This is a genomic window from Kitasatospora sp. NPDC127035 (assembly GCF_042726075.1).
In the GTDB taxonomy this organism is placed as follows: Bacteria; Actinomycetota; Actinomycetes; order Streptomycetales; family Streptomycetaceae; genus Kitasatospora.
Window position 1 is genome coordinate 1 of record NZ_JBHXDN010000057.1, and the last position, 57671, is coordinate 57671.

Annotated in this window: 39 protein-coding genes and 1 pseudogene (1 of these 40 running past the window's edge); 22 read left to right on the forward strand and 18 right to left on the reverse strand. The window is 74.0% G+C overall.

Annotation, left to right across the window (positions count from 1 at the left end; all coding sequences use genetic code 11):
- The 3 genes and pseudogenes from ACFWIC_RS30310 to ACFWIC_RS30320 all read right to left on the reverse strand — a co-directional run.
- Positions 1 to 586, reverse strand: a pseudogene (locus ACFWIC_RS30310) (IS5 family transposase); the annotation flags it as partial.
- Positions 587 to 1036: 450 nt separating this feature from the next.
- Complete coding sequence (locus ACFWIC_RS30315; protein WP_380520479.1) at positions 1037 to 1597, reverse strand: hypothetical protein; 561 nt, start codon at positions 1595 to 1597, stop codon at positions 1037 to 1039.
- Between the two features lie 11 nt (positions 1598 to 1608).
- Complete coding sequence (locus ACFWIC_RS30320; RefSeq protein WP_380520480.1) at positions 1609 to 8697, reverse strand: RHS repeat-associated core domain-containing protein; 7089 nt, start codon at positions 8695 to 8697, stop codon at positions 1609 to 1611.
- 704 nt (positions 8698 to 9401) lie between these two features.
- On the opposite strand from ACFWIC_RS30320, the gene ACFWIC_RS30325 reads away from it, so the two are divergent.
- The 6 genes from ACFWIC_RS30325 to ACFWIC_RS30350 all read left to right on the forward strand — a co-directional run bounded on the left by ACFWIC_RS30325 (position 9402) and on the right by ACFWIC_RS30350 (position 22190).
- Entirely contained in the window at positions 9402 to 13232 is a 3831-nt protein-coding gene (locus ACFWIC_RS30325) for a ricin-type beta-trefoil lectin domain protein (protein WP_380520481.1), read from the forward strand.
- Between the two features lie 174 nt (positions 13233 to 13406).
- Positions 13407 to 14813 carry a DUF418 domain-containing protein gene (locus ACFWIC_RS30330; RefSeq protein ID WP_380520482.1) on the forward strand — a complete coding sequence of 469 codons (1407 nt, stop codon included), beginning with the start codon at positions 13407 to 13409 and terminating at the stop codon, positions 14811 to 14813.
- A gap of 249 nt (positions 14814 to 15062) precedes the next feature.
- Positions 15063 to 15857 carry a metal-dependent hydrolase gene (locus ACFWIC_RS30335; RefSeq protein ID WP_329874856.1) on the forward strand — a complete coding sequence of 265 codons (795 nt, stop codon included), beginning with the start codon at positions 15063 to 15065 and terminating at the stop codon, positions 15855 to 15857.
- Positions 15858 to 16140: 283 nt separating this feature from the next.
- Complete coding sequence (locus ACFWIC_RS30340; protein ID WP_380520483.1) at positions 16141 to 18432, forward strand: heavy metal translocating P-type ATPase; 2292 nt, start codon at positions 16141 to 16143, stop codon at positions 18430 to 18432.
- A 365-nt stretch (positions 18433 to 18797) separates the two neighbouring features.
- The gene (locus ACFWIC_RS30345; RefSeq protein WP_355408212.1) at positions 18798 to 20699 is read left to right on the forward strand and encodes an amino acid transporter; all 1902 of its coding nucleotides are present in this window, start codon (positions 18798 to 18800) and stop codon (positions 20697 to 20699) included.
- A gap of 183 nt (positions 20700 to 20882) precedes the next feature.
- Positions 20883 to 22190, forward strand: a complete 1308-nt coding sequence (locus ACFWIC_RS30350) for a M64 family metallopeptidase (RefSeq protein WP_380520484.1) — start codon at positions 20883 to 20885, stop codon at positions 22188 to 22190.
- 136 nt (positions 22191 to 22326) lie between these two features.
- Here the strand turns inward: ACFWIC_RS30350 and ACFWIC_RS30355 are convergent, their stop codons facing one another.
- A complete protein-coding gene (locus tag ACFWIC_RS30355; protein WP_380520485.1) occupies positions 22327 to 23172 on the reverse strand; it encodes a GNAT family N-acetyltransferase in 846 nt (281 codons plus the stop codon).
- Between the two features lie 121 nt (positions 23173 to 23293).
- Positions 23294 to 24127, reverse strand: coding sequence for a helix-turn-helix transcriptional regulator (locus tag ACFWIC_RS30360; protein ID WP_380520486.1), 834 nt, complete (start codon positions 24125 to 24127; stop codon positions 23294 to 23296).
- Between the two features lie 216 nt (positions 24128 to 24343).
- On the opposite strand from ACFWIC_RS30360, the gene ACFWIC_RS30365 reads away from it, so the two are divergent.
- Entirely contained in the window at positions 24344 to 25408 is a 1065-nt protein-coding gene (locus ACFWIC_RS30365) for an MBL fold metallo-hydrolase (protein WP_380520487.1), read from the forward strand.
- Between the two features lie 69 nt (positions 25409 to 25477).
- Positions 25478 to 25984: an SgcJ/EcaC family oxidoreductase gene (locus ACFWIC_RS30370; RefSeq protein WP_380520488.1), complete on the forward strand. Its 507-nt coding sequence runs from the start codon at positions 25478 to 25480 to the stop codon at positions 25982 to 25984.
- A gap of 112 nt (positions 25985 to 26096) precedes the next feature.
- Here ACFWIC_RS30370 and ACFWIC_RS30375 read toward each other — a convergent pair whose 3' ends face one another.
- Together ACFWIC_RS30375 and ACFWIC_RS30380 are read right to left on the reverse strand one after the other, a co-directional pair.
- Positions 26097 to 26825, reverse strand: a complete 729-nt coding sequence (locus ACFWIC_RS30375) for a transglycosylase family protein (protein WP_380363472.1) — start codon at positions 26823 to 26825, stop codon at positions 26097 to 26099.
- A 458-nt stretch (positions 26826 to 27283) separates the two neighbouring features.
- Positions 27284 to 27718 (reverse strand): DUF5997 family protein, encoded by a 435-nt coding sequence (locus ACFWIC_RS30380; protein WP_329876817.1) that lies wholly within the window; start codon positions 27716 to 27718, stop codon positions 27284 to 27286.
- A 58-nt stretch (positions 27719 to 27776) separates the two neighbouring features.
- Here ACFWIC_RS30380 and ACFWIC_RS30385 point away from each other — a divergent pair, with 58 nt between their 5' ends.
- The gene (locus ACFWIC_RS30385) at positions 27777 to 28610 is read left to right on the forward strand and encodes a LysR family substrate-binding domain-containing protein (RefSeq protein WP_380363475.1); all 834 of its coding nucleotides are present in this window, start codon (positions 27777 to 27779) and stop codon (positions 28608 to 28610) included.
- Between the two features lie 138 nt (positions 28611 to 28748).
- On the opposite strand, the gene ACFWIC_RS30390 is transcribed toward ACFWIC_RS30385, so the two are convergent.
- From ACFWIC_RS30390 to ACFWIC_RS30405, 4 genes are all read right to left on the reverse strand, one after another.
- Positions 28749 to 29648 (reverse strand): TIGR03943 family putative permease subunit, encoded by a 900-nt coding sequence (locus ACFWIC_RS30390; RefSeq protein WP_355409310.1) that lies wholly within the window; start codon positions 29646 to 29648, stop codon positions 28749 to 28751.
- Between the two features lie 357 nt (positions 29649 to 30005).
- Positions 30006 to 31016 carry a permease gene (locus ACFWIC_RS30395; protein WP_380362040.1) on the reverse strand — a complete coding sequence of 337 codons (1011 nt, stop codon included), beginning with the start codon at positions 31014 to 31016 and terminating at the stop codon, positions 30006 to 30008.
- A 250-nt stretch (positions 31017 to 31266) separates the two neighbouring features.
- A complete protein-coding gene (locus ACFWIC_RS30400; protein WP_380520489.1) occupies positions 31267 to 32295 on the reverse strand; it encodes a DUF1648 domain-containing protein in 1029 nt (342 codons plus the stop codon).
- Positions 32292 to 32639 (reverse strand): GntR family transcriptional regulator, encoded by a 348-nt coding sequence (locus ACFWIC_RS30405; protein ID WP_380362021.1) that lies wholly within the window; start codon positions 32637 to 32639, stop codon positions 32292 to 32294. Before ACFWIC_RS30405 ends, ACFWIC_RS30400 begins: the two co-directional genes overlap by 4 nt.
- 198 nt (positions 32640 to 32837) lie before the next feature.
- On the opposite strand from ACFWIC_RS30405, the gene ACFWIC_RS30410 reads away from it, so the two are divergent.
- The 4 genes from ACFWIC_RS30410 (at position 32838) to ACFWIC_RS30425 (ending at position 38831) form a co-directional block, all read left to right on the forward strand.
- On the forward strand, positions 32838 to 35069 hold the full coding sequence (locus ACFWIC_RS30410) for a BTAD domain-containing putative transcriptional regulator (protein WP_380520490.1): 2232 nt from the start codon (positions 32838 to 32840) through the stop codon (positions 35067 to 35069).
- Positions 35066 to 36274, forward strand: coding sequence for a sulfite oxidase (locus tag ACFWIC_RS30415; RefSeq protein WP_329947479.1), 1209 nt, complete (start codon positions 35066 to 35068; stop codon positions 36272 to 36274). The genes ACFWIC_RS30410 and ACFWIC_RS30415 overlap by 4 nt, the downstream gene beginning before the upstream one ends.
- Entirely contained in the window at positions 36271 to 37806 is a 1536-nt protein-coding gene (locus ACFWIC_RS30420; protein WP_380520491.1) for a rhodanese-like domain-containing protein, read from the forward strand. Before ACFWIC_RS30415 ends, ACFWIC_RS30420 begins: the two co-directional genes overlap by 4 nt.
- A 101-nt stretch (positions 37807 to 37907) precedes the next feature.
- Positions 37908 to 38831, forward strand: coding sequence for a LysR family transcriptional regulator (locus tag ACFWIC_RS30425; protein ID WP_380520504.1), 924 nt, complete (start codon positions 37908 to 37910; stop codon positions 38829 to 38831).
- 97 nt (positions 38832 to 38928) lie between these two features.
- Here the strand turns inward: ACFWIC_RS30425 and ACFWIC_RS30430 are convergent, their stop codons facing one another.
- A complete protein-coding gene (locus ACFWIC_RS30430; protein ID WP_380520505.1) occupies positions 38929 to 40554 on the reverse strand; it encodes a hypothetical protein in 1626 nt (541 codons plus the stop codon).
- Between the two features lie 152 nt (positions 40555 to 40706).
- The gene (locus tag ACFWIC_RS30435; RefSeq protein ID WP_380520492.1) at positions 40707 to 41699 is read right to left on the reverse strand and encodes an ATP-binding cassette domain-containing protein; all 993 of its coding nucleotides are present in this window, start codon (positions 41697 to 41699) and stop codon (positions 40707 to 40709) included.
- Between the two features lie 332 nt (positions 41700 to 42031).
- Between ACFWIC_RS30435 and paaK the strand changes: the two genes are divergently transcribed.
- The 5 genes from paaK (at position 42032) to galK (ending at position 47972) form a co-directional block, all read left to right on the forward strand.
- Positions 42032 to 43378 carry a phenylacetate--CoA ligase PaaK gene (paaK, locus tag ACFWIC_RS30440; protein WP_380520493.1) on the forward strand — a complete coding sequence of 449 codons (1347 nt, stop codon included), beginning with the start codon at positions 42032 to 42034 and terminating at the stop codon, positions 43376 to 43378.
- A 148-nt stretch (positions 43379 to 43526) separates the two neighbouring features.
- Complete coding sequence (locus ACFWIC_RS30445) at positions 43527 to 43883, forward strand: metalloregulator ArsR/SmtB family transcription factor (protein ID WP_329876794.1); 357 nt, start codon at positions 43527 to 43529, stop codon at positions 43881 to 43883.
- 189 nt (positions 43884 to 44072) lie between these two features.
- Positions 44073 to 45434 carry an MFS transporter gene (locus ACFWIC_RS30450; protein ID WP_380520494.1) on the forward strand — a complete coding sequence of 454 codons (1362 nt, stop codon included), beginning with the start codon at positions 44073 to 44075 and terminating at the stop codon, positions 45432 to 45434.
- 235 nt (positions 45435 to 45669) lie between these two features.
- Positions 45670 to 46836: a galactose-1-phosphate uridylyltransferase gene (gene galT, locus ACFWIC_RS30455; protein ID WP_380520495.1), complete on the forward strand. Its 1167-nt coding sequence runs from the start codon at positions 45670 to 45672 to the stop codon at positions 46834 to 46836.
- The gene (gene galK / locus ACFWIC_RS30460) at positions 46833 to 47972 is read left to right on the forward strand and encodes a galactokinase (protein ID WP_380520496.1); all 1140 of its coding nucleotides are present in this window, start codon (positions 46833 to 46835) and stop codon (positions 47970 to 47972) included. The genes galT and galK overlap by 4 nt, the downstream gene beginning before the upstream one ends.
- 94 nt (positions 47973 to 48066) lie before the next feature.
- Here galK and ACFWIC_RS30465 read toward each other — a convergent pair whose 3' ends face one another.
- The 3 genes from ACFWIC_RS30465 to ACFWIC_RS30475 form a co-directional block, all read right to left on the reverse strand.
- Positions 48067 to 49200: a serine hydrolase domain-containing protein gene (locus tag ACFWIC_RS30465; protein ID WP_380520497.1), complete on the reverse strand. Its 1134-nt coding sequence runs from the start codon at positions 49198 to 49200 to the stop codon at positions 48067 to 48069.
- Positions 49201 to 49502: 302 nt separating this feature from the next.
- Positions 49503 to 51350 (reverse strand): hypothetical protein, encoded by a 1848-nt coding sequence (locus tag ACFWIC_RS30470; protein WP_355405690.1) that lies wholly within the window; start codon positions 51348 to 51350, stop codon positions 49503 to 49505.
- 263 nt (positions 51351 to 51613) lie between these two features.
- The gene (locus ACFWIC_RS30475; RefSeq protein ID WP_380520498.1) at positions 51614 to 52105 is read right to left on the reverse strand and encodes a hypothetical protein; all 492 of its coding nucleotides are present in this window, start codon (positions 52103 to 52105) and stop codon (positions 51614 to 51616) included.
- A 215-nt stretch (positions 52106 to 52320) separates the two neighbouring features.
- On the opposite strand from ACFWIC_RS30475, the gene ACFWIC_RS30480 reads away from it, so the two are divergent.
- From ACFWIC_RS30480 to ACFWIC_RS30495, 4 genes are all read left to right on the forward strand, one after another.
- Positions 52321 to 53139: an SDR family NAD(P)-dependent oxidoreductase gene (locus ACFWIC_RS30480; RefSeq protein WP_380520499.1), complete on the forward strand. Its 819-nt coding sequence runs from the start codon at positions 52321 to 52323 to the stop codon at positions 53137 to 53139.
- A gap of 114 nt (positions 53140 to 53253) precedes the next feature.
- Entirely contained in the window at positions 53254 to 54273 is a 1020-nt protein-coding gene (locus ACFWIC_RS30485) for a helix-turn-helix transcriptional regulator (protein WP_380355113.1), read from the forward strand.
- A 162-nt stretch (positions 54274 to 54435) separates the two neighbouring features.
- Positions 54436 to 54819: a VOC family protein gene (locus ACFWIC_RS30490; RefSeq protein WP_329947491.1), complete on the forward strand. Its 384-nt coding sequence runs from the start codon at positions 54436 to 54438 to the stop codon at positions 54817 to 54819.
- Between the two features lie 257 nt (positions 54820 to 55076).
- The gene (locus ACFWIC_RS30495; RefSeq protein WP_380520500.1) at positions 55077 to 56348 is read left to right on the forward strand and encodes an MFS transporter; all 1272 of its coding nucleotides are present in this window, start codon (positions 55077 to 55079) and stop codon (positions 56346 to 56348) included.
- Between the two features lie 160 nt (positions 56349 to 56508).
- On the opposite strand, the gene ACFWIC_RS30500 is transcribed toward ACFWIC_RS30495, so the two are convergent.
- Positions 56509 to 56877: a hypothetical protein gene (locus ACFWIC_RS30500; RefSeq protein WP_329947493.1), complete on the reverse strand. Its 369-nt coding sequence runs from the start codon at positions 56875 to 56877 to the stop codon at positions 56509 to 56511.
- Positions 56878 to 57519: 642 nt separating this feature from the next.
- Positions 57520 to 57671: the final stretch of a DinB family protein gene (locus ACFWIC_RS30505; protein ID WP_380355109.1), read on the reverse strand. It continues 382 nt past the right edge of the window; 152 of the gene's 534 nt are visible here — the last part of the coding sequence; the start codon falls outside the window, past its right edge — the gene reads right to left on this strand; the stop codon is at positions 57520 to 57522.

Consider the following 57671-nt stretch of genomic DNA (forward strand, 5'->3'; position numbering starts at 1 on the left):
GCGCGGATGAAGCGGTGGTCGTAGGCTTTGTCGGCGTGCAGCTTGCCGGGACGGCGGCGTCGCGGTCCGCGCCGTGAGCGGATCGGCGGGATGGCGTCGACAAGCGGTATCAGGGCCTGGCTGTCGTGGAGGTTGGCCCCGGAGATCGCGAGCGAGAGGGGTAAACCGGTACGTTCGGTGAGCAGGTGGATCTTCGACCCGTACTTGCCTCGATCGACAGGATTCGGACCTGTCAGCTCCCCCTTTTCAGGGCCCTCATGTTCACCGAGTCGACCGCGCACCTCGACCAGTCCAGGTCACCTCGCGCGCCGAGCTCCTCCAGGACCACCCGGTGGAGCTTGGCCCAGACCCGGGCCCTGCTCCACTCGGTGAACCGCCGATGGGCGGTCGGGCCGGACGGGCCGAAGCATGGCGGCAGTTGGGCCCAGGTGCACCCGGACGTCGCGACGAACACGATCGCCGCCAGCACCTCGCGATCCCCGTGGCGCCGCCGGCCACCACCCTGCGGGCGCACCGGAGCGTCCGGCACGACCAACTGGAACAACTCCCACAGCTCATCCGGCACCAGCCGCTCAACGATCAGCACACTCGGAGTCTACTCAACCCACCCAAATGAGATGTCTTCTTATGTAGTTCCCCAGGACCTTCCGGCAGAAAGTGCGATCCGCAGGGCCTTTGGGTAATTAAACGGATCTACGATACAGAACATTCTGGAGACTTCGGGCCCTTGCTGCGATTTAGGGAAATCTGCCTATTGATAGGATGTTGGAATCATGGCAAGGACTCGCTTCCATGGATCGCCTGAATGAAGGATGCCCTGAATCGTCTGCTCCTTATCACTCCAATTCACCGCATAACTCGGATTTTCCTCCGTCCAGTATCGACAGTCCAAGCGGACACGTCGGACACGGGCGCCGAGTCAGCCCGAATTCGGCCTCCAGGTGCAGGGCGGCGATGACATGGACAGTTCGCTCGAAAGACAGCTGAGGCCTCGCCCCCGGGGGGGGGGCGAGGCCTCAGCCTTTCTGCTCTACAGCTACGCCTGTTCCAACTCTGTGAGCGAGGCGCTGATAAGGTCACTCAGCTCGGCAAGTTCCGCGGAAGAAATCGCCGAGGAAAGTGCGGACCTGGCTGCTGTCCGCAGGTGAAGGTTGTGAAGTCCGCACATCAGGATGAGGTCGATGGCGGAGCTTCTGCAATCGATATCCTCCGACAATTTCAAGATCTCGCAGTAAGCGGGAAATCCGAGGGAGATTTCTTTCATGCACTCCCTCGCACTCGCTCCCCCTGCCGCATCCGAAGTGGCCGGCGTCTCGATTCCCGAAGAAATCATTGTCAGCGTCTCAAGCGTCCTTTCGAGTGCGTAGCCAGTAAGCGACGACACCCCATGGACAAGACACCGAGTCGCGGCAGGGGAGGATTCGGCCAACCGGCCCTGTGTGATGGCCTCATCCTCGATCCGATCAATCGATAGATCTACATCGCGGTCTGAGGTCGCCTCATTCAAGTCGAGGAGCGCAGCCCGAAGGACCAGTGAGTGATCTCCGTTCGAGCTCCTTAGTGAGCCCCAGTCGTGCCTATCAATCTCAACCTTCATCGGCCAGCCTCCTATTCGTCGAATAGCCGCAGGATATCGGTCTTGAATGTTGTCCCCTGCTCGGCGAATGGTGAGCGTCCATATCTGAACTCACACACGGAGCAGATCTTGACTTGTTTGAGAGGCGTCGGAGCCTTTCGAGGTCGCACCGCAGAAGTGAACACCACCTTGCTGGGATCGCCCCCAAGTGCGTTTATGAGGCAGGCCTCCGCGCAGGCGCCGTTGCTCATGTCGTTGGAGGCGGCCGCAAACTGTCGCGTATCCACATTGTATCCAGCCGTCACAACACCTGGCCGCTTGTTTGTAGGCATTCCTCCCACGCTCCTGGCCAAACTGTCTCGCTCGCCTTGCGCTGCTGCCAGAAGATCGTCATCGGAGAGGCCACTGCCATTTTTAGGAGTACTGGTTATGCAATTGTGGACGAGGACGGGGGTGGTGCCTGCGAGGACGTAGTAGGTGTGGAGGTCGCTGACGGTGAGGTTGTGGACGCGTTGGTGGGCGGTGTGGGAGCGGATGGTGCTGATCTGGACCCAGGTGCCGGTGGAGGTCTCGAGCCATTGGCCGGGTTGGAGTTTGTCGGCGGTGAGCCATTCGCGGGTTTGGGGGAGCCAGAAGGGGTGGCCGTCGGTGGCGGTGAGGGTTTGGGTCTTGGTGGGGTCGACGGTGTAGGTGGCGGCGGTCTTGACGGTGTCGTTGGCGGGTTGGGTGATCTGTGGGGTTGTGGTGGTGGTGGCGGGGTCGAGGGTGATTTCGTAGAGGTTCTTGTCGCCTTCGCCGGTGATGGTGGCGGTGACCTGTTTGGCTTCGACGCGTCCGGTGGTGGGGTCGGCGGCGAGGACGGTTTCGCCGGTGGTGATCCGGTCGATGGGTTTGGTGGTGCCGTCGGCCATCAGGACGAGGGCGTCGGGGACGAAGCTGTTGCAGCCGGGGGCGGCGCGCCCGCCGGCGTTGCTGCTGCCGCCCTTGGGCTTGCTGCCGCTTCCGGCGGCCTTCCCGCCGCCGCCACTGCCGGCCTTGCTGCTTCCGCTGCTGGTGGTTTTGCCTCCGCCGGCTTTGCCGGCGCCGGGGGCGGGGCCGGCTTTGCCGCCGCTGCTGCCGGTGGCTCCGGCACGGGGGCGGGAGGGGGAGGAGGGGACGGATTTGGAGGCGCCGCGGGCGGCGCCGCTGCCGCGTTCGATGGCTTTGGCGGCGTCGGTGACGGTGTCGACGGCGTTGGCGACTTTGGAGGCGATGCGGGCGGCGGTGGCGGCGCTGCCGATGACGGGGACGACGGCGACGAGGGAGAGTGCGGCGTTCTTCCAGTCGCCTTCGGCGGCGTACCAGACGCCGTTGATGATGTCGCAGGCGTCGCCGATGACGGGGATCATGCCGGCCACGTCGAGGACGGTGTGGCCGATGTTGGAGATGGTGTTGTAGTTCTCCTTGACGACGTCGACGGTCTTGCTGACGGCGTTGGCGGCCTTCTTGACGATGCTGGAGCCCCACCACAGGCCGGTGGGGTCGGTGTAGGTGAGGGGGCTGTTGTTGGCGTAGAGGTAGCCCTGGAGCTGTTGGGGGTCGCTTGCGTCGATGACCGGGTCGACGGAGAGGAAGCGTCCGTTCTTGGGGTCGTATTCGCGGGCGCCGAGGTGGGTGAGGCCGGTGGCCTTGTCCTGGGTGCCGCCGACGAAGCCCTTGTCGCCCTGCCATTGGCCGGGGGCGGGTTGGGTGCCGCGTTCCTCGCCGAAGGGTTTGAACGCGCGGCGGGTCGCGGTGAGTGTGGCGGCGTCGATCGCCGTCGTTCCCGTGCCGTGGTGGTCGGAGGCGACGTAGCTGAGCCGGCCGTCGGAGGTCCGCACGATGGTGGGGCCGCCGGCGGTGGGGTAGTAGCGGGTGCCGGTGACGTCGCCGGTGGTGGTGTTGAGGGTGAGTTCGGTGCCGCCGAGGTAGAGGGTGGTGCGGCCGGGGTCGCGGCGCAGGAGGCGGTTGCCGTCGGCGTCGTAGACGTAGGTGGAGGTGCCGGTGCTGGTGGCGGCGGTGGCGAGGTGGCCGTCGGGGTCCCAGGTCATGGTCTGGGTGTTGCCGCCCTCGTCGGGGCGGGTGAGGGTGTTGCCGGTCTGGTCGTAGGTGTAGCCGGTGGTGGCGGTCGGGCCGTTGCCGGTTTTGGTCTGGGTGGTGGTGGGGGCGTGGGGGCGGGGCTGGCCGGGGGCGGGGTAGGTGTGGGTGCTGGTGATGTCCTTGGCGGTGTCGCCGGTGGGGTCGTGGTCGGTGGTGGCGGTGCGGTTGCCCGTGACGTCGTAGGTGAACGACTGGCGGTAGGGTGCGGGGCCGCCGTTGGTGGCGGGGTTGGGTGTGGTGTTGGTGCAGCCGCCGATTCCGGGGACGGAGGGGCCGGGGCGGGTGGTGGTGGTGCCGGTGTCGGTCCACGCCTGGGTCAGGCGTTTGAGGTGGTCGTAGGTGAAGCACTGGGTGTCGGTCTGGCCGTCGTTGCGCCAGGTGGAGACGGAGGTGACGTCACCGGCGGGGGTGTAGGTGTAGTCGGTGATGTCGAGGGAGGTCTGGCCGTCTTCCTTGTCGAGGAAGGAGCGCAGGACGCGGCCGGTGCCGGGCTGGTAGGTGTGGGTGAGGGCGACCTGTTTGGGGACGTCTCCGTAGGTGATCCGCTGGAGCTGGCCGAGCTCGTCGTAGTTGGTGAAGTTGACGTAGTCGTCGAGGCCGCCGAGGGAGACCGGCAGGCCGTTGGGGTTGCGGCCGGTGTTGATGGTCTCGGCCGGGAGGCCGCCGACCTCGGGCAGGTCCGTCTGGAACGGCAGGCCGGAGATCGCGTCGTAGTAGGTGTTGGAGGTGTAGGTGCCGGTCAGGGCGCCTTCGCCGTCGGGGACGGTGACCTTGGTGGCGACCGGGTTGTAGGCGGTGTCGTACTCGGTGACTTCCTGGCGGTAGGCCTTGCCGGCGGACCAGCTGGTGGCGGCGGTGGGCAGGCCGGGCAGGAGGGTGTCGTACTCGTAGGTGGCCAGCGGGGTGCCGGTGGTGCTGCCGAGGTTGCGTGACAGCGGCCGGCCGAGGATGTCGTAGCTGACCGCGACGGTGACGCCGCGGGTGTCGGTGGTGGAGACGGGGCGGTCGGCGGCGTCGTAGACCGTGGTGATGACGCCCTTGTCGGGGTCCTCGGAGCGGGTCTGGCGGCCGTGGACGTCGTAGCCGTACTTCCAGGCGTTGCCGGCGGCGTCGGTGACCTCGCCGAGTTTGCCCTCGACGTCGTAGGTGTACTTCGTGGCGTCGTAGGCGCCCTGCGGGGTGGCGCCGTGGTACTGGCGCAGTTCGGTCGAGCGTCCGCGGGCGTCGACGAGGCTCGTGGTGGCGGTGCCGCCCTGGGGCGGGGTGGCGTCGGTGCGCTCCACGCCCGGGTAGGAGACGGTGGAGCGCCACTGCTCGATGGCCTTGGAGGAGAACGTCTGGACCACGGGGCGGCCGAGGCCGTCGTAGAACGCGGCGTTCTGGCCGGGGATCTCGTTGTCGTTGGCGACGAACCGGGTGGTGCCGGGCTCGCCGGTGCGGTTGATGTAGGGCTGGTTGGTCTTCACCACCTGGCCGTGGCTGTCGTAGAACGTGTCGCTGACGATGCGGGCGCCCGCGGCGTTGTTGGCGGGTGTGGACTGTGTCTGGATCTGCTCGCCGAAGGCGTTGAGGATGACGACGCCGACGGTGTAGTCCCTGCCGCTCTCGCGCAGGTTCCTGGTGGTGACGGAGGTGGTGCCGGTGCCGGTGAGCTGGTACTCGACCAGGGTGTCGGCGAGGTCGGTGCCGGGGGTGCGGCCGGGTTGCCAGGCGGCGGTGGTGCGGCCGAGGGCGTCGACGTTCTGCTGGGAGGTGCGGCCGTTGTGGTCGACGGACTTGACCGGCACTTCGCGGGTGGGGTGGAAGGTGGTGGTGCTGGTCCAGCCCTTGGCGTTGGTGACCTTCACGGTGGTGGGCTGGACGCCCGCGGCCGGTTCGTAGGCGGTGGTCGTCGTCGCCCCGGCGGCATCGGTGCTGGTGGTGACCCGGCCGTAGGCGTCGTAGCCCACGGTGGAGACCAGCGAGAACACCGGCTGGCCGCCGGAGAACCCGTCGAGTTCCTCGGTGCGGGTCACCGCGCCCGGGCCGTTGAGGACCCCGAACGCCTGGCCGTCGTAGAACGCCCGGCTACGGCCCAGCGTGCTGGCCTCGGACGCGACGAGGTCCGAGCCGTTGACCGTGGCGCAGCCGTCCTTGGTCTGGACGGTTTCGGCGACGCGGTCGAGTGTCCAGGTGGTGGTGTTGCGGGCGTATCGGGTGGAGGCGCACAGGTCTGGCAGGCCGTCGGCGCGGTCGATGACCTTGACGGGCATGCCGTGGGTGTCGAACGTCGCGGTCTTGGAGGTGGATTGCCAGGTGCCGTCGGAGCGCAGGGCGGTGTCCTTGCCGGAGCCGTTGCGCAGCATCTGTGCGGTCAGGGCGGGCAGGGTGGTGCCGCGGTTGTGGGTGGCGGTGGCGGTGGACAGCCAGGGGTCGGACTTGGAGAGGGCGATCAGGGCGCCGCCGTCGGAGGCGTAGGTCTGGCGTTCGCGCAGGGAGCCGGCGAGCGGGTTGGCGTCCTTGACACTCGCGCCGCCGATGTCGGTGTAGGTGACGGAGCGCTTGCTGCCGTCGGCCTTGACGTCGCCGTCCATGCCGCGCAGGTAGTACGCGACGGCCTTGCCGATCGGGTCGGGCGCGACGCCGCTGCGGGTGACGACCTGTTCGTAGCCGCGGAACTGGTTCCAGGTGCGGCGGTCGGTCTCGGTGTACTCGTCGTCGTCGCGGTGCCAGGCGGCCGGGCCGACGTATTCGTAGGTGGTGGTGCGTACGGGTGAGCCGCCGAACGGGTCGCGTTCGTTGACCTGGGAGACCACGTACTTGTGGAACCAGTCCAGGGTCGGGGGCAGCGGGCTCTTGTCGTCGGGGTTCCAGTACACCGGGTAGCAGCGTTTGCCGTTGGTGTCCTGGGCGGTGGGGAGGGTGGCGGGTGTGCAGTCGGCGTCGGCGTAGACGGCTTCGGTGGTCTTGCCGGTCTCCGCGGTCACGCCGATGACGCGCCGCCGGTTCAGCGGGGGCTTGTTGTCGCTGCCGGAGTCGACGCGGTTGTTGAGGAACTTGCCGGTGAAGGTGATGGCCGGCTGGTCGATCCGGTTGGCGCCGTCGTGGCCCGAGTGGGTGATCGAGTTCAGCCACAGGGCCGGGGCGGTGTGGTCCTTCGGGTCCGGGTACTCGTGTGCCAGGACGTAGGAGTCGACGTCGGCGTAGGAGCCGGCGTTGAGGACCTGGGTGGTGATCTTCGTCAGGCGTTTGGTGGACCAGAACGTGGCCTGGTAGTTCTCGCAGGTGCCGGTGGCGGTGCAGTTCTGGTCGAACGGGACGTCCGGCCACTTGCCCGCGTTGGCGGTGTTGAGCTTGTTCGGCGCGCAGTCGAACGAGGCGTCGGGCAGGCAGCGTTCCGTGACGTCGAACACGACCTGCCCGGTGGGCTTCACGCTGTCGGTGTCGGTGAGTTTGGAGCCGTAGGTGATCCGGGCGAGGTTGCCGCCGCGCACGTACGCGGTCCGGGTCCCGGACGGGTTCTGCGCGGAGAGGCCCCGCTGGTAGTGGTTGGTCTCCTTGTCGTACCAGTGGGAGATCAGGCCGCCGCGCGGGTCGACGACGAAGTCGAGCATCCACCGCCAGGCCTGGTCGCACCAGGACGCCTCGAACGAGGTCTTGTTGCAGTCCTCGCCCGGGTTGTTGCCGTAGACGGGTGTCGTCCAGGCGGAGTTGGTGGCCGGGGCGCCCGCCGCGGCGCCGGGTTTGCGGCCCAGGCCGAAGTAGTACTGGGTGCCGTCGGTGGTGGTGACCTTCCAGTGCTCGCCGTTGTTGTCGCCGTTGGTGGCGCCGGTCAGCAGTTCGACGCGGGAGGCGTCGTCGCCCTCCAGTCGCCAGGTGCCGGTGGCGTCGTCGCGTACCAGGGTCGAGGAGCGGCCGTTCAGTGAGATGGTGGCGTTCCAGCCCGCCAGGCACTGCTCGCCCGAGCCGCTCTGGCCGTCCTTCGCGCAGGGCTTGAAGCGCCGCTCGACGAAGCCGGGCGTGTACTCCCAGCCCTCACCGATCCACGACGACTGGTTGTTCGTCGCCGCGGTCCGGCCGTCGACCGACTGCGAGCTGTAGGACAGGGACACGTTCGGCTTCGAGCCGCCCAGGCCCTCCGGTACCGCGATCGGGTAGGACCAGTTGAAGCCACCGGTGTTCCCACCGACGCTCCACGTCCCCGACGGCGCCAGACCGGTCGCCGCGAACGTCCCCGCCGAACCACCCGGAGCGGCCGACGCGGCCAGGACCGTGCCACCCGACGGAGCGGCCGACAGGGACCGGGCACCGAGCTCCGCCGCCGGGGCCGCCTGTGCGGACCCGCCCGCGAGCTCCACGTCGGTGCTCAGCAGACCGGGCCGAGCTGCGGTGCGGCGCGTCTCCACGGGCGTCTGGGTGCGGCACTCGGCCCGCTCGGGCGTGGTGAGCGCACACTCGGGCAGTGCCACCAGACGCGCCCGGGACAGCCAGTCACCACCGAACGCACCCTCGATCGAGGACACGTCCACGTCCACCTTGACGGGGGAGCCCGTACTGCCGCCGGCCGTCGGACGCACCGCCAGCAGCAGGCCGTTGACGCCCGCCTTCTCGGCGGCGGGCCGGTCGGCGACCGTGACCCGGACCTTGTGCGAGGCGGGCGTCGCCCGCTCGCTGCGCAGGGCCTCCGGCGCGGCGGCGACGGCCGCCACGGCGGGCGAGCTCACCCACACCGGTGCGGTACCCGCCTGGCCGCCGGCCGGCACGGCCGCCGGGGCCGCGGCGAAGGCGGACTCCTTGAGGCTCTTCGGGGTCGCGGTCCTGGGCGCGAGGTCGACCTCGGCGTCCACCGCCCCCGGCCACGCCACCGCACCGGCCTTCCAGGCCGGCGCGCCGTCGCCCTTGAGCGGGACGGCCTTGACCGGGGCGGCGTTCCTGCCGCCGACCGCCGGGGTCCGGTCGAGGTCGCGGGGCGACCATTGGGTGGGATTGCGGGGCTTCCACGCCGCCGCGTGCGCAGGTCCCACGCCGGCCAGCATCGACAGCACGAGGACCGCGGCGGTAGTCAGCCGCCGTCTCCCTCGTGACCGCCGTTTGGCGTGGAATCCGTCCGGTGATACCGACACGACTTGCCTCCTGGCATGCCGAAGCAGACCTTCCGTCGGAAGGCCTGCTGAACAGGGATTTTCGCGCGGAGCCTAACGTCCGTTCGCGAACCTGGTCCATCGGTGTCCGGAGCCCCGGCCGGGACACAACGAACGGGGGGGAATCGATGATCACTCCCGACCTTACGCAGCGTGCGAAGAGAGGGGGTGTTTTGCCCTTATTTACCGTACAAATCTCCTGATGCACCCTCACCGATCGTGGGCGTCCTGCCGCTCCGACCAGCGCTTTGACTACGGAGAGCTCGCAGTTGTGAGGTGCCTCACAACGCAGAAGACCATCCGTCAGAAAAGACGTCGTGCGCGGATGTTAGGTTCCCGTTCGCCGATATCCGCACGGCAATCCACCAGCTGACGAGAGGTTTCCTCTTATGGGGTCGATATCCCCCCATCGCAGTCGTCGACGCAGATCCATGCTGGCCGCATCGGTCGGCATCGTACTGACTGTTGGCATGCTCAGTTCTACCGCTCCCGCCCTTGCCGCCGAGGGGAATTCCCCGATTTCCCCGATTTCCCCGATTTCCCCGGTTTCCCCGGTTTCTCCGGTCGTCGAGGCGCAGGCCCCGGCGGTGCCGGGTACGGCCGCAGAAACCGCGCAGCGGGCCGCCGAGTCCGCCGCGCTGGCCGAGGCCCGGCGCAGCGGCAAGCCGGTCGAGATCGCGGCGCTGACCACCGAGACCGACACGGTGGTCGCGAACCCGAACGGCACGCTGGGTCTGCGGCGTACCGTGGCCCCGGCGCGGGCCAAGCGGGACGGGGTCTGGAAGGATCTCGACGCGACGCTCGTCCGGGCGTCCGACGGCACCCTGCGGCCGAGGGTGACGAGCAGTCAGCTGACGTTCTCGGGTGGTGGGTCCGGACCTCTCGCCACTCTCGACCAGGACGGCCGCAAGCTCGCCCTGAGCTGGCCGGGTGCGCTGCCGGCGCCCACCCTGGACGGCGAGAGCGCCACCTATGCCGAGGTCGCGCCCGGTGTCGACCTGAGGCTCACGGCGAACCAGGCCGGCGGGTTCGCGCAGGTCCTGGTGGTCAAGACCCCGGCCGCCGCGCAGGACCCGAAGGTGAAGGCCCTCGCCCTCGGCCTGAGGACCGAGGGCGTCTCGGTGACCGCCGACGCGGGCGGCAACCTCAACGCCACCGACGCCGACGGCCGCGTCGTCTTCCGCGCCCCCGCTCCCACCATGTGGGACTCCAGCACGACCGCCGCCCCGGCCGCGCCTGCGAACGCGAAGTCCGGTGCCCGCGCGGCCCGTTCCGCCGCGGACGCCCCGGCAGCCGCCCCCGCCGCCGACTCCGAGGGCCTGAAGGTCCACTCGGACGCGGACGGCCCCGGCCTCGGCGCCAACGTCTCGCAGCTGTCGGCCACGCCCGCCGGCAGCTCGCTGACGGTCACGCCCGACAGCGCCTTCCTGGACGCCCCGACGACGACCTACCCGGTCTACATCGACCCCACGTGGACGCCCACCAACCGGGGCACGCAGAACTGGACCTGGGTCCAGGAGGCGTACCCGACGGTCACGCACTACAACGACTACGGCAACGCCTACGACCCGGGTGTCGGCTACCAGCAGTGGCAGACCAAGAAGGGGCTGGAGCGCTACTACATCCAGCTCGACGCCGGTGACCTCGGTGACAAGGTCATCCGGAAGGCCGCCCTGGTCGCCACGCAGTCGTACGCCGCGGCGAACAACTGCGCGTCCACCTACGGCGTCACGCTGCACCCCACGCACCCCATCGACGGCACCACCTCCTGGAACAACCAGCCCTGGGACTGGGGTTCGCTCGGCACGGCCACGCTGAACAGCGCGGGCGGCGACGGCTGCCCGGGCGCCACCACCACCGGCGAGTGGGACGTCCGCCAGCACCTGAGCGACAACAACTGGCGCGGTCTGCTGTCCTTCGGCCTGTTCGCGGCCGACGAGTCCAAGCGGGACGGCAACAACGGCAACATCAGCTTCAAGCGCTTCACCCGCACGCCGGCCAAGCTGCCGTACCTGTACGTCGAGTACAACCGCGCCCCGTACGCGCCGTGGAGCCTGGGAATGACCCCGGCCCCGCAGAACCCGAACGGCAACGGCTGCGGCTGGATCGGCGCGACCAACGCCGCCACCGGCATCCGCCTGTCCGCCTGGATCGGCGACCCCGACAGCAACCAGATCGACGCCCGCTTCGAGGTCCGCGACCTCGGCACCGCCGACGAGCCGGTGGCCTGGGACAGCGGCTGGGGCAACCTCGGCAACAGCAACCACGAGGCCGCCGTCACGCCCGGCAACCTCCAGGACGGCCACACCTACTACTGGCGCGTGCAGACCGGTGACGGCGAGCTCCCCTCCGGCTGGTCGGCCGGCTGCCAGTTCAGCCTGGACCTCACCCCGCCCGCCGTGCCGACCGTCACGTCCGCGGACTACCCGGCGTCCGGCACCCTGCCCGGCTCGACCAAGCACATCGGCGAGGCCGGCGCGTTCACCCTCGACGCGACGGACAACGCCAGCGGGGTGCTCTCCTACGAGTACGCCTTCAACTCGGCCATCCCCGTGGGCGGCGCCAACCGGGTCGACGCCTCCGGCAACGGCTCCGCGGTCATCAACCTCACTCCCACCATGTGGGGCACCAACCTGCTCCGGGTGCAGGCCGTGGACCGCGCGGGCAACCGCTCGCAGGAGAACACCTACAGCTTCTTCGCCCCGTCCGACCCGAACGCCAAGACCGTCCTCGGTGACATCACCAACGACGCGCAGGTGGACCTCGTCCTCCCGGACAACAACGGCAACCTGATGCTGTACCCGGCCGGTGTCGAGCCGAGCTTCGGCGGCCCGATGGCCTCCGACAAGGCCAACAGCCCGGGCGGCAAGGGCTGGGACAAGGCGCTGGTCACCCACCGCGGCGGAAACGGCATCCGGATCGACGACCTGATCGTCTACGCCGACTCCACCCTGTACTCCTACCGCAACTCGCTCTGGGCGAGCAGCCTGCAGTCCGAGGGCAACCTCTACTTCAGCAGCAGGAACGCCGTCCTCTCGCGGCGTCCGGTGGCCTGCAGCACGATCGGCGTCCCCGGCGCCAGCTGCGTCGGCTACCACAAGACCGACTGGAGCCGGGTCAAGGGACTCCTGGCGATCGGTGACATCGACACCGTCGGCATCCCCGACCCGACCGCGGACAAGCGCCGCTACGACCTCCTCACCCAGGAGGACGACGGCGCCGGCCACGTCGGGCTCTGGCTCTTCCGCAGCTCCTCCGCGACCGGCGTCTACGCCTCGGGGACGCCGCTGAGCACCGCCGACTGGTCGAACCGCACGCTGATCGCCCCCGGTGACGCCACCGGCGACGGTCTGATCGACCTCTGGGTGCGGGAGAACGGCACCGGCAACATCTACCAGTACCCGAGCCGCAAGCTCCCCGACGGCAAGCCCGACATCACCGCGCTCGTCGACGACAGCACGCGGACGCTGATCGGTCACGCCTCGGCGGCGGACTTCCCCAAGCTGACCTCCTCCGGTGACGTCAGCGGCGACGGCGTCCCCGACCTGTGGACGCGCGACACCAGCGGGGTCCTCAACGTCTGGAGCGGCATCACCTCCACCGGCAAGGCCGACGCCCCGGTGACCGGCTTCCTCTCCGCGGCGGCGCTCGGCTACCCCGGCGGCACCATCAGCTTCCACGCCGGTGCCAACACCAACAAGTGCATGGACGCCAACGGCAGCGCGGACGGCAGCCGGCTCCAGCTGTACAACTGCTGGAACGGTGACAACCAGCACTTCACCTTCCGCACGGACGGCACCCTGCGCACTCTCGACAAGTGCGTGACCGCCGACAACACCTACAACGGCGCCTCCGTCAACCTGCGCACCTGCGTGCCGGACGCGCCCGGACAGAAGTGGACGCTGCGTCAGGACAACACCCTGTACAACCCTGACTCCGGGCGCTGCATCGACGACATGACGGCCGGCGGCAGCGACGGCGTCCAGCTGTGGCTGTGGGACTGCCACTCCTACAGCAACCAGAAGTGGATCAGCACCGCCAACCGGCCGGTCAACCTCCACTCCGGTGCGAACAACAGCAAGTGCATGGATGCCAACGGCCCGGACGAGGGCTCGCAGATCCAGCTGTACGACTGCTGGAACGGCCTCAACCAGCGCTACGACCTGCGGACGGACAAGACCGTCCGGGTCTACGAGAAGTGCGTGACGGCCGACGGCGCCGCCAACGGGAGCCCGGTGACGGTGCGCAGCTGCACCGGCGCGGACAACCAGAAGTGGGAGCTCCGGGGCGACGGCACCCTGTACAACCCGGTCTCCAACCGCTGCGTCGACGACATGACCGCGGGCGGCCAGAACATGGTTCCGCTCTGGATGTGGAGCTGCCACTCCTTCGCGAACCAGCGCTGGACCACTGCCTGACCGATCACCCTCCGGCCCCGGTCCGAGTCCTCCCGCTTCGGCGGGAGGTTCTCGGGCCGGGGCCCTTCGCGTTCTGCGGCCGCCTCCCTCCGTCCCGGTCGAGCTTGCTCGATCGATCCTGTAACGTTCATTCTCAGGACGAGCGTTTTGAAAGCAATAGATCGGAGGGGGATCATGGGGCAACACGGAGGCGGCACCGGTGGCCACGCGGTGCGGTCGGAGGCGGGCGACCGCGAGAAGCGCGGGCGGAGGGGGAAGCCGGAGCAGGACGGTGCGGAGGGTGCGAGGGGTGCGAAGGGTACGGAGGGTACGGAGGCCGGCCGGGCCGCACCGGCCCGGCTGGCCGACGTCGACGCACTGCGCGGTTTCGCGCTGTTCGGCATCCTGACCGTCAACATCACCTACCTGGCGTCCGCCTACCACGGCACCGGCGTGGAGGAGCCCGGGTTCGGCTCGCCGCTCGACACCGGTGTCCGGCTGCTGGTGGCGCTGCTGTTCGAGGCCAAGTTCTTCCTGCTGTTCTCGTTCCTCTTCGGCTACAGCTTCACCCTCCAGCTCGACTCCGCCGAACGGCGCGGCGCCCGCTTCACCCCGCGCTTCCTGCGGCGGCTGGCCGGGCTGTTCGTGCTCGGGGTGCTGCACGCGGTGGTGCTGTTCCCGGGCGACATCCTCACCACCTACGCCGTGCTCGGGCTGATCCTGCTCGCCCTGCGCCGGCTCCGGCCGAGGACCGCGGTGCGGACGGCGGTCGTCCTGTTCACCGTCACCTCGGCCGCGTACCTGCTGCTCGCGGTGGCCCTGCGGGGCGCCGACGGGGGTGACCGGGCGGTGCTGGCGGCCGACGCGCAGCAGGCCACCGAGGCGTTGCGCGGCGGGTTCGGCTCGGTGGTCGGGGCCCACCTCGACCAGCTGCCGGACGTCCTCTTCCTGCTGGCCTTCTTCCAGGCCCCGGCCGCGCTCGCGGCCTTCCTGCTCGGGCTCGCCGCCGGCCGGCAGCGGGCGCTGGCCGAACCCGGCCGGCACGACCGGACGCTCCGTCGGCTCCAGGTCTGGGGGTTCCCGCTCGGGTTGCTCGGCGCTGCGGTGTACACCTACTCGGCCCTCCGGAACCCCGGTGCCTCCTTCCAGGTGTTCGCGCTCGGGGTGGACGTGATCACCGCGCCGCTGCTGGCCGCCGCCTACGCGGCGACCGTGCTGCGGATCGCCCGGGGCCGTCACGGCCGGCGGATGGTGGCGGTGCTCGCTCCGCCCGGCCGGATGACGTTGACCAACTACCTGACGCAGTCGCTGGTCTGCGTCCTCCTCTTCACCGGTGTCGGTGTCGGGCTGATCGGCCGGGTCCCGCCGCCGGGTGTCGCGCTGATCGGCGTCGCGCTGTTCGCGGCCCAGGCGGTGTTCTGCCGCTGGTGGCTGGCCCGCCACCCGTACGGGCCGGTGGAGTGGCTGCTGCGCGCGGTCACCACGCTCTCCCGGCCGCGCTGGCGCGGGTCGGCGGACACGGCGGACACGGCGGACACGGCCACAGTGGGCGCGGCGGGGGCCGTGACCGGGCCGACGGGGGGACCGGGCGCCGCCGGCTGAGGTCGAGCCCCCCGCGCGGGGGCGCTCCGGCGTCCGTGACCCGCCCGGGCATCGAGGGCGCCCGCCGGGGTGACCGGCCGTCACGTCCCCGCGCCCGGCAGCCCGGTTCCGCCCGGACGTTCCGGGGGCGGGGCGCCCGTGCCGCCCGCGACCGGGTGGTTCCGATCATGAACGACTAAGCTGCCGCCCCGTCAAGCCCTCGCGAAGCCCTCGCGACGGGCGGTTCGGAACGAGGGCGGGAGCCAGAAGATGATGGGACCGGCGCATTCGCTGTCGGGGGCGGCGGCGTGGTTGGGTGCGGGAGCGATCGCGACGGGGCTCGGTGAGCCGATGCCGTGGCCCGTGCTCCTCGCGGGCACGCTGATCTGTGCGGGCGCCGCGCTGGCGCCGGACCTCGACCACAAGGCGGCGACCATATCCCGGGCGTTCGGCCCGGTGTCGCGGGTCCTCTGCGAGGTGATCGACAAGCTCTCGTACGCGGTCTACAAGTCGACCCGCAGCCGGCACGACCCGCGCCGCACCGGTGGCCACCGGACGCTGACCCACACCTGGCTCTGGGCGGTGCTCTGCGGGGCGGGCGCGTCCGCCGCCGCCGTCTACGGCGGCCGGTGGGGAGTGCTGGCGGTGCTCTTCGTGCACATGGTGCTGGCGATCGAGGGCCTGCTGTGGCGGCACGCCCGGGTCTCCAGCGACGTCCTGGTCTGGCTGCTGGGCGCGACCAGCGCGTGGATGCTGACGTACGTGCTCGACAAGCCGGGCAACGGCTCGCTCTGGCTGTTCGACCAGCCGGGGCAGGAGTACCTGTGGATCGGCCTGCCGATCACCCTCGGCGCGCTCGTGCACTGCCTGGGTGACGCGCTGACCGTGTCGGGCTGCCCGGTGCTCTGGCCGATACCGATAGGGCGCAAGCGCTGGTACCCGCTCGGGCCGCCGAAGGGGATGCGGTTCCGGGCCGGCAGCTGGGTGGAGCTCAAGGTGCTGATGCCGGTCTTCATGGGCGCGGGCGGTCTCTGCGCGGTCGGGGCGCTGGGTTACTTCAGCTGATCCCGCACGACCTGTGAGCCCCGGGCCGGGGGTGTCTCCGGCGCGGGGCTCCGTCGTGTCCGGTTCCGGCCTGCCCTGCCCCGGGTACCCCCGTGGGGTAGTGCTCATCACGGGTCGAAAGCTTGCCCGAGATACCCCCTGGGGGTATAAAAGAACTACGGGCGACGTCGCCTCGGTGGATACCCCCCGGGTGTATCCACCGAGGCGGCGCCCCGCCGCCCGACCGCCGCCCGCCACCACGGCCGACGGTCGCCACCCCGCTCGACGACCACGAGGAGCCCAGATGACCACCCAGGCCCCCGCCTCCACCGAGGTGGAACTCCTGATCGGCGGCATGACCTGTGCCTCGTGCGCCGCCAGGATCGAGAAGAAGCTCAACCGGATGGACGGCGTCACCGCCACCGTCAACTACGCCACCGAGAAGGCCAGGATCACCGTGGCGGGCGAGGGCTCCGGCTCCGGTGCGGGTGCCGCGACCGGTGTCGCCGACCTGATCGCGACCGTCGAGGCCACCGGCTACACCGCCGCCCTGTCCCGGCCCGCCGCCGCGCCGCAGACCGCCGGGCCGATCACCGGACCCACCGCTTCGGTGGGGTCGGCCGACGACCTCGAACCGCTGCGGCAGCGCCTGATCACCGCGCTGGTGCTGGCCGTCCCGGTGATCGCGATGGCGATGGTCCCGGCCCTCCAGTTCGACAACTGGCAGTGGCTCTCGCTGACCCTCGCCGCCCCCGTCGTCACCTACGCCGCCTGGCCCTTCCACCGGGCCGCCTGGACGAACGCCCGCCACGGCGCCGCCACCATGGACACCCTGGTCTCGCTCGGCACCGGTGCCGCGTTCCTCTGGTCGCTCTGGGCCCTGTTCTTCGGGCACGCGGGGATGCCCGGGATGCGGCACGGCTTCGAGTTCACCGTCGCCCGCAGCGACGGCTCCTCGAACATCTACCTGGAGGCCGCCGCCGGGGTGACCGCGTTCATCCTGGCCGGCCGCTACTTCGAGGCGCGGTCCAAGCGCACCGCCGGAGCCGCGCTCAAGGCGCTGCTGGAGCTGGGGGCCAAGGACGTCACCGTGCTGCGCGACGGCGCCGAGGTCCGCGTCCCGACCGCCGAGCTGACGGCTGGCGAGCGCTTCGTGGTCCGCCCGGGCGAGAAGATCGCCACCGACGGGGTGGTGGTCGAGGGCGCCTCCGCCGTGGACGCCTCGATGCTGACCGGCGAGTCGGTTCCGGTCGAGGTCGTGGTCGGCGACGCCGTCACCGGCGCCACCGTCAACGCGGGCGGCCGGCTGGTGGTCGAGGCCACCCGGGTCGGCGCCGACACCCAGCTCTCCCGGATGGCCCGGCTGGTCGAGGACGCGCAGAACGGCAAGGCCGCCGCCCAGCGGCTCGCCGACCGGATCTCCGCCGTCTTCGTCCCGATCGTGATCGTCCTGGCCCTGGCCACCTTCGGCTACTGGCTCGGCACCGGCGAGGGCTGGACCGCGGCCTTCACCGCCGCGGTCGCCGTGCTGATCATCGCCTGCCCGTGCGCCCTCGGCCTGGCCACCCCGACCGCGCTGATGGTCGGCACCGGACGCGGCGCCCAGCTCGGCATCCTGATCAAGGGCCCGGAGGTGCTCGAATCCACCCGCAGGGTCGACACGATCGTGCTGGACAAGACCGGCACCGTCACCACCGGCCGGATGACCCTGCTCGCCGTCCGCACCGCGGAGGGCGTCACCGAGACCGAGGTCCTGCGGCTGGCCGGTGCGCTGGAGCACGCCTCCGAGCACCCGATCGCCGCCGCCGTCGCCGCGGCCGCCGCGGAGAAGGTGGGCCCGCTGCCCGCCGTCGAAGGGTTCGAGAACATCCCGGGGCTCGGCGTGCAGGGCGTCGTCGACGGCCACGCCGTGGTGGCCGGCCGGGAGGCCCTCCTGGCCGACTGGGCGCAGTACCTTCCGGCTCCGCTCGCCGAGGCCAAGCGCGCCGCCGAGGCGGCCGGCCGGACCGCCGTCGCGGTCGGCTGGGACGGCGCGGCCCGGGCCGTCCTGGAGGTCGCCGACGCGGTGCGGCCGACCAGCGCCGAGGCCGTCGCGCACCTGCGGGCGCTCGGTCTGCGGCCCGTCCTGCTCACCGGGGACAACCGGGCCGTCGCGGAGGCCGTCGCCGCCGAGGTCGGCATCGCCGCGGAGGACGTGATCGCCGAGGTCCTGCCCGAGGACAAGGTGGCCGTCGTCCGGCGGCTCCAGGCCGAGGGACGGGTCGTCGCCATGGTCGGCGACGGAGTCAACGACGCCGCCGCGCTCGCCCGGGCCGACCTCGGCCTCGCCATGGGCACCGGCACCGACGCCGCCATCGAGGCCGCCGACCTGACGCTCGTCCGCGGCGACCTGCGCTCGGCCGCCGACGCGATCCGGCTCTCCCGCCGGACCCTGGCCACCATCAAGGGCAACCTGTTCTGGGCCTTCGGCTACAACGTGGCCGCGCTCCCGCTGGCCGCCGCCGGCCTGCTCAACCCGATGATCGCCGGCGGGGCGATGGCCTTCTCCTCGGTCTTCGTGGTCGGCAACAGCCTGCGCCTGCGCACCTTCCGCTGAGCCGGGTCGCCGCCCGGCCGCCCGCGGCCCCGAACCGTCCGGTTCCGGGGCCGCGGGCGTTCACGACTGGACCGACGAGGGGACTCCGCCGAGGCGTTCCCGGAGGTGACGGGGCCGGTCGCATAGCCTGCGGCTGGCCGTCGCCCCGGCGGCGCGCGGCTTCGGGACGTGGACGGGAGTGCAGGGTGGCTTCGTCGGGTGCGGTCGGGTCGGGCGAGGGCGAAGGAGGGGACGAGGGCCGGGCCCGCGGCCGTGGCGAGGCCGGCGGCGCGGGGCGCGCCGCACGGCGGAGTGCCGGGACGCCGGGGGCGTCGGGGCCACCGGGGGCGTCGGGGGCATCGGCCCGGCAGCGCTGCCGGGCCTGGCTGCTGGAGGGGCTCGCCGACCGGGCCAAGCAGCACCCGGGCCCGCACGCCCAGCTCCCGGTCGAGCAGGGCCGCCCCTGGTGGCGCGTGATGTGCCTGACCGGTCTCGACTACTTCTCCACCCTCGGCTACCAGCCGGGCATCGCGGCCCTCGCGGCCGGTCTGCTCTCCCCGGTGGCGACCGTGGTACTCGTCGCCGTCACCCTCTTCGGCGCGCTGCCGGTCTACCGCAGGGTGGCCCGGGAGAGCCCGCACGGCGAGGGCTCGATCGCGATGCTGGAGCGGCTGCTCTCGTTCTGGCAGGGCAAGCTCTTCGTGCTCGCCCTGCTCGGCTTCGCGGCCACCGACTTCATGATCACCATCACCCTGTCCGCGGCGGACGCCACCGCCCACATGGTCGAGAACCCGCACCTGGCCGACGCCCTCGCCGGTCGGCACGTCCTGGTCACCCTGATCCTGGTCGGCCTGCTCGGCGCCGTCTTCCTGAAGGGCTTCAGCGAGGCGATCGGGGTGGCCGTCGTCCTGGTCGGGATCTACCTCGCGCTCAACGTCGTCGTCGTGGTCACCGGCCTCTACCACGTCGTCGAGTCCCCGACCCTGGTGACGGACTGGACGGAGGCGCTCACCGCCGAGCACGGCAACGTGGTGGCGATGGTCGGCGTCGCCCTGATCACCTTCCCGAAGCTGGCGCTCGGCCTCTCCGGGTTCGAGACCGGCGTCGCCGTGATGCCGCACATCGAGGGCGACCCGGACGACACCGAGGAACGCCCCACCGGCCGGATCCGCGGTGCGCGGAAGCTGCTCACCACCGCAGCGCTGATCATGAGCGTCTTCCTGATCACCACCAGCCTCATCACCACCCTGCTGATCCCGAAGGAGGCGTTCGAGCCCGGCGGGGAGGCCAACGGCCGCGCGCTCGCCTACCTGGCGCACGAGTACCTCGGCAACGCCTTCGGCACCGTCTACGACCTCTCCACCATCGCCATCCTGTGGTTCGCCGGCGCCTCCGCGATGGCGGGCATGCTCAACCTGCTGCCGCGCTACCTGCCCCGGTACGGCATGGCCCCGCACTGGGCCCGCGCCGTCCGCCCGATGGTGATCGTGCTGACCCTGATCGCCTTCCTGGTCACCTGGATCTTCGACGCCAGCGTGGACGCCCAGGGCGGCGCGTACGCGACCGGCGTGCTGGTGCTGATCAGCTCGGCGGCCATCGCCGTCACCATCGCCGCCCACGCCGCCCGCGAGCGGGGCCGGACCGCCTGCTTCGCGGTGATCGCGGCGGTCTTCGTCTACACCACGGCGCTCAACATCGCCGAGCGGCCCGACGGCGTGAAGATCGGAGCCTGCTTCATCGCCGCGATCGTGCTGGTCTCGCTGCTCTCCCGGCTCAAGCGCGCGTTCGAGCTGCGGGTCACCGACGTCGTGCTCGACGAGGCCGCCGAGCGCTTCGTCCGCGACTACACCCACCGGCCGCTGCGGCTGATCGCCAACGAGCCCCACCGCCGGGACCTCGCGGAGTACCAGGAGAAGAAGCGGCAGATCCGGACGGACAACGACATCCCCGCCGAGGACGACCTGGTCTTCGTCGAGGTGACGGTCCGTGACCCGTCCGAGTTCGAGTCGGTGCTGACCGTCCACGGCGAGGTGCTGCACGACCGCTACCGGGTGCTCAGGCTGGAGAGTTCCAGCGTGCCCAACGCGCTGGCCGCGCTGCTGCTCACCGCCCGGGACCGGACCGGGCAGCAGCCGCACATCTACTTCGAGTGGACCGAGGGCAACCCGTTCGCGCAGTTCCTGCGGTTCTTCCTGTTCGGGCAGGGCGAGGTCGCGCCGGTCACCCGCGAGGTGCTGCGCGAGGCCGAGCCCGACCGCTCGCGCCGGCCCCGTGTCCACGTGGGCTGAGACGCACGTGGGCCGAGACGCACGCGGGCCGGAAACCCGGGCGCCGCCGGGACCCGGGACCCGGCACCCGGTTCGCGAGGGGGGAGGGGGGAGGGGGCGAAGGTGCGCGGGCCTTGTGCCGACGGGTTGTCAGGTGCATAGCATGGCGGATCACCGGCCCTCCCCCTCAGAGGAGCAACTCCCGTGCGCAACCGAAGGTTCGGCTCGATCGTCCTGACCGGCGCCCTGGCCCTCGCGGCCCTCGGGGCGGTCCCGGCCGCAAGCTCCGCCGCCGAGCCGGGCAGCGGCCCGCGCCACCGGGTCGAGGTCTTCGGCGAGGACGGCCCCGCCGGCCACGCGACCGTGCCCGGCACCTCCCCGTACCTCGCCGGCGCCCGGCCGGGCATCGCACCCGCCGCCGGGGACGGCGAGGTCACCCCGATCCTCCGCAGCGGCGCGACCGCCGACAAGCTCGACGTGGTCGTCATCGGTGACGGCTACACCGCCGCCGAGCAGGAGAAGTTCCGCGCCGACGCCGTCGCCAAGTGGCAGGAGACGAGCGCCGTCGAGCCGTACGCCGCCTATCGCGGCCTCTTCAACGTCTGGGCCGTCTCCACCGTCTCCACCGACTCCGGCATCACCGGGGACCCGGACCGCGCCACCGTCCGCAACACCGCGCTGGGCTCCTACTTCTGGTGCGAGGACATCGAACGGCTGCTCTGCGTCGACACCGGGGCGGTCGAGAGGTACGCCGCCAAGGCGCCCCGGGCCGACCTCGTCCTCGTCGTCGCCAACACCGCCAAGTACGGCGGCGCCGGCTACAACGTGGCGTCCCCGCTCGGCTACGACGGCATCGCCACCGTCGCCGGGAGCAACGCCAGGTCCGGGCAGATCGCCGTGCACGAGACCGGCCACTCGCTGGGCAAGCTCGCCGACGAGTACTTCTACGAAGGCACCGACACCTACCCGGCCGAGGAGGGGGAGCCGGGCGAGCCCAACATCAGCACCCTGCCCGCCGACCGGCTGGCCCGCGAACACGCCAAGTGGTACCGCTGGCTCGGCCGGACCTCGCCGGACGGGGGCGTCGTCGGCGCGTACGAGGGTGGCGGGTACTACCCCAGGGGGCTCTACCGGCCGACGGAGAACTCGATCATGAGGTCGCTCGGCCGTGAGTTCAACCTGCCGGGCCGCGAGGCGATGATCGCCGGCTTCTACCGGCACGCCGTCCCGCTCACCAGCCCCACTCCCGCCGGCACCCCGCTCACCAGGGCCGACCGGCTCACCGTCGACCTCCCGGTCACGGGCACCACGGTCCGGTGGTCCCTGGACGGCCGCGAACTCCGGCAGCTGCGGGGCCGCACCGCCGTCGACCTCGTCACCGTGCCGCTCCCCGGCCCGCGCGGCCGGGTCCACACCCTCACCGCCACCGCCACCGACCCGACGCCCGCCGTCCTGGACCCCGCCCTGCGGGTCCGCCTCACCTCCGCCCTCTCCTGGCCGGTGACCCGCTGACGCCCTGACACGGGAAGACCCGTGCGCCCGTGCGCGGGAAGTCGGCCGGTCCGACTTCCCGCGCACACAGGTACGGACGCACGGGGGACGCGCGCGCGGACGCGCCGACGGGCCCGGGCGGCGTGCGGGCAGCCCGTCAGACTGCCGCGATCACGCACTCGTCGATGGCGGTGACGGTGGTGAAGCCCAGGCGCCCGTAGAGCGAGACGGCGGTCGGGTGGTCGGCCCGGACGTTGAGGCCGATGTGGTCGGTGGTCGGCGACAGCACCTCGCAGAGGCGGGTGGTGCAGGCGGCGGCGAGCCCCCGGCCGCGGAACTCCGGGTGGGTGGTGACGTTGCCGATCACCGCGACCCGGTGGGCGGGGGAGTGGACGTGCACGCCGGCGGCCGCGACGAGCCGGCCGTCGGCGTCCCGGACCCCGACGTAGGGGCCGGTCGTCAGCATCCGCTCGTCGAACCAGTTGCCGGGGTAGCCGGCGGCGAAGAGGGCGAGCAGGTCCGCCAGGTCCGGAGCGCCGAGCGGGCCGACCTGCCACGAACCGGCACCGGTGCCCAGGGCGGTGCGGTCGGTGAGCGCCATCCGCAGCATCGCCGTCCGGTGCTCGACGCGGTACCCGGGCGCGAGCGCCTCCGCGCCGCCGCCGGTGAGGTGGGCGAGGAACCGGTCCGGCAGCACCGGGCCCATCGCGCGCAGCAGCTCGGTGAGGTGCCCGTGCCGCTCGGGCCGGGTGAGGCCGAGCAGGGTGGGCAACTCGCCCACTCCGTACAGCAGCGCGACCGGGCCGTCCCCCGGGCCCTCCCCCGTGCCCTCGTCCGAGCCGTCGTCCGAGCCGTCCGCGAGGGTGTACCAGGTGGTGTGCGGCCAGAACGGGTCGTCGAGGTCGCCGAGTTCGAAGAGGTGCAGCTCCGGGTCGTGGCGGAACCGGTCGGCGAGCGCCTCGCGGTCGTGCAGGCGGGTCAGCGGGGGCGGCATCGTGGGCATCCGCCGAGCCTACGCGCCCGGCCCCGCGCGCCGCCCGGCCGGGCCGACGGGAGGCCGACGGGAGGGCGACGGGACCAGGGGACGCGGGCGAGGGGACGCGGAACGAAGCGGTGTGCGGCCGTCAGGCGGAGGACGGGACCGAGCCGACCGGCCCCAGCAGCACCCGCAGTCTCCCGGGCGGCAGACCGGCGGTACGACCGACGACCCGGGTCAGGTGCGCCTGGTCGGCGAAGCCGAGCTCCTGGGCGAGCACGGCCAGCCGTGTCTCGCCCTCGGTCAGCCGTTCCAGGGCCACGGTGACCCGCAGCCGGTTGCGGTAGCGGGCGAGGCCCTCGCCGGTGGAGGCCCGGAAGATCCGGCTGAGGTGGTGCGGGGAGCAGCCGACCGCCCGCCCGAGCTGTTCCAGGCCCAGTCCGAGATCGGCCGCCAGCGCGGCGCGCGCGGCGTCCACCACCCGGCGCCGGTCCGCGTCCCGGCCGGGCCGACCGCTCGCCACCCGCGCCGGGGCCAGCGTGGTCAGCACCTCGGCGGCCAACGCGACGGCGCGCTCGGCGAGTTCGAAGGAGTCGGCGCCGTCGCGCGCCCGGGCGGTGAGCAGCCGCTGCGCGAGTGCCGTCCGGGGAGTGGTGAACACCAGCCCCTCCGGCACCTCGGGGTCGCCGCCCAGCAGTGCCGCCACCTGCGGCTCGGACAACACCAGCTCGGTGTAGGCGTCGCCACCGCACGGGTGCGCGAACTGCTGCTCGCTGCCCATCCGCTCGACGTAGACGGTGGTCGGGTCGAGCAGCTGCTCGACGCCGTCGATCCGGCCCCGGAACAGCCCCCGGCGCACCATCACCAGGCCGAACACGGTGGCCGGTCGCAGCTCCGTCCAGCCGTGCGGGGGGTCCTGGCAGCGGACGTCCGCGACGTACAGGTCGTCGCCGTTCAGCAGGCAGGTGCGGTCGACCGGCATGCGCGCACCCTACTCGCGCGGGCGGCGGCTGTCGCCGGTTGCGCGGGCACGGACGGATCGCGCAAGAAACGACAAGCCGCGGGGCGGCTCGCGGCGGGAGCCTTGGTCCTGCCGGCGCCCCGGACGGGGGTCAGGGCGCCGGCCCACCTGCCCCCGCGTGGACCCCGTCCCGTCCCGCGCCACCGGCCCGTCCGACCAGAGCCCCGAGGAGCACCGGTGAACGATCCGTCCGACCACCCCGCCCGCCGTCAGGTCCTGCGCGGCGCCTTCGCCGCCGCCGGCACCGCCGCCGGCACCGCCGCCCTCTGGTCGCTCGCCGGCCCGCCCGCGTCCGCCGCCGAGCCGTCCGGGGCCGAGCCGTCCGGGGTCGAGTCGTCCGGTGCGGGGCCGTTCGCCGAGGGGACCTCGGCGGTGGCGTCCTCCGCCGGGGGCGGCGCAGCCGCGCGGCGGCTCGGCCGGTACGAGGTGCTGGCCCTGCTGGACGCGCACGGCCCGTTCCCCGGCACCCGGCAGGCCGTCTTCCCGGCCGCCTCCCCGGCCGACTGGGAGCGGGCCCGCGACCTCGACCCGGCGGCCTTCGGCCCGGGCGACACCTGGGAGCTGGACTTCCGCTGCTTCGCCGTCCGCCGGCCCGGAGGCCGGGTCACCCTGGTCGACGCCGGCGTCGGGCCGGTCGGCAGCCCGGCGTCGGCCTGGGCGCCCGTTCCCGGCCGGCTGCCCCGGGTGCTGGCCGCCGCCGGGATCGGGCCGGCGGACGTCGAGGCCGTGGTCCTGACCCACCTGCACGAGGACCACTTCGGCTGGTCGGTCCTGCCCGACGGCGTGCCGGTCTTCCCGAACGCCCGGTACGTGGTGCAGCGCGCCGAGATCGCGGCGCTCGCCCCGACCCGTACGGCGATGACGTACGTCGTGGAGCCGCTGCGCCGGGCCGGACTGCTGCACGAGGCGGACGGTCGGACGGTGCTCGCGGGTGCCGGTGGGCGCGGGTCCGGCGGCGCCGTCACCCTGCTGCCCACGCCCGGGCACACCCCGGGGCACCAGTCGGTGCTGGTCGAAGGCGGTGGCCGGCGGCTGCTGGTCACCGGGGACGTCCTGGTCCACGCGGTGCAGCTGGCCGCCCCGGAGGTCGGCTACGCCTTCGAGGCGGATCCCGCGACGGCCCGCCGCACCCGTGTGCGGCTTCTGGACGACGCCCGCCGTACCGGGACCGTCCTGGCCACCGCGCACCTCAACCGCCCGTTCGTCCGCCCGCGGGTTGACGGGTGGACCTCCCCTGCCTAATCTCTTCTTCAAGGAAGATAAATCCTTGAAGAAGTAGCTTCTTCTGGGAAGTTTCTATGGGGGGCACCTGTGAACGTCGATCCTGCTGACCGCACCGACCGCACCGACCGCACCGAGCTCGCCGAGGTTCGCGCCGTGCTGGAGCGCGCCCGGGAGGCATGGGACCGCGCCGACGGTACGGCGTACGGCGAGCTGTTCACCTCCGACGCGACCGACGTCACCTACCTCGGCACCGTCTACCGCGGCGGCGCGGAGATCGGGCGCGCCCACCAGGAGCTCTTCGAGACCTTCCTCAAGGGCACCAGGCTGGCGTTGGAGATCACCGAGGTCCGCTTCTACGGGCCGGACGTCGCCGTGGTGGTCACCGTCGGCGACACCTACAAGGGCCGCCCGGGCCGGCTGGGCAAGGTCGCCACCTACACGCTGGTCCGCGCGTGGGCGAGCGGTGAGGCGGTCTGGCGGATCGCCGCCGTCCAGAAGACCGGGCACCGGCGGCTGATGGAGGCCGTCTCCTTCGCCGCCCGCCCGGCCACTCGTCCGGCCACCCGTCCGGCCGCCCCGAGGGCCGCGGCCTGACGGCGGCGCGAGCGCTCCGGCGTCCGCAGTGGCGCCGCGCGCCCTTCGGCGAGGGCCGCAACGGGAGCGGCCGGCGTCCCCGGGTGAGGGGGCGCCGGCCGGCTGCGGGGCGTCAGAGCGGCAGGACCAGTTGCTGCCCGGGCCGGATCAGGTCGGGGTCGTCGCCGAGTGCGGTGCGGTTCCGCTCGTACAGGGCCGGCCAGCCGCCGGGCAGCCGGAGCAGGCCGGCGATGGTGTCGAGGGTGTCGTCGTCGCGCACCGTCCAGGTGGCGGGACGGTCGGCGGGGGGCGGCGCGGCGGGACCGGAGGCGGCGCCCGTCCCGGCGTCGGTGGAGTCGGCCGGGTCTGCGGCGTCGACGGAGGACGCCGCGCCGGCGGAGGCGGTGGTGTCGGCCGGGGCGTGGTCGGCGGACTCCGACGGGGCGGGGGCGGTCCCGGGTCGGGTGGTGACGGGCGGGCGTTCTCCGGTCCGGCCGGCGCGGGCCCCGCAGACCGGCCACGGGGCGAGGCCGCGCTTCCCGGCGAGGTGGTGGGCCACGGCGATCTGTTCCTCCCGGGTGGCCAGGTCGGCGCGGGGGGCGTAGGCGAGGCCGCCGTTCTCCCGCCAGGTGGGCTGGTCGAACTGGAGGCCGCCGAAGTAGCCGTTGCCGGTGTTGACGTGCCAGTTCCCGCTGCTCTCGCAGGCCGCCACCCGGTCCCAGTCGATCCCGGCCCCCCGGTTCGCACTCGTTCCGCCTCCCGGGCCCGGTGGCGCGGCGTGCGCGGCCGGGGCGGCGAGGACGGCGGCCAGGGTGCAGACGGCGGTGGGGAGCAGGCGGCGCAGCTGCGCGGTGGGGGGCATCGGCGGCTCTCAGGTCCGGGGACAGGGGCGCACGCCGCTGGAGAGCGGCGCGTTCCCACCGACGCACGCCGGGGTCGCCGTGTCGCCGCCGACACGTCGGGCGGGTCACCCGCTCGGCTCCGCGCTGCCACCCGGCCGGCGGTCCGCCCGCCCGCCCCGCTCGGGCCGCCGGGGCCGTTCTCGTCGGTCGGGGTGGTGCGACGGCGTACGGCGGGTCGGCCGTGTGCGACCTGCGGGTGCACGGGGCCCTCCCGGCGGAGCCGGTTCCGGACGTGCGACGGCCCTCCGGCGCGAACGCCGGAGGGCCGGGGGGACGGCGGGTGCCGAACCGGTGCCGGTCGGCCGGCCGGAGCCGGGCGACCGACGAGGTCGAACGAACGGACAGGGCCGAACGGGCGATGGACTCGAACGAACGGACAGGGCCGAACGAGCGACGGGAAGGAGCGGAGTGCCGCCGGTCAGCGGGCCTGGCCGCGCTGGGCCGCCGCCTCGGCCTTCTGCCGCTGCTTCTCCTCCTTCTCGTGCTTCTCCTTGACCCGCACGGTCTCACGGCGCACCTCGGCCTGGATGGTGCGCTCACGCTGCAGCCAGTCCGGGTTCTCCTCGCGCAGAGCGTCGATCTGCTCCGAGGTGATGGCCTCGGTGACGCCGCCGCGGGCCAGGCCCGCGACGGAGACGCCGAGCCGGTTGGCCACCACGGACCGCGGGTGCGGGCCGTTGCGGCGCAGGTCCTGGAGCCACTGGGGCGGCTCGGACTGGAGGGCGGTGAGCTCCTCGCGGGAGATCACGCCCGACTGGAAGTCGGCAGGGGTGGCGCCGAGGTAGACCCCGAGCTTCTTCGCCGCCGTCGCCGGCTTCATGGTCTGCGTGGTCTTCTGCTTGAGCGATGTCATGGTCACCAGGGTAAGCGAGCGGACGGCACCCCCTGCCACGGTCGGTAGCCTTACCCGGGTGACAGAGATGCAGGTGACACCTTCGTTCCGGCTGGCGTACGTCCCGGGCGTGACGCCCGGCAAGTGGGCGCGCGTCTGGGCGGACCGGCTGCCGGACGTCCCGCTCGGCCTGGTCGCGGTGGAGGCGGCCGAGGCCGAGCCGACGCTCCGGGCCGGGGGAGCGGACGCCGGCCTGGTGAGACTGCCGGTCGACCGGACCGGCCTCAGCGCCATCCCGCTGTACACCGAGGTGACGGTCGTGGTGTTCCCCAAGGACCACTGGCTGGCGGCGGCGGAGGAGGTGGGCCTCGGCGACCTGGCCGACGAGGTGGTCTTCCACCCGCTGGACGACACCCTCGCATGGGACGCGCTGCCCGGGCGGGCGGCCGTCGAGCGGCCCGCGAGCACGGCCGACGCGATCGAGCTGGTGGCGGCCGGGGTGGGCGTGCTGCTCGTCCCGCAGTCGCTGGCCCGGCTGCACCACCGCCGGGACCTCACCTTCCGGCCGGTGCCGGACGCGGCCCAGTCCCAGGTGGCGCTGTCGTGGCCGGAGGAGCAGACCACCGATCTGGTGGAGGAGTTCATCGGGATCGTCCGGGGCCGGACGGTCAACAGCTCGCGCGGCCGGGGCCAGACCGCTCCGGCCGCCGCCGCGCCGGCGAAGCAGTCGCCCGCCGGCGGGAAGTCCGGCGCGGGCAGGTCCGGCGGGGGCAAGGCGGGCGCGGGGCGTACCGGTGCCGGTGCCAGGACGGCCGGGAACCGGGCCGCCGGCGGGCGTCCGCGCGGCTCGGGTTCGGGCTCCGGCGGCAGCTCCGGGGCGGCCCGGCGAGGCCGCCCGAAGCGCAAGGGCTGACGCGCCGGACCGGAGCGCGAGAGGCACGGGGGCCGAACCGCCGTGGCGGGGGCGCCGGGCCGGACCGCCGCGGCCCGGCCCGGAGCCCCCGCCACCCACGGCCCACCGCCGGGACCCGCCACGGCGGGCCGTGGTGCGTCAGCTCTCCGAGGAGGGCGGTGTGTCCCGGTACGGCGCCCGCGGCTGCGGGACGCCGTGCTGCTCCCTGGCGTCGAGCCGTGGCGCCGCCGTGGCGGACGCGTCCGGCGTGGGGTGCCAGACGCCGGTCAGCTCGACCCAGCTGTCGGTGGCCGGAGTCGGCCCCTCGGCCTGCACCAGGATCCGCAGCCGCCGGGCGTCCGCGGCGCAGCAGCTGGCGACCAGGCGGTTGAGGTACCACTCGCCGGGGGCGGTGCCGGGGGTCACGAACCCGGTCAGCCGGACCGGGCGGTCGGCCAGGCCCTGCCGGGGGTCGCGGCTGCGCGCGATGAACTCGGCCAGCGCCATCGGCGTCGGCACGTTCACCGCCGCCGGTGCGGCGGGCTGCGGGTCGGGCAGCGCGACGTAGGCGGCGGCGTCGACGGCGGCGTCGGTGCCCTCGCGCGAGGCGGTGAACGAGCCGAGCGCCGGCGGGGTGAAGCAGAGCAGCAGCACGGCCGGCACGGTGAGCAGCCAGGCCACCCGCGGCCCGTGCTCGTGGCTGTGGCCGTGGGCGTGCTCGTGCCCGGGGTCGTCCCCGCCCCCGGTGCCGTCCCGGCCGGTGTGGTCGTGGCCCGAGGCCGGCCGGTGCCACTGGGCGTTGCCCTCGGCGTCCCGGCGGAACTCCAGGACGGGCTCCCGGCGCCGCTCGGTCAGCCGCACCGCCGTCCCGGCGATGCCCAGCGCGAGCAGGATGACCCCGGTGGCGACCAGCGGGATCCGCAGTTCCTCCTTGACGTACTGGAGGAAGACGTCGCTGCCCACGGTGATCCGCAGCAGGGCGGTGCCGACCAGGGCCAGCAGGAGCGACGGCGCGAGCCCCCGGACGCGGGCGCGCAGCGTTCGGGTGGGGGCGTTCACCGCCGTCCTCCCCGGCGCGGGGCGGGGGAGGCGTGCAGCGGGTCGGGGCCGTGGGCGTGGGGGTGCGGGCGCCGGGCGGTGCGGCCCGGCGGGTCGATGGTGTGCACCTTCGGTACTCCTGTCGCATCTGGCCGACGCGTGGTCGGCGCGTTTCGCCGGGCCGGCGCGCTTCGCCGGCGCGGCCCGGGCGGGCGGTCCCGGTGGAGGATGTGGGTCCGGGCCCGGGCCCGGGGTCTGCGGTCTTCGGCCTGGGGCAGCGGTGAGCGGTTCGGCGTGCGTCGGTCCGTCGTCGGCCCCGGGTGCTCGGGCCCGCCGGAGCGGGCGCGGGCACGGGCACGGACGAGGGCGTCGGTGGGGTCAGAGCAGGACGGCCCCGGTCAGGACGCTGGCGACGACGGCGACCACGAAGGTCGCGGAGGAGAAGCGCACGGCGAAGGCCCGGCCGAAGGATCCCGACTGGAGGGCGATCAGTTTGAGGTCGACCATCGGGCCGACCACCATGAACGCCAGCCGGGCGGTGGGGGAGAAGCCGGTGAGCGAGGCGGCGACGAAGGCGTCCGCCTCCGAGCAGACGGCCAGGACGACGGCGAGCACGGCGAGCGCCGGGACGCCCAGCCAGGGCGAGTCCGAGAAGGTGCGGAGCACGGACGGCGGGACGAGCACGTTGAACGTGGCGGCTGCCGCCGCGCCGACCACGAGGAAGCCGCCGGCGTGCAGGAAGTCGTGCTGGAGGCCGCGCCGGAACTCGTCCAGCGGGTTGCGTCCGGCGCCGCGTTCGGCCGGTCCCTTGGGCAGGCGCAGCCAGTCGGGACGGCCGAAGGCGACCCAGAGCCAGCCCATGACGAGTGCGGTGCCGAGCGAGGCCGCCAGCCGGGCGAGCACCATCTCGGGGGCGTCGGGGAAGGCGATGGCGGTGGAGACCAGGACGACCGGGTTGATGGCGGGCGCGGAGAGCAGGAACGCCAGCGCCGCGGCCGGAGCCACCCCGCGCCGCATCAGGCTCCCGGCCACCGGCACGGACGCGCACTCGCAGCCGGGCAGCACGGCGCCCGCGACCCCGGCGACCGGGACGGCCAGCGCGGGGTTGCGCGGCAGCACCCGGGTGAAGACCCGGGCCGGTACGAAGGCGCCGATCGCCGCCGAGACGACCGTGCCGAGCACCAGGAACGGCAGCCCCTGCACCACGATCGCCACCAGCAGGGTCCGCCAGGCGCGCACGCCGCCGGAGTCCCACGTCCAGGCCAGCACCGGGGCGGTGACCGCCGCGACGACCAGCGCTCCGGTCAGCAGGCCGGAGCCCCGGCGCGGGGGCGAGGTCGCCGCCTGCGGTACCGGGGTCTTCCGGACGCTGCCGAGACTCGTCTCCACCACGGTGACCGCCCCTCAGCCCGCTCGCCGCGGGGTGCGCGGCAAGTCCTGTCTGCTCACCGTCATGTGGCGAGCCCGGAGGCAGAGTAGCGTTGATAATCACTTTCATCTAGGTCTTCACCCGGGGGCCCCGCTCCGGTAGTGTCCCGTTCGCGGAGGGGCTCCTCCGGGAAGCCGGCGGGGCGTCAACCTGCTGTGCCCGGTTGCCGGTTGGGCCGTCGGGACGACGGCTGTCCTGCGGGTGCGCCGGTCAGCCGGCCCGGCGGGCGGCCACGGTGTTCAGCAGCGTGGCGCCCCGCTCGGCGTCGTCCACGCTGACCGCGAACTCGACTCCCCGGTGCGGGCGGACCACCAGGCACTCGCCGCGCCGCAGCATCACCGTCGTGCCCAGGCCGCTCAGCCGGTAGCCCCAGCCGCCCACCTGGGCCGGGGTGCGCCGTTCCATCCGGGCGGCCGCGACGTCGGCCGGCGACCAGTGCCGGGCCGGCCAGCCGAACGGGCCGAACGTCACGTCCAGACCCCGCTCGGTCACCCTGGCCTGCACCGAGGAGCAGCCGGCCGCCGCGACCGCGACGACCGCGCACGGGGCGAAGAGCGCCCACGCCGGGCCGCCCAGCCCGCCGAGCGCGGCCAGCGCGGACCCGGCCGCGCCGAGCCCGGAGGCGGCGGCGAGCAGTCCGAGCCAAGGATTGACCGTCCGGGAGAGCCAGACCGCCCGCTGTCCCCCGGGGAGGTCCAGCCGCGGGCCGTCGGCGGCCGTCGCCGGCCGTGGTCCCCGGCCGCGCCGGTGCGCGAGCCAGGGGCCGAGCAGGCCCGCCGCGACCGCCGCCGCCAGGACCGCCGCCACTTCCGGGCCCAGGGGGCGTGCGTGCTGCCAGTCCGGGCGGTCCAGGTTGGCGTGGACGATCGCGGCCTGTGCGCCGACGAGCAGCACGCCCCCGAAGCCCAGCCCGGCGCCCACCCAGGTCCGCGCGGGCGCTCCGGCCCACCGCCGGGCGACGGCCGCCGCGGCGAGCGCGACCGCCCAGCACGCCGCCGGGAAGGCCGCGGACGCGGTCAGGGACATCGAGCCGTCGGCCGTCCGGCCGTCCCAGTGCGTGGCCAGGGGGTCCGGGAGGCGGCCGTGCGCCGCCCACGGGAGGGCGAGCAGCAGCACCGCCACGGTGGCGGCCCAGAGCGCCGTGGCGGCCCGGGAGGCCCGCTTCGCCGTGTCCGTGCTGCCCGTCCCGTCGGTTCCGGCCCCGGCTCCCTGCCTGTCGCCGTTCACGCCGTCGTTCACTTCAGCCCCCTGATCATCTCGACGAGCTCCTCCCTGCTGTAGCCGGCGTTCGCCGCGTCCGCGACCAACCGCCGTGCCGAGTCCAGCAGTTCGGAGCGCCGGTCGGCGCCCCGGGCGACCGTGATCCCGCGACCGCGGCGGAACTCCAGCACGCCCTCGTCCCGCAGCACCCGCAGGGCGCGCAGCACGGTGTTGGCGTTGACCTCCAGGGCCCGCGCCAACTCCCGTGCGGGCGGAAGGCGTTCCCCGGGGGTGCACTCGCCCTCGGCGACGGCGCGGCGGATTGCTCCGGCGACCTGTTCGTGCAGCGGGCGGGAGTCCGCGGTGTCCGGCTTCAGCAGCATGGTGCTAGCGACAGTAGCACCATCGTGGAACGGGACGGTGGGGCCCCGGGCCCCACCGGACGGCCCCCCGCCCCGCCCCGGATCGGCCCGCGGTCCGCCCGCGGACGGACCACGACGGGGCGGGGACCGGCCCGGAAGTCGCCGACGGGCGACTGCCGACGTACGTTCGAAGTGTCCGCACGGGGAAGGCACCGGCGCATGCACGCACTGCGCATCCGGCTCCTCGGCGGCTTCCGGGTCCACGTGGGCCATCGGGAGATCGCCGACGGCGGATGGCGCCTGCGGAAGTCCCGGAACCTGGTCGAGCTGCTCGCGCTCGCCCCGGGCCACCGGCTCCACGGCGAGCAGGTGCTCGGCCGCCTCTGGCCGGACCAGGCCCCCGGGGCCGGCGCCGACCAGCTCCGCAGGGCCGTGCAGGAGGCCCGCCGCGTCCTCGGCCCCGACCGGGCCGGTGCCCGCGCCCACCTCGACTCCGGCGGCGGACTGCTCACCCTGCGCGGCGCCCCGCTGCGGGTGGACGTCGAGGAGTTCGAACAGGCCGCCCTGCACGCCCGCCGCGCCCGCGACCCGGACGCGTACGAGCGGGCGGTCGCCCGGTACGGCGGCGACCTGTTGCCCGAGGACCGCTACGAGGAGTGGGCGGCCGATCGCGAACAGGCCCTGCACGCCGAGTACCTGGCCCTGCTGGTCGAGCTCGGCGCCCTGCGCGAGGCGCACGCCGACCTGGACGGCGCCGCCGCCGCGCTGCGCCGGGCGGTGGCCGCGGACCCGCTGCACGAGGAGGCCTCGCTCGCGCTGATGCGGGTCCACACGCTGGCCGGCCGGCGGCACGAGGCACTGCACGCGTACGACCGGCTGGCCGCCGCGCTGGAACGCGCCTCCGACGGCACCGAGCGGCCCGGCCCGGCCGCCCAGCGGCTGCGCGAGCAGGTGCGCACCGGCGGACAGGTCCGGGCCGAACTCTCCGGCGAACTCTGGGAGAACGTCGGGGACCTGCGGATGCGCTCCGGGGACACCGCCGGTGCCACCGTCGCGTACGGGTCGGCGCTGGAGCCGGCCGTGGTCGACCTGCCCGCCTCCCCGGGGGTGCTCACCCCGCCGTCCGGCCGGGACGGCCTGCGCACCGCAAGGCTGCACCGCAAGGCCGCCGCCGCGCTGCTGGCCGGCGGCGGCGACCCGTCCGCCGCCGAACCGCACCTGGGCTCCGCCGAGCGGGCCCTCGCGGCGGCCGGCGGCGACCCGGCGGAGGCCGGCCGGCTGCTGCGGGCGCGGGCCGACCGGCTCCGCGGCGCCGGCCGCCTCGACGAGGCGCGGCAGGCGGCCGAGGCGGGGCTGGCCCTCGCCGAGAAGCACGGCGACGACGAGGACCTGGCCGCCGCCGGGGAGGCGCTCGCCGCCGTCCACCACGCCGGGGGCACCTGGCGGGAGGGCCTGCACCGGGAGATCGAGCGGCTCGGCGCCGCCGCCGACGAGGACGGCAGGCCGGCCCGCTCCCTCGACATCCACTCCTGCCTCGCCCAGTACCAGCTGTACGGGGACGGCCCGAGCCGCAGCGTCGAGGAGTACGCCCGGCAGACCCTGGACCTCGCGCACGCCCGGCGCGCCCGCCGGGCGGAGGCCTTCGCCTGGTGCCTGCTCGGCGAGTCGCTGCTGCTGCGCGGCCGCTGGGACGAGGCGCCGGGCTGCCTGGAACGCAGCGCCCACCTGTACGAGGAACTGGGCGGCCGCTCCGGCGCGCTGCCCCGGCAGCGGCTCGCCGAGTACGCGGCGGCGCGCGGCGACAGTGCGGACGCCGCCACCCACCTCCGGCTGGGGACGGCCGCCGCCGAGTCCGCCCCGTCCGCCGCGGCCCGGCACGCCGTCGGGCGGCTGTACGCGACGGCCGCGCTGGACGCGGTGGAACGCGGCGAGCCCGGCGAGGCCGTCCGCGCGGCACACGCCGCCGCCGCGTCGGCGGCCCTGCGCGGCGAGTGCCCGACCTGCACGGCGCTGCTCTACCCGGTGGCGGCCGAAGCGTTCGCGGCGCTCGGCGACCCGGCGGGAGCGGCCGAGCACGCGGCCGCCGCCCGGCGGGTGGCGGCCCGGTCCGCCGGCTCGGCGTGGCGGGCGATGGCCGAGTCGGCGCTCGGCTCGCTGGCCGCCGCGCGCGGCGACCCGCGGGGCGCCCGGGCCCGCCATCTGGCGGCGGCCGCGCTGTACGAGCGGGCCCGGCAGCCGTACTGGGCGGCCCGGGCCAAGGCCCGGGCGGTGGTCGCCCGGCCGGGCGCGGCGGAGCCGGACCGGGTGCTGCGGGCCGAGGCGGCGGCGGTCTTCGAGGCGCTCGGCGCCCACCGGGCGCTGGCCCGACTCCGGGAGGGCGCGCCGGGCGTGGCGGGCAGGCAGGGCGTGGCGGGTGCGCCCGGGGTCGGGGCGGGCGGTGGGACGCGATGAGCGGGAGCCGGACGCGGTGGCGCCCCGACACGGTCACCGAGCGGCCCTACAACGCACAGACACCGCCGGCCGCGCTGGCCGAACCACTCACCCCCACCGGCGCGTTCTTCGTCCGTGACCACTTCGGCGTGCCCCGGCTCACCCCCGAACGCTGGCGGCTGCGGATCCACGGCCTGGTGGAGCGAGAACTATCGCTCACCTATGCAGAGTTGGAGCTGCTCCCGGTGCGCGAACTGGACGTGGTGGTGGAGTGCGCGGGCAACGGCCGCAGCCTGATGCGGCCCCGGCCGCCCGGGCTCCCCTGGGACCAGGGGGCGGTGGGCTGCGCCCGGTTCGCCGGCGTGCCGCTCGCGGTGCTGGCGGACCGCGCCGGAGTGCGCCCGGAAGCCGTCGAACTCGTCTTCACCGGAGCCGACTTCGGCGAACTGCACGGCCGCCGCACCGCCTTCGAGCGGAGCCTCCCGGTCGACCTCGCCCGGCACCCGGACACCCTGCTCGCCACCCGCATGAACGGCACCCTGCTCAGCCCCGGCCACGGTGCGCCCGTCCGCCTCGTGGTCCCCGGCCGGTACGGGGTGGCGGACGTCAAGTGGCTGGTCGGCGTGCGGGCGGTGGCCGAACCGTTCCACGGGCCGTTCCAGGCCGAGGAGTACCTCTACCGGGGCTCGCGCGGCATGCCGGACGGCACGCCCGAGGGGCCCGTGGGTGAGATCCGGGTCAGGTCGCTGATCACCGCCCCCTCGCCGGGCGCCCGGCTGCCGGCCGGCGGCGCCTGCGTGGTGCGCGGGCGGGCCTGGTCGGGCGGCGTGCCGGTCTGCCAGGTCGAGGTGCGGATCGGCGGCGCCGACTGGCGGCAGGCCGTGCTGGTACCCGCGGGCGGGCGGTACGCGTGGGCCGAGTGGTGGTACCAGTGGACCCCGCGGGTGCCCGGCCGGCGCGTCCTCCAGACCCGGGCCACTGACGCCGACGGGCACACCCAGCCGATGCGGGCGCCCTGGAACGAGCAGGGGTACGGCTGCAACCCGGTCACGGGGGTGGCGGTGGAGGTCGTCGCGGCCCCGGACGGCGAGCGGCCGGCGGAACGGGACGGCGACCGGCCCGGCGGAAACGGTGACGGAAGCGGCGGCGGAAACGGTGACGGAAGCGACCGGAGCGGCGACGGCGTCGTCGGGGGCCGGGCAGGGCGGCGAGGAGCGCGGCGATGAACCCAACGACGAAGGCAACGACGAAAGCAACGACGAAAGCAGCGACGGACGCGACGGCGAACGCGGCTCCGAGCGGGAACACCGTCGAACCGGTCACCACCGAGGCCCTCGGCGACACCAGCTACCTGCTGACGTCCGGCGACGAGGCGGCGCTGGTCGACCCGCAGCGGGACTGCTGGCCGCTGCTCGCCTCCTGCGCGGCGCGCGGCCTGCGGCTGCGGTACGTCCTGGAGACCCACGTGCACAACGACTACCTCTCCGGGGCCCTGGAGGTGCGCGCCGCGACCGGCGCCACCGTCGCCGGACCGGCCCGCGCCCGGTACGGCTTCGACCACCTCCCGCTCGCCGAGGGCGACGAGATCACCGTCGGCGGCCTACGCGTCCAGGCGCTGGAGACGCCCGGCCACACCGCCGAGCACACCGCCTACCTGGTGCTCGACGACGGCCCGGACGGCGGCCGTCCGGTGGCCGTGTTCACCGGCGGCAGCCTGCTGGTCGGCAGCGCCGGCCGCACCGACCTGTCCGGGCCCGACCGGACCGCCGAACTGGCCCGGGCCCAGTACCGGTCGATCCGCAGGCTCTCCCGACTGCCCGGGGACACCCGGGTGTTGCCCACGCACGGGGCCGGAAGCTCCTGCGCGATCGGCGCGCCCCCGCCGGGTTCCGCCCCGGCCCGCGGTCCGTCCGGGCCCGGCGCGTCCGCGTCCGGCACGACCGTGTCCGGTGCGACCGCCTCGGGCACCGCCAGGACCAGCACCGTCGGCGACCAGCGGCGGGCCAATCCGGCGCTGCTCGTCGACGACGAGGGTGCGTTCGTGGCCGCCCGGCTGCGCGGACTGCCCCCGCCGCCCGCCTACTACCGGCGGATGGGCCCGCTCAACCGGTCCGGCCCGCCCGTCCTCGGCGGCCCGCCGCCGCTGCTGCCGCTCACCGCCGAGGAGGTCCAACAGGCGCGCTGGCGTGGCGCGTCGGTGGTCGACGCGCGCGACCGCCGGGCGTACGCCGACGCCCATCTCCCCGGATCGCTCGGCGTCGAGCTGGACGGCTCCTTCGCGGCCCTGATCGGCGAGGTGGTCCCGTTCGGCACCCCGTTGGTGCTGGTGCTGCCCGAACCGGCCGCCGACGCCGCCCGGGAGGCCGTCGTCCAGCTGCTGCGGATCGGCTACGACGCGCGCCTGGTCGGCCAGTTGACCGGAGGGGTGGAACGCTGGCACGCCACCGGCCGGCAACTCGCCGCGCTGCGGACGGCCGACGTCTCCGAGGTGCCCGGCGCCCGCGCGGCCGTCCCGGGCCGACCGGTGCAGGTCCTCGACGTCCGCGCGCTCCCGGACCCGCCGGTGCCCGGCGCCCTCGCCGTCCCGCTCACCGAACTCCCCGACCGGATAACCGGGTTGCCGCCGGACCGGGAGTACTGGACGGTCTGCGGGCGGGGCCGGCGGGCGACGGTCGCGGCCGGTCTGCTGGCGGCGGCGGGTCTGCCGGTCACCGCGGTGGTCAGCGGAGGTGCGGCGGACCTGGTGCGTTGGGCGTGAGCTGCGGGGCCGGCCCCGCCCGGCGGCGGTTGCGGGCAGGCCCGGCGGCCTAGGCTGACGGCGTGAGCCAGAGCCAGAGCCAGAGCCAGAGCCGGAATCGTGTGAGCCCGGGTCATGCAGCCGACGCCGTGGTGCCCGCCGACCTGAACCTGCTGCGGACCTTCCTGGCGGTCCACCGGTCCGGTTCGTTCACCGCCGCCGCCCGGCTGGTCGGGCTCTCCCAGCCGACGGTGACCTCGCAGATCCGCGCGCTGGAGCGCCAGACCGGACGCGAGCTGTTCGAACGGCAGCCGCGCGGCGTCACCCCCACCCCCGCCGCCGACGAACTCGCCGCCCGCATCGCCGATCCGCTCGACGCGCTCGCGGCCGTCACCGGCGCCGGGACCGGGCCGCCGTCCGCCGCCGAGCCCGTCCACCTGGGAGGCCCGGCCGAACTGCTCTGCACCCTGGTGCTGCCCGCCCTCGCCCCGCTGATCGCCGAGGGCGTCCGGCTGCGGGTGACGCCCGGCCTCACGGAGCCGCTGCTGGACGAGCTGCGGGCCGGCCGACACGACCTGGTGATCGCCACCGACCGCCCGCGCGGCCGTGCGCTGACCGCCGTACCGCTGGGCGACGAGGAGTTCGTCCTCGTCGCGGCACCGGTGTGGGCGGACCGCCTGGCCGGCCGGCTCGCCGTCGAGGGGCCCTCCGCCCTGCACGGGGTGCCGCTCGTCGCCTACGCCGAGGACCTGCCCATCGTGCGCCGGTACTGGCGCCACGTCTTCGGCCGCCGTCTCAGCTGTCGCCCGGCGCTCACCGTGCCCGACCTGCGCGGTGTCATCGCCGCCGTCACGGCGGGCGCGGGCTTCGCCGTCGTGCCGCGCTACCTGGGCGCGTCCGGGCTGGCGTCCGGGGCACTGGTTCTGCTCGACGAGCCGGTCGACTCGCCGATCAACACCGCCTACCTCGTGCAGCGCCCGGGAGTGGTGGGCCCGGCGGCGGCCCTGGTCCGGGAGCGGCTGCTGGCCTCGGCGCGGGAGTGGTGAGCGGTCCGGCGGGCCGTCCCCGGTCGGGCCCCCGGGGGCGGCGGGCGCCGCAGACCCGGACGGCGGCCCTCCGCGGGGGTGGAGGACCGCCGCCGGATCAGGAGCGGGCGGAGCGCCGGGCCGAGGAGGTCAGCAGCGCGACGCCCAGCAGGACCAGTGCCGCCGCGGCGACCAGCAGCGGGGAGGGCCCCGCCGGCTGACCCGCGCGCCGGACGGTTCCCATGAAGTCCAGCGCGGCGACCTGGTTCACCACCAGGTACCAGAGCGGCAGGTAGAGCGCCTGGAACAGCCGGTGGGTCCGGGAGAGCGCACCCAGCGCGAGGGCCAGCGAAGGGACGAACAGGGCGCCCGCGGCCCAGGCCGCCGTCCCGTCGGCGTCGCCGGCCGCGACGAGGCGGACCAGCACCCCCGCGCCGACCAGGGTGGTGAGCACCACGCCCGAGGCCCACTCGGCCACCAGCCTCGACCGGGCGGCCGGGTAGGCGCCGAGCAGGACCTCAAGCCCGTACTCGGCCGCCCGGCTGCCCAGCCGGGACCAGAGCAGCACCGGCCAGACCCAGGCGGCCGGGAGCAGCACGCCGACGCCCACCTCGGGCGGGACCGCGAGCCCGACGAGGCCGAGGACGGCGGCGCCCAGCCACCACCAGCGCGAGGTGTCGCCGAACAGGATCCGGACCTCTCCGGCGAGCAGGCGCCCGAACCCGGCGCCGAACCCGCTGCCGGATCCCTCGGCCGTCGTCCCCGTCCCGACAGGCGGCCGCAGGGCCGGTGCCGGGACGGGGGCGCCGGCCGGTGCGGCCGGCGCGGTCGGCCCGGCCGGGACCGCCCCCGTGCCGAGGGGCACCCGACCGCCGCGGTCCGCGCCCCGGCCCGCGCCCCGGCCCGCGCCCCGCGCCGGGTCGAACCGGTGGAACCAGAGCGCGGGCAGCACCGCGACCCCGACCGCGAGCACGACCAGCAGCAGCCGCTGCGTCAGGAACCCGACCCCGAAGGCCGCGCCGTCCCACGGGAACGGCTCCAGCGGCGCGTCCACCCTCGTCAGGCCGAGGCTGAACTCCTCGCCGCCGAGCTCGACCCCCCGCGCCGCCAGACCGTCGCTCAGCGACGCCGCGGCCGGGCCGAGACCGAGCCCGCCGAACGGCGCGCCGGGAGACTCTCCGGCGATCAGCAGGGCCGGTGCGAGGACGAACCAGGCCACGTTCCCGAGGCCGGTCCGCAACAGTGGCACGGTCTCGAAGAGGACGGCCACGGCCGCCGTCATCGCCAGCAGGGGCAGCGTCAGCACCAGGAACGGCGTCAGCAGGGCGAGCGGGTCGACGGCCCGGTCCTCGCCACGGACGAGCTGCAGGGCGGGCGTGGTGAGCGCGAGGACGCCGAGCATCGAGCCGAGGACGAGGAGGTTGCCGAGGAACTTCGCCAGCAGCAGGTCGGCGGTCCGCAGCGGGGTGGCCGCGAGGAGCAGGCCGACGCCGGTCTCCTCGTCGCGGCCCAGGCCCTTGCGGACCACGTAGAACCCGCCGAGGGTGAGCCAGAGCGCCCCGGCGAGTGCGGTCGCCGTGCCGACGTAGGCGCTGTTGTACTCGCCCCGGTGGCTGCCCAGGGCGAGGATCGCCCAGTGCCCGTCGGCGGGCGGGACGGCGAGCAGGCCGAGGCCGACGGCGGCGAGCAGGGTCACCGCGTAGGCGGGGCGCCGGACCCGGTCCCGGAAGTCGCCGAGAGCCAGCCGGGCGAGCCGGCCCGGCGTACCGGATCCGACCGGGCCGTCTCTTCCCGGCCGCCGGTCCTGCCCGCCGCCCCTGCGGAGCCCGAGGCCCGGGCCGTCTCCGCCGCCGAGCCCGGAGCGTCCGCCGCGTCCGCCGCGTCCGCCGTGCCCCGTCACCGCCGCACCTCCGGCCCGTGCGGCCCGTGCGGCCCGGCCACCGGACCGGACGACGGGTCCGGGAACGCTCCCGCGCCCCGGCCCGGAGCGCCGGCGGCGCCCGTCGGGCGGACCAGCGCCAGGTACGCGTCCTCCAGGTCCGGCGCGACCGGCACGGCGTCGGCGGACGGCGCGCCGTCCGCGAGCAGCCGCAGCCGGACCCGGCCGTCGGCGGTGCGCACCATCCGGCTGACCACGTACCGCTCCTGGACGGCGGTCACCGCCGCGGGGTCGACCGCCACCTCCCAGACCCGGCCGGCCTGGTCGCCCAGCAACTCCTCGGGGGTGCCCCGGCGCAGCAGCCGGCCGCCCGCGACGACCGCGATGTCCCCGGCCACCGACTCGATGTCGGAGACGATGTGGGTGGAGAGCAGCACGACACGGTCGGTGGCGAGCGTGCTCAGCAGGTTGCGGAAGCGGACCCGTTCCTCCGGGTCGAGCCCGGCGGTGGGTTCGTCGACGACGACGACCTGCGGGTCGCCGAGCAGCGCCTGGGCGATGCCGACGCGCCGCAGCATGCCGCCGGAGTACGCGCCGAGCGGCCGTCGGACCGCCCCGGTCAGGTTGACCAGGGCGAGGAGCTCGTAGATCCGGGCCCGGGCGGCGCGGGCCCGGAGGCCCTTGGCGGCGGCCAGGTAGGCCAGGAACGCGGGTGCGGTGAGGTTCGGGTGGACGCCGAAATCCTGGGGGAGGAAGCCCAGTTGGCGGCGGAGCAGGTCGGGTTCGGCGAGGACGTCGGCGCCCCGGTAGAGCACCTGGCCGGCGGTGGGCCGGGTGACGGTGGCGACGATCCGCATCAGCGAGGACTTGCCCGCCCCGTTCGGGCCGAGCAGGCCGAGCAGGCCCGGGCGGAGCCGGAGGGTGAGGCCGTCGACGGCGCGTTGGCCGCCCCGGTAGACCTTGGTGACGTCGATCAGGTCGAGTGCTGGTTCGTGTGCGAGATGGGGCATGGGCTCCGCTCTCCCGGCCGGTCGGAGGGTGGGGAAGGTGACGTGGTCGAGCCTTCCGGACCGGCGGGCCGCTGCCATCTGCCGTTCGGCAGAGATCCGCACGCGGAACGCGGCGAACCGGCCCGGCAGCCGGCCTCCGGCCCGGTCGGCCGTCCCGGCCTGCGCGGCGAGCCTTGACACGTGGTTCGGGTGCTGAGTCAATGGCCGTGCCCGGCGGCAACCGAATGATCGGTCGGCCCGCCCGCGGGTCGCCTCCCCCCTGCGGCGAGGCGGCGAGGCGGCAGGACGGCAAGGCGGCAAGGCGGCGGGCGTCACGGTGCGGAGGAGACCTGATGAGCAGCAGTGGGACCGGTCCGGCCGCCTCGCGGACGCGCCTGGGGGAGCCGCTCCCGGACGCGCTGCTGGACGCCGGGGAGCGGATGACCGCCGACGAACTGAAGGCGCACCAGCTCAAGCACCTGCGGGCCACGCTGCACCACGCCTACGACAACGTCGAGCTCTACCGCCGCAGGTTCGACGCCGCCGGTGTGGCGCCCGCGGACTGCCGGACCCTCGCCGACCTCGCCCGGTTCCCCTTCACCACCAAGGCGGACCTGCGCGACACCTATCCGTTCGGCATGTTCGCCGTCCCGAGGGAGCGGGTGCGCCGGATCCACGCCTCCAGCGGCACCACCGGCCGCCCGACCGTGGTCGGCTACACCGAGCACGACCTCGACGTCTGGGCCGACGTCGTGGCGCGCTCGATCCGTGCGGCGGGCGGGCGCCCCGGTCAGACGGTGCACATCGCCTACGGCTACGGGCTGTTCACCGGCGGGCTGGGTGCGCACGCCGGTGCCGAACGGGCCGGCTGCACGGTGATCCCCGCCTCGGGCGGCATGACGGCGCGTCAGGTGAAGCTGATCCAGGACCTCGGGCCCGAGATCATCATGGTCACCCCGTCCTACCTGCTCACCCTCCTCGACGAGTTCGATCGCCAGGGGGTCGACCCGCGGGCCACCTCGCTGCGGGTCGGCATCTTCGGCGCCGAGCCGTGGACGGAGGAGATGCGGGCGGAGATCGAGCGGCGGACGGGCCTCCACGCCGTCGACATATACGGCCTCTCCGAGGTGATGGGTCCGGGCGTCGCCCAGGAGTGCGTGGAGACCAAGGACGGCCTGCACATCTGGGAGGACCACTTCTACCCCGAGGTGGTGGACCCGTTCACGGACCGGGTGCTGCCGGACGGTGAGGGCGGCGAGCTGGTCCTCACCTCGCTCACCAAGGAGGCGCTGCCGGTGATCCGCTACCGCACCCGCGACCTCACCCGGCTGCTGCCCGGCACCGCCCGGCCCGCGTTCCGCCGGATGGCCAAGGTCACCGGGCGCTGCGACGACATGATCATCCTGCGCGGGGTCAACGTGTTCCCGACCCAGATCGAGGAGATCGTCCTGCGGACCCCGGCCGTCGCGCCGCACTTCCAGCTCCGGCTGACCCGCCGGGGCCGCCTGGACCACATGACCGTCCGGGTGGAGGCGCGGCCCGGTGCCGGGCCCGGACAGCGGGAGGCGGCGGTGGCGGCGATCGCGCGCGACGTGAAGGACGGGGTCGGGGTGAGCGTGGACGTCGAGGTCGTGGATCCGTACAGCCTGGAGCGGTCGGTCGGCAAGATCCGCCGGGTCGCCGACCTCCGGGGGGAGTGAGGGGGTGGGCCGCGCGCCCCGTGGCCGGCGGCCGTGCGGGAGCGGCGTGCGGGAGCGGCGTGCGGCGCGCGGTGCGGCGCGCGGTGCGGCGCGGATCAGTGGCCTCACGGCGGGTGAGGGCGGGCCGCGCGCCCTCTACGATGAGGCCATGAGCGGGAGCCTCCAGGTATCAGGTGCGCACGTGTCGCAGGCGTCCGGCACGGACGAGCGGCTCGACGTGGCCGCGGGTGTCCTGGCGCTGCTCGCGGACCGGACCCGGCTCGCCCTGATGCAGCGGCTGAGCGAGGGCGAGGCGGACGTGACGACACTGACCGAGTTCTGCGGCGCGGCGCGGCCGTCGGTGAGTCAGCACCTGAGCAAGCTGCGGCTGGCCGGCCTCGTGGCCACCCGCAAGGACGGTCGGCGGGTGGTGTACACGCTGCGGCACGGCCACCTGCGGCGGCTGGTGCACGAGGCGCTGAACGTCGCCGACCACCAGATCAGCGGACTGCCGCCGCACGACTAGAGCCGCCGGCGGACCGGCCGGAGTGGTCGGTGGAGCGGCCGGTGGAACGGCCCGACGGCCGGGTGCCGGGCTTTCGGTGGCCTCCTCCTCTCCAATGGGTGCACACGTATGCACATGTTGTCCTATCCTGAAGGAGACGTCCCTGGTTCGCGCCGTACCCGTCTGCGCGCCGAGTCGATCGGGGTTCCCATGCTCTCCGTGCTCCGCAACCGCACCTACCGACACCTCCTCACCGCCCAGGTGGTCGCCCTCGCCGGGACCGGCCTGGCCACGGTGGCGCTCGGCCTGCTGGCCTACGACCTGGCCGGTGCCTCGGCCGGTGCCGTGCTCGGGACGGCCCTGGCGATCAAGATGGCGGCGTACGTGGGGATCGCCCCGGTCGTCGCCGTGCTCGCCCACCGGATCCCCCGCCGGCGGCTGCTGGTCGCGGCCGACCTGGCCCGCGCGGCGGTGGCACTCGCACTGCCCTTCGTCACCGGCGTCTGGCAGGTCTACCTGCTGATCTTCGTCCTCCAGGCGGCCTCCGCGACGTTCACGCCGGCGTTCCAGTCGGTGATCCCCGAGGTGCTGCCCGACGAGCGCGACTACACCCGCGCGCTTTCCCTCTCCCGGCTCGCCTACGACACGGAGAGCCTGGTCAGCCCGGCCCTGGCCGCCGGCCTGCTCGCCCTGGTCGGCTACCGCTGGCTGTTCTGGGGGACGGTGATCGGGTTCCTCGCCTCGGCGGTCCTGGTGGTCTCGGTGGTCCTGCCGGTCGCGGCGGCGCGCGGGGCGGTGGGCGGCGCGCGCGGCTCGCGGGCGCCGTCCGTCGCGGCCCGGTCGCTGGAAGGACTGCGCCTCTTCCTCTCCGTCCCGCGCCTGCGGGCCCTGCTCGCCCTGGACCTCGCGGTCGCCGCCGGCGGCGCCATGGTGATCGTCAACACCGTCGTCTACGTCCGCGACCAGCTCGGCCGCCCCGCCGGGGACGTGCCGATCGCGCTCGGCGCGTACGGGGGCGGGTCGATGGCGGTCGCGCTGCTGCTGCCCCGGGTCCTGGACCGGGTGGCCGACCGCAGTGTCATGGTCCCGGCCGCCTTCGGCATCGCGGGGCTGCTCGCCGCCCTGGCCGTCCTCACCTCGACGGGCGGCGGGGGGTGGCGCTGGCCCGCGCTGCTCGCCGTCTGGGCGGGCCTCGGTGCGGCGGGCTCGCTGATCCTCACCCCCGGCGGGCGGCTGCTGCGGGCCGCGGTGCCGGCGGCGGAGCTGCCCGCCGCGTTCGCCGCCCAGTTCTCGCTGTCGCACGGCTGCTGGCTGCTCGCCTACCCCCTGGCGGGCTGGCTCGGCGCCACCGCGGGCCTCCCCGCCGCCGTCCTCGCCCTCGCGGCCCTGGCCCTGGCCGCCGCCTTTCTGGCGGTCCGTGCCTGGCGCCCCGCCCGGGACTCCCGGCCCGCCACGGTCACCGGCCCGGCCCCGGTCGCGGCGGCTCGCCCCGGCGTGAGCGCCGGTCCGGCCCGGGCCGTCCGGCCGGTCCACCGCCACCGGCCCGCGTCCGGTGCGTCGCTGCCGCGTTGAGCGTCCTGCCGTGGGGGACCGGCCGCGCTACCCGTCTCCTCCCTCGCCCCCTGGCGTGCGGAACGTCTTGACCGGCGGGCCCCGTCGCGCCGGGCGTCCCGTCCGCGCGCCTTCGCCACGGGCCCTTGCCCGAGGTGAAACCGGATCGTGCGACGATGGGTGCAGCAATGTTGGTAAATGTTCGATATTGTTTGGCCATGTTGTTGAAGGGGAGTTCCATGCAAGGGAGCAGGACATGGCCGGAACGGTGACCGGGGAGACCGACCTGGCCGGCTCGACCACCAGGACCGTCGCCACGCTGGCCGACGGCCGCGAACTGATCTACTTCGACCGCGGGGCGGCCCCCGCCGGCCGGGACGCGGTCGACCGGCGGCCGCTCGAAGCCGCCGCGCCGTCCTCGGAAGTGCGGCTCGACCCGCTGACCGGCGCCTGGGTGACCGTCGCCGCGCACCGCCAGGTCCGCACCTACCACCCGCCCGCCGACCAGTGCCCGCTCTGCCCCTCGCACGACGGGCGGCTCAGCGAGATCCCGGCCTCGGACTACCAGGTCGCGGTCTTCGAGAACCGGTTCCCCTCGCTGGCCGGACACCCCGACACGCACCCCGTCCGACCCAGTCTCGGCGACCCGCTGCACGCCACCCGCCCCGGGGCCGGCCGCTGCGAGGTGGTCTGCTTCACCGCCGACCACGACGCCTCGTTCGCCGACCTCGACGAGGACCGCGCCCGGCTGGTGCTCGACGCCTGGACCGACCGCACCGCCGAACTCTCCGCCCTGGGGGGCGTCCAGCAGGTCTACTGCTTCGAGAACCGGGGCGCCGAGATCGGCGTCACCCTCGCCCACCCGCACGGCCAGATCTACGCGCTGCCGTTCACCACGCCGCGCACCGCCCACATGATCGACCGGGCCGCCCGGCACCGCGCCGCCACCGGGCGCAACCTCTTCGAGGACCTCGTCGCCGCCGAACGCGCCGACGGGGAGCGGGTCGTGCTCGCCGGCGAGCACTGGACGGCCTTCGTCCCCTTCGCGCCCCGCTGGCCCTACGAGGTCCACCTCCACCCGCACCGCAGGGTCCCCGACCTCACCCGGCTGGACGAAGCCGAACGCGAAGAACTCCCCGGTATCTACCTGGAGTTGCTGCGCCGCTTCGACCGCCTCTTCGGCGACGGCGAACGCCGCGTCCCGGCCCCGTACATCTCCGCCTGGCACCAGGCCCCGGTGGTCGGCGGCGACGAACTCGGCCTGCACCTCGAACTGTTCACCGTCCGGCGGACCGCCGACAAGCTCAAGTACCTGGCCGGCACCGAGTCCGGCATGGAAGCCTTCATGAACGACGTCGCCCCCGAGGACGCCGCCCGGCGTCTGCGGGAGGTCGCGTCCACCACCGGTGGAGAGCAGCGATGACCACGACCACCCTCTTCGCCGAGCTGTTCGGCCACGCCCCCGACGGCGCCTGGGCGGCGCCCGGCCGGGTCAACCTGATCGGTGAACACACCGACTACAACGACGGGTTCGTCCTGCCGATCGCCCTGCCGCAGGCCGTCCGCGTGCAGGCCCGCCGCCGCCCCGACACCCTGCTGCGTCTGCACTCCTCCCGGACCCCGGGCGAGATCGTCGAGCTGGACGTGGCCGCGCTGGAGCCCGGCGGAGTGGCGGGCTGGGCCGCGTACCCCGCCGCGGTCGTGTGGACCCTGCGGGAGGCCGGTCACCCCGTCGGCGGCGCCGACCTGCTGATCGACAGCGACGTGCCCGCCGGCGCGGGCCTCTCGTCCTCCGCGGCGCTCGAATGCGCGGTCGCCCTCGCCTACAACGACCTGTACGGGCTCGGCCTGGACGCGCGCCGGCTCGCGCTGCTCTCCCAGCGGGCGGAGAACGCGTTCGTCGGCGTGCCGTGCGGGATCATGGACCAGATGGCCTCGATGGCCTGTCGCGCCGGGGCCGCACTCCACCTGGACGCCCGCGACCTCTCCGTCCGGCACGTCCCGCTCGACCTCGCGGGTGCGGGCCTGGCCCTGCTCGTCATCGACACGCGGGTGCAGCACGACCTCGCCGACGGCGCCTACGCCGCGCTGCGGGCGGGCTGCGAGCGGGCGGCCGTCCTGCTCGGGGTGGCGGCGCTGCGCGACCTCTCGGGTTTCGACCTTCCGCTCGCACTGCAACAACTCCCCGACGAGCTGCGCCCGTTGGTCCGCCACGTGGTGACCGAGAACGAGCGGGTCGAGCACGCCGTCGCGGAGTTGGAGCGGCACGGCCCGGCCGCCCTCGGCCCGATCCTCACCGCCGGACACGCCTCCCTGCGGGACGACTACCGGGTGTCCTGCGCCGAGACCGACCTCGCCGCCGCCACGGCCGTCGCCGCCGGGGCCCTCGGGGCCCGGATGACCGGCGGGGGCTTCGGCGGCTCGGTGATCGCCCTGGTGGAGACGGGAGTGGCGGAGGCGGTGGCCACGGAGGTCGTCGCGGCGTTCGCGGCCGCCGGCCATGCCGAGCCGCACCTCTACACGGTGATCCCCTCGGAGGGGGCCCGCCGGTTGGCGTGAGGCCCGGCCCGGCCCGGCCGACGGCCCTTCGGCCGGGCCGCCCGGCCGCGCTGCGCCGCCGGCCTGCGCTGCAGGCCGGCGGCCCGGCTGCCGGTCAGCCGCAGAACTCGGCCTCGGCGAGCTTGAGTTTGCCGGTGAACCAGTCGGCGTTGGCGTTGAACGCGACGGCGTGCCGGCCGTCCCGGGTGGTCAGCGCGAGGGTCGACGACCCGTGGATGCCGCCGTCGTGCCCCCAGACGGCGACCCCGCAGGACAGCGTCCCGCCGCCGATGCCGAGCCCTCCGGCGCCCTCCGTGGTGAGCATCTCGCCCAACTCGGCCGGCGGGAGCAGCCGTCCGCGCATCAGCGCGGAGAGGAAGCGGGTGAGGTCGTCGGTCGTGGAGATGATCTCCCCGGCGGCCCCGGCCATCGACGGGTTGAGTTCGGTCGTCTCCACGGGCGTCGGCGAGCCGCCGAACAGCTTCGAGTAGCCGCGCGCGTGCGGCCGTGGCACGGCGGTCGCGGTGCCGGGCACGCTGGTGCCGCCCAGCCCCAGCGGCCGGATGATCCGCCGCTCGATCTCCGTGCCGTACGGGCGTCCGGTCACCTCGGCGACGATCATCCCGGCCAGGACGTAGTTGGTGTTGGAGTACTCGCGCTTCGTCCCCGGCGCGAAGACGGGCGGGTGCGACACGGCGAGCCGCACCAGTTCCGCCGGTGTGTAGGTGTCGTAGCGGTGGCTCAGGAACTGCGGAGTGAACAGCACCGCCGCCATTCCGGGGTCGTCGTCGTAGGCGAACAGCCCGCTGGAGTGGTCGAGCAGTTGCCGGACGCTGATCGCCGAGCCGTCGTTCCCGTTCCCGCTCACCACCCCGGGCAGCCACGTCTCCACGGCGTCGTCGAGGTCGAGCCGCCCCTCCGCCTGGAGCTGGAGGAGGACGGTCGCGACGAACATCTTCGTCACGCTCCCGATCCGGAACCGCTCCCGGGCCGACCGCGGCTGCCCGGTCGCGGTGTCGGCCGTCCCGACCGCCACCGACCGGCTCCCGTGCGGACGGGTCGCCGTGGCGATCATCCCGGGCAATCCCTCGGTCCGCACGGCCGCCTCCATCGCGGCCACCGTCCCGTCGCGTTCCGCCCCGCCCCGTCCCGATCCGGCCGCCGCCGCGGGCAGGGCCGTTCCGAGCACCACCGCCGAGGCCACCGTCGCAACGCCCACCCCGCGCCGAAGCGCGCTGTGCCGAGTCATGTGCATCTCTCCTGAGGTCCGTAGCCCTCGTCCCCCGCCCCCGAACACGTGGACGGCCCGCAGGGACCGGGGGTTCCTGCGGGCCGTCCGTCCGCGCGCAAACCGTCCCCGCGGACGACCCGCCCCGGAGGCGGGGCGTGCGGGAGACCCTTAGGGTCCGCAGCCCGACGACCGCTGACGGCCTCCGCCGTGTCCGCGGCCCCCGATGCCCCCGGCAGGGGGCTCCGGCTGCCCTCGGAGCGGTCTCGGGACTGCGCGTGCGGCACCCCCGGGACTGCCCTCGAAGCGTCCGCGGCGCTGCCTCAACGCTTGCGCCAAAGCGCCCAGTTCTGCTGGGTGTCGGTCCGGTCGACGTACCAGCCGGCGGGGTGCGCGGGCCAGTAGGCCTCGGGCTCCTGCCCCTGGCCGGGCAGGGGGGTGACGACCGCGGTGGCCGCCGGGGGGAGCGGCTGCCAGCGGGGGTCGAGGTACCAGACGCGGCCCCGGTAGACCTCGAAGGTCTGGGTGGTGCGCAGGGTCCATTCGAGGTCCCAGACGAAGACGACGCTGTCGTCGGGCTTCAGCCCCGCGCTGTGGGTGAAGCCGGTGGCCAGGGGCTTGCGCCAGGCCGAGTGCGGCTGGGAGACGCGTTCGGTGATCGTCGCGGTGGCGAACCCGGCGAACAGGACCAGGGAGACGCCGACCGCCCAGAAGGCCCTGCGGCCCCCGGCGGTCCGGATCAGGAGGACGGCGCAGAAGATGACGAGTGCGGCCGTGCTGGCCCGGACCATGGAGAGCCGGCCCCAGTCCGCGGTGAGGAACGACACGTCCGGCAGCGTCCAGAGCACGAAGCCCTGGGTCCGCAGCTTCGAGCCGGCCGAGCCGATCACCAGGACGGCGAGGAGCGCGATCAGCCCGGTCGTCGCCGCCGCGGACCTGCCGAGTGCGCGCCGGCCGCAGCGGGCGACGACCGCGACGCCCGTCACGAAGGCCGCCGGCACGAGGTAGGAGGTGTAGCGGGCGTAGACCCAGTTGTCGATGCGCCCGTCGTCCGGAAGGGCCGCGGCGGAGGCCAGGGCGGTGCCGACGAGGAGCGCCACCAGGACGCCGCCGGTGATGCGGTGCGGGAGCGGCGTGCGGCGGCTGAACACGGCGAACAGGCAGGCGACGACGGCCAGTCCGCCGATTCCCCAGGTGGAGACGGTGAAGTACCAGATCTGGCCGGCTGTCCTGGTGAGGGTCCGCTGGGTGGCCTCCGGGTCGGTGAGGCCCTTCCACAGGAAGCCGCCGACGTCGCTGTCCTCGACGGTGAACTGCGCGTGCAGCCAGCGGGCCAGCAACTCGGTGCCGAGCGCGCCGGCCCCCAGGGCCCCGAGGCCGGCGACGGCCGTGCGCCACGGAGCCTGGCGGAACAGCAGGACGCCGGCGAACACGGCGGCCGTCAGGGCGACGACCACGCCACCGCGGTCGTGCGTGGCCATCGCGTAGGCGGCGGCGGCACCCGCCCCGGCGGCGTACCGGGTACGGCCGCGCGCCGGCCCGTCGGTGAGCCAGCCGTGCAGGCAGAGCAGCCAGGCGAGGATCAGCGCGGGCAGGACGGCGTCCGTGAGCGCGAACTGCGAGTAGAAGACCACCGGCGGCAGCAGCGCGGTGGCGGCGCCGAAGGCGTACGCGGCGCCGCGCTGCAGGCCGAGGCGCCGCAGGGCGGCGTAGGCGAGCGGGAGGACCAGCGCGCTGACCAGGGCGTTGATCCCGAGGACCAGGTGGTACGCCGTCACCGGGTCGTCGGCGATCCGCAGGGCGGGGGAGATCAGCAGCGCGTAGCCGCCGGGGATGACCACGCCGACCGGCATCTCGGTGGTGGGGCGGCCCGCGAGGACGCGTGCCAGGATCAGGTACGACTCCTCGTCCGGGTGGACCGACGGGTAGTCGAGGTGCCGGACGAGGACGAGCCGGAAGAGGACCTGGACGAGGTACCCGGCGGCCAGCGCGGCGGGCCAGAACCAGCGGCGGAGGCGGAGCACCGCCAACCGCCGTATCACCCGGTCCGCGAGTCCGGTCGGCGGTACGGCGGCGGGGGACCCGTCCCGGGTCTCCCGCGGCGTCTCGGCGGCGTCCGCCGTCCCTTCCGCTCCCGCGGTCCTCGCGGTGGGTGTGGTGACCTGCCCCATCGAACTCTGCTCCTCCCAGGCCGACCTGGCCGTATCCCGCTCCCCGGGGTACGGCGGGTGCGTCGAACCGTAGCGCGGGCCTGTGCGGCCCACGTACGCAGGATGACTATATATGTCGTTCACCTGCATATGTGGATCGTGCGGATCCGGAAGGTGCGGCGGGCGGGACCGGCGGTCGGAGCCGCTCCCGAAGGGGCAGGGCGGAGTGCCCCGGAGCGGCGGCCGACGGATCACGGGCGGACGCCCGGCCCGTCACCCGTCGTTCATTCGCCCGCGATCCGGCGGCCGACGGCCCGCTGACCCCGCGCCAGCCACCGCACGGGCCAGTGCAGCAGCACGGCCAGGCAGAGCAGCCACCCGCCCGCGTGCACCGCCCAGACGCCCGCCATGGTGGGGCCGCCCCAGGCCTGGTGGTAGTCGCTGCCCAGGTACCAGACCGGGTAGCCGAAGTTCCGGACCGAGTTGAACAGCGCGTACCCGATCAGCGCGAAGGCCGCCACGTCCAGCGGGAGCCCGAGCGCGGCGCGGCCCAGCACCCGGCCGCCGGTCCACCCCCGGTCGCCGGAGAGCCGGCCCTGCCAGTGGGCGGCCCGCCCGGGCCGACCGGTCAGGGTCAGGGCGACCGCCGCCAGGCCCACCGGCAGCGCCAGGAAGGCGCCGGCCGCAGTGCGGAGGGAACTGCTGAGGGCGGGGCGGAGAGCAGTGTGGAGGGAGTTGCTGAGGGCGGGGCGGACGGTACGGCGGATCGGGGACATCGGTGGGCTCCTCGCCCTCGTGCGGCTGATGTCCTCACCCTCCCGTCCCCGGGCTCCCGCCGTCGTGGCACCGGGGGGCCAACCCCGGTGTCGTACCCGGGTCCGACGTCACCCGTCCCGCGTCACCCCGTGTCCGGGCGGCGAGGGTGGTCCTGCCGGACCCGGGGTCGGATCGGGCCTGGTTGGGGCAGGCGGGTGGCCGCGAAGGTGGAGCCATGACCGAGAACGACGGATCCAAGACCAACCGCAACGACCACCGCACCCCCGGATCGGCCGGCGAATTCGCCGGCAGGACCGTGCTGATCACCGGCGGGACCAGCGGCATGGGCCTCGCCACCGCCCGCCACCTCCTCGCCTCCGGCGCCGAGGTGGTGATCACCGGCCGTGACGAGGCCAGGCTGCGCCGGGCCGAAGCCGAACTGGCGGCAGGGGAAAGGGTGTTCGCCGTACGCGCCGACTCCGCGAAGCCGGCTGACCTGGCCCGCCTGGCCGACCTCGTGGGGGAGCGCCACGGGCGGCTGGACGGCGTCTTCGCCAACGCCGGCGTCGGCATCTTCGAGCTGCCGACCGACGTGACCGAGAAGTCCTTCGACCACACCGTCGACGTCAACTTCAAGGGCGTCTTCTTCACCGTCCAGCACGCGCTGCCGCTGCTGGAGGCCGCCGGCGGCGGGTCCGTCGTCCTGAACGCCTCCTGGACGCTCCACCGCGGCCTGCCCAACGCCCCGGTGTACGCGGCGACCAAGGCGGCCGTCCACAACCTGGCCCGCACCCTGGGCAGCGAGTTCGCCGGGCGCGGCATCCGGGTCAACTCGGTGAGCCCGGGCTACATCGTCACCGAGATGTTCGACGCGGTCATCACCGAACAGTCCGCGAAGGACGCCGTGCTGGCGCAGGTGCCGCTGGGCCGGCTGGGCGAGGCCGAGGACATCGCGGAGACGGTGGCCTTCCTGCTCTCGTCCCGTTCCTCCTACATCACCGGGCAGGACTTCGTGGTGGACGGCGGCGTGGTGGCGGTCGCCGGCAGTTGGTGACGCCGCTGCCGGGGGCGGCCCGGGCCGCGTGCGCGCCGGGGAGGCCCGACCCCTCCCTCAGCCTGGTTCCGGCAGGACCAGGCTGAGGGAGCCCCGAGCAGAGAGAATCGTCCTATGAGCAGCACAGCGATCAGCCTCAACGAGTTCCTGCGGACCCGACGCTCCCGGCTCCGGCCCGAGGACGTCGACCTGCCGGACTACGGCGGTCGCCGCCGGGTGTCGGGGCTGCGCCGCGAGGAACTCGCCCAGCTCGCCGGCGTGAGCGTCGACTACTACACCCGGCTCGAACAGGGGCGGGTGGGCAACCCCTCGGACGCCGTGCTCGACGCCGTCGCCCGCGCGCTGCGGCTCGACCCGGAGGAGGCCCGGCACCTGCACCGGCTCGCCCGCACCGCGCCGGGTGGCGGCAGCGGCCGGGCGTCGGCGGCCAGGGCGTCGGCGGCCCGGGCCGCCGCGGCGCCGCAGCGGGTCCGGCCGACGCTCGCCCGGCTGCTCGACGCCATGATCGACGTGCCGGCCGTGGTGATGGGCCGGCGCATGGACATCCTGGCCTGGAACCGGGCCGCCGTGGCCCTGTTCGGCGACTACGGCGCACTCGACCCGGCCGAGCGGAACATCGCCCGCATCACCTACCTCGATCCGGCCTCGCGCGAGCTGTACGAGGACTGGGTCGGCTGCGCGCGGGAGAACGCCGCCTTCCTGCACCTGGAGGCCGGGCGCCGGCCGGACGACCCCAGGCTCGCCGAGCTGATCGGCGAACTGTCCATGCGCAGCCCGGAGTTCCGCCAGTGGTGGGCCGAGCACCCGGTCCGCGACAAGACGTCCGGCAGGAAGGGGTTCCGGCACCCGCTGGTCGGGCGGATGGAACTGGTCTACGAGACGCTGCGCTCGGCGGACGACCCGGACCAGGCCCTGGTCACGTACACGGCCGAGCGCGGCAGCCCGTCGGACGACGCCCTGCGGATGCTGATCGCCTGGAACGCCGACCGGGAGACGGTGCAGGACCGCGACCGCTCCCCGAACCCGGAGCGGGCCCGTGGCGGGGCCCCGTTCGCCGACCGCGCCGCCCCCCGCTCCGCCGACCGTGCCCCGGGCCTGGCTCGGCCCGACGGCGGCACCGGCCCGGCGGCGTAGGCCAGGGACCGCGTGACCGGTCCGGTCCGGCCCGGCCCGGCCCGGCCCGGACCGGTCACGCGGTCTCCGAACGGCACCCCACGCACCCCAAAGTGCGCTCTTCTGCGGGGGAGTTCACCCGCATACGGTGATCCGGTAACCGACAGCTACCAGGGATCACCGATGACCATCCTCAAGACCTACGCCCGCCTCTGGTCCGACGGCCTCGACCAGGCCCTCCCCCTCCTGCGCACCCTGACCGGCGCCGAACCCGACCTGCTCTTCCGCTTCCACGAGATCGAACTGGCCGCCATCGGCGACTTCCTGGTCATCGCCGGACCGCCCGCCGAACGGGCCAAGTACGCGCACGCCTCGGCGACGGTCGTGGTCTCCGACCTCGACGAGCTCAGCGACACGCTGACCGCCGCCGGGGCCGTCGTCACCACGCCGGAGACCGCCTCCCCGACCGGTCGCTTCCTCTACGCCCGGCACGCGGACGGCGCCGAGGTCGAGTACGTGGAGTGGGTGCCGGACCTGGTCCGCCGGATCGTCCACCGCGAACCCTGAGGCCGTCCCGCCGCCGCTAACCGTCGCCTCGTCAGATGCCTTGGTTCGGAGGGGTCGTGAAGATCCGCTCCGGCGCCGTGCCCACACCGGCCCCGCAGGAATATCTCAGTTGCAGGCGTCACGTTTCTGACTGATCCTTGCCCCATTCGACGAGCAAGGGGAGGGCGACGTGGCGCTGATTCCGGTCCCGGCCTGCCAGGACACCGGCGAGGAGCCGCTCGCCCGGATGCGCACGCACGGGCGGGAGCATCCTGCTCGTGATCGATGAGTTCACGACGAAGGCCACCTACGGCCAGGTCTTCGCGGTCACCCGGTTCCGTGCCGTCTTCGCCGGTCGGCTGCTCGGCGTCATGTCGGACACCCTGCGGTCCGTCGCACTGGCGGTGCTGGTGTTCGACCGGACCGCATCGCCGTTGCTGACGGCGATGACGATGACGATCGGTTTCCTCCCCCAGGCCGTGGGCGGCCTGTTCCTCGCCGCGATGGCGGACCGGTTCTCGCCGCGGACCCTCATCAGCACGGGTTACGCACTCCAGTGCGCGGTCGGGCTGGTGCTCGCGTCCGGCCACCTCCCGGTCGCGGCGGCCCTGGCGCTCGTCGCGGCCGTGGCCTGCCTGACACCCGTCACCACCGGGGCCGCGGGCCGGGTCCTGGCGGAGATCCTCACCGGCGACACCTACGTGCTGGGGCGTTCGCTGTCCTACCTCGTCGCGGTCTCGGCGCAGATGGTGGGCATGGCCGCCGGCGGGGCGCTGGTCGTGTGGCTGGGTGTGGAGCGGACGATGCTGGTCACCGCAGGGGCGCACCTGATCGCGTCGGTGATCAGCCGCCTGTACCTGTCGGGACCGAAGGCGGTCCGCACGGGCGAGTCCACGGCGGGCGGGTCGGCAGCGGCCGGGTCGGCGGCGGTGGGCGGATCGTTGGTGGCCGGCGGGTCGATCGTGCGGAGGACCCTGCAGGGCAACGCCGCGCTCGTCGCCGCGCCCGGGGTCCTCAAGCTGATCATGGTCCAGTGCCTGCCCGCCGCGTACCTGGCCGCGGCGGGGAGCCTGCTCATCCCGTACGCCGCGCAGCGCGCGTTCGGCCCGACGGAGACCGGCACCCTCCTGGCCGCCACGTCCGTCGGCATGCTCATCGGCGACGTCGTCGTCGGGCGGGCGTTCGCGCCCGCCACCCGGGAACGACTCGTCCTGCCCCTGCTGCTGGTGATGGGCGCGCCCCCGGTCACGCTCGTGCTGGACCTGCCGTATCCGGCGGTCGCCGCCGCGTACGTGATCACCGGCGTGGGGTCCGCCTACCTGCTCGGCCTTCAGCGGCGCTTCCTGGAGGCGGTCCCGTCCCACCTCCAGGGACAGAGTTTCGCCCTGCTCAACACCACCACCATGACCATCCAGGGGGTCGGGCCCCTGGTCTTCGGCGTCTTCGCGGAGTTCCTCCCGGTCGGCCTCGCCATCGCCCTGACCGGGGTGAGCAGTGTGACCACCACCCTCCTCCTGCGCTCCGCGATCCGCCCACGCCCGTCCGGCTGATCACCGTGTCACGGGGACTGCGACGCGCCGCCGCCGGTGACCGCCTCGGCATTCCTGAGCGCGGTGTCGATGGACTTCCTGACCAGTTGCAGGTGCTGCAGGTTCGCCCGGACCTCCGCATCCTGGTACTGCGAGGCGTTGTTGTTCCGCAGCTCCGGGATCAGGTTTCCGCGGGTGCCGCGCTCGAAGTACTGGCTGATGCCGTAGCCGCCCGGGCTGTAGTGATCGTCAGGCTGTAGGTGGTGTTGTTGTTGATGACCGAGGCCGCGTTGTTCCTGACGTACTGGCCGTTTCCGGCGCCACCGCCCCCGAAGGTGTAGGCGGAGTCGTCCTGGTAGGTCTCGTAGCCCTGGCTGGTGCCGGAACCGTCGCCGAAGAAGGCGCCCTGGAAGTTGGGGCTGTAGTACAGGCAGGCGTCGTAGCTGGCGCAGTATCCACTCGACGCGGCTGCGGGAGATGCGGAGACGGCGCCGAGGCCGAGTGCGGCTATCGACATCACGCCGGCGGCGACCTTCGTGCGGATGGTCATGGGAAATCCCCTTGTCAGTTGATCGATGGGTGTGCAAAGCAGGGGGGGGCTTGATCGGCGCATCGGTGATGTGCTCTCCATTCGAACCCCACGGAATCCCCGGGCGCTGGAATCAATCGGAGTGTCGATGCTCAGGTGACTGAGCGTCAAGCTTGCAATCTGTAGAGCCGTTGACCTGATGGGGCCGAATTGTCGGGCCGGGCCGATCGGGCGACAGGTGGGCGGAGTCCCGCAGATGAATTCCCGGAGTCCCTGATCGGTGCGGACCGTGCGGGGTTCGCCGTCCGAAGGGTCGCCGCCGGACCGGCCGGGTTCGGGTCGTGAGCCTGCCGGGCCGTCCGCGGCCTGTGCGCGGGCGCGCCGCGGCGGTCAGTCCGAGAACGAGGCGGATCCAGGATCACTCAACGGCGGAACCGGAGTTGTGCCCGTTGCTGCGAAGTGTCACGGCACTTCGTGATGCACTCATGTCAATTCCCCCGTCCGACGCCCATGCTTCGTGACGAAGGTGGAAATCCCGTTGCGACACCCCCGTTCCACGTCATGATCAAGAATGCAGACACATCCGGGGAGCCGGAAGCTCTCATTCCGGAGGGTGGACGGTGGATGCTTGCCGAGGGCGCCGGGGCCGGCCCGGCCGGCCGGTCACTCCCCGCGGGCGCCGTCGGCCAACTCCCGGAGCACGTCCATGTGGCCGACGTGACGGGCCGTCTCCTGGATCACGTGACCGAGCAGCCACCGCACGGTGTAGTCCTTTCCGTCGACGCTCCGGGCCGCGCGGTCGTCCGCGGTCCTGT

Excerpts from the sequence above, each read along its gene's own strand:
- ACFWIC_RS30485 (WP_380355113.1), top strand. The coding sequence starts at position 53,254 with ATGAGCAGCACAGCGATCAGCCTCAACGAGTTCCTGCGGACCCGACGC.
- paaK (WP_380520493.1), top strand. The coding sequence starts at position 42,032 with ATGAGCAGCAGTGGGACCGGTCCGGCCGCCTCGCGGACGCGCCTGGGG.
- ACFWIC_RS30490 (WP_329947491.1), top strand. The coding sequence starts at position 54,436 with ATGACCATCCTCAAGACCTACGCCCGCCTCTGGTCCGACGGCCTCGAC.
- ACFWIC_RS30480 (WP_380520499.1), top strand. The coding sequence starts at position 52,321 with ATGACCGAGAACGACGGATCCAAGACCAACCGCAACGACCACCGCACC.
- ACFWIC_RS30475 (WP_380520498.1), bottom strand. The coding sequence starts at position 52,105 with ATGTCCCCGATCCGCCGTACCGTCCGCCCCGCCCTCAGCAACTCCCTC.
- ACFWIC_RS30375 (WP_380363472.1), bottom strand. The coding sequence starts at position 26,825 with ATGCCCCCCACCGCGCAGCTGCGCCGCCTGCTCCCCACCGCCGTCTGC.
- ACFWIC_RS30410 (WP_380520490.1), top strand. The coding sequence starts at position 32,838 with ATGCACGCACTGCGCATCCGGCTCCTCGGCGGCTTCCGGGTCCACGTG.
- galK (WP_380520496.1), top strand. The coding sequence starts at position 46,833 with ATGACCACGACCACCCTCTTCGCCGAGCTGTTCGGCCACGCCCCCGAC.
- ACFWIC_RS30465 (WP_380520497.1), bottom strand. The coding sequence starts at position 49,200 with ATGACTCGGCACAGCGCGCTTCGGCGCGGGGTGGGCGTTGCGACGGTG.
- ACFWIC_RS30315 (WP_380520479.1), bottom strand. The coding sequence starts at position 1,597 with ATGAAGGTTGAGATTGATAGGCACGACTGGGGCTCACTAAGGAGCTCG.
- ACFWIC_RS30380 (WP_329876817.1), bottom strand. The coding sequence starts at position 27,718 with ATGACATCGCTCAAGCAGAAGACCACGCAGACCATGAAGCCGGCGACG.
- ACFWIC_RS30335 (WP_329874856.1), top strand. The coding sequence starts at position 15,063 with ATGATGGGACCGGCGCATTCGCTGTCGGGGGCGGCGGCGTGGTTGGGT.
- ACFWIC_RS30405 (WP_380362021.1), bottom strand. The coding sequence starts at position 32,639 with ATGCTGCTGAAGCCGGACACCGCGGACTCCCGCCCGCTGCACGAACAG.
- ACFWIC_RS30415 (WP_329947479.1), top strand. The coding sequence starts at position 35,066 with ATGAGCGGGAGCCGGACGCGGTGGCGCCCCGACACGGTCACCGAGCGG.
- galT (WP_380520495.1), top strand. The coding sequence starts at position 45,670 with ATGGCCGGAACGGTGACCGGGGAGACCGACCTGGCCGGCTCGACCACC.
- ACFWIC_RS30330 (WP_380520482.1), top strand. The coding sequence starts at position 13,407 with ATGGGGCAACACGGAGGCGGCACCGGTGGCCACGCGGTGCGGTCGGAG.
- ACFWIC_RS30420 (WP_380520491.1), top strand. The coding sequence starts at position 36,271 with ATGAACCCAACGACGAAGGCAACGACGAAAGCAACGACGAAAGCAGCG.
- ACFWIC_RS30360 (WP_380520486.1), bottom strand. The coding sequence starts at position 24,127 with ATGCCGGTCGACCGCACCTGCCTGCTGAACGGCGACGACCTGTACGTC.
- ACFWIC_RS30435 (WP_380520492.1), bottom strand. The coding sequence starts at position 41,699 with ATGCCCCATCTCGCACACGAACCAGCACTCGACCTGATCGACGTCACC.
- ACFWIC_RS30450 (WP_380520494.1), top strand. The coding sequence starts at position 44,073 with ATGCTCTCCGTGCTCCGCAACCGCACCTACCGACACCTCCTCACCGCC.
- ACFWIC_RS30500 (WP_329947493.1), bottom strand. The coding sequence starts at position 56,877 with ATGACCATCCGCACGAAGGTCGCCGCCGGCGTGATGTCGATAGCCGCA.
- ACFWIC_RS30340 (WP_380520483.1), top strand. The coding sequence starts at position 16,141 with ATGACCACCCAGGCCCCCGCCTCCACCGAGGTGGAACTCCTGATCGGC.
- ACFWIC_RS30470 (WP_355405690.1), bottom strand. The coding sequence starts at position 51,350 with ATGGGGCAGGTCACCACACCCACCGCGAGGACCGCGGGAGCGGAAGGG.
- ACFWIC_RS30445 (WP_329876794.1), top strand. The coding sequence starts at position 43,527 with ATGAGCGGGAGCCTCCAGGTATCAGGTGCGCACGTGTCGCAGGCGTCC.
- ACFWIC_RS30355 (WP_380520485.1), bottom strand. The coding sequence starts at position 23,172 with ATGCCCACGATGCCGCCCCCGCTGACCCGCCTGCACGACCGCGAGGCG.